Genomic DNA, 56759 nt, shown 5'->3' on the forward strand with positions numbered 1-56759 from the left:
CGGCCATGGAGACCTACGCCTACTCGGCGACCAAGGCGGCCGTCCACATGCTGACCCGGCACCTGGCCCAGCGGCTCGCCGCCGACTCGATCACGGTCAACGCCATCGCGCCCGGGCCGTTCGAGTCGAAGATGATGGCGTTCGCGCTGAACGACCCGGCGACCCGCTCGGCGGTCGAGTCGCACGTGCCGCTCGGCCGGATCGGCACCCCCGAGGACATGGCCGGGACCGCGATCTTCCTCGCCTCGCGGGCGGGGGCCTACCTGACCGGGACGGTCATCCCGGTGGACGGCGGGATCACCGCGCACGGCTGACCCGCTCCCGCCGCCGGCGACGATGCCGAGACGAGCCCCGTACGGCGTGCGCCCCACTGCGCCGGGGCGCACGCCGTATCGGTTCCCTCCCCGGACGGCTCGCGCGCCGTACCGGCTCCTCCTCGGACGGCTCGCGCGCCACGTCGAGCCTTCCCGTCAGGACCGCGCGGGGCGCGGCGGGCGGGTCAGATCGCGTCGGCGAGGGCGCGGGCGAGGCGCTCGGCGGCGCCGGGCGCGTAGCGCAGGAACAGGTAGGGCTCGGTCAGCTCCAGCTCGATGAGGACCGGGGTCCCGTCGGCCAGGCGGACCATGTCGACGCGGGCGTAGAGCAGGTCCGGCAGCTCACCGAGCACCCGTTCGGCCAACGCGACCTGGTCGGCCGCGGGGTCGCGCAGCTCGGCCCGGCTGTTCTGCCGATCGGTGGCGGACCCGGCGGTCAGCGCCGCGCTGCGCCGTACGGCGTGGCTGAACCGGCCGCCGAAGTACACCAGCGAGGTCTCCCCCTCGGCCTCGACCATGTCCAGGTACGGCTGGACCATCGCGGTCCGGCCCTCGGCGGCGATCCGGGCGGCGTGGGCCTCGGCCTTGCCGCGGTCGCCGGTCCTGATCGTGTCGCGCGCCCCGGCCGAGACGGCGGGCTTGACCACGTACTCGTCCAGGGCCGGCAGGTCGGGCGTCTCCCCCGGCCCGACCCAGTGAGTCGGGATGAAGGGCGCGTCCAGGTCCCGCATGTAGGTCTTGTCGGTGTTGCGCTCCAGCACGGCGGCCGGGTTCAGCAGCCGGGTGACCCGCTCGACGCGACGGGCCCAGCCGAGGAACTCCTCGCGGCGGTCGATGTAGTCCCAGGGGGAACGGACCACGACGGCGTCGAAGCCGGCCCAGTCCGCCTCGGGGTCGTCCCAGCGCACGACGCGCCCGGCGATCCCGGCCTCGGCCCAGGCCGCGAGAGCGGTCTCCTTCTCGTCGTCCATCCCGTCCGGGTCGGCGAATGTCACATAGGCCGCGGAAACGCTCACTTGATGCCCCATACGTAAGTGATCAAAGAATCATATGAACATTACATAAAACGGAGCATTTCCACAGAATTGGTGACGCCTAGGCCGGAAGGCGGCAGAGACCACCGACGGGTACGGCCTGGGCCGGAAGGCTGCGTTCGCCGAGTCCGGATCAGCTCTTGGGGAGCGTGCCCAGGGCCTGGGCGACGATGGTCGCGGTGTCGGCGATGGCCTGGTTGTCGTTGGTCGCCTTGGCGGCCCGGCGGGTGGTGTAGATCGCCATGACCAGCGGGGCCTTGGCCTTCTCCGGCCAGACGACGGCGATGTCGTTCGTCGCGCCGTGGTACGAGCTCGCGCCGGTCTTGTCGCCGACGGTCCAGGTCTTGGGCAGCCCGGCGCGGATGCGCTTGTCACCGGTCTTGTTCGCGCGCAGCCATCCGTTCAGCCGCGCCCGGTCCTTGGCGTTCAGCGCGTCGCCGAGCGTCAGCTCGCGCAGGTCGGCCGCGATGGCCGCCGGGGTGGTGGTGTCCCGCTTCTCCTTGGGACTCCAGATGTTCAGCTCGGTCTCCCAGCGGTCCAGGCGGGAGATCGGGTCCTTGAGGGTGCGGAAGTACCGGGTGAGTCCGGCCGGGCCGCCGATCTGCTTCAGCAGCATGTTGCCGGCCGTGTTGTCGCTCTCGGTGATGGCCGCGTCGCACAGCTCGGCGACGGTCAGCCCGTCCTCCACGTGGTCCTCGGTGACCGGCGAGTTCTCCTTCACCTCGTCCTGCGTCCAGTGGACGACCTTGTCCATCAGACCGGGTTCGGTCGTACGGGCCTTCTGCAGCACCGCGGCGGCGGCCACCGCCTTGAATGTGGACAGCAGCGGGAAACGCTCCCCGGCCCGGTAGGTGATCTTCTTACCGGTGGCCGTGTCGACGGCGTAGACGCCGATGCGACCGTCGAACGACGCCTCCAGCGCGCGCAGCCGCCGGCCGGCCTCGGCCTGGCCGGACGGCGCGGCGGCCTGCCGGACCTGCGCCGTCGGTGCGTGGACGGCCGCGGCGGGGGTCTGGACGGCCGCCGTGGCCGTGCCCGGGCCGTAGATCGTGCCACCCGCCAGAACGGAGACGGTCAGCGCGGCGGCCTTCAACGCCGCGGGGAAACGCCGGGTGTGCAGGGGTCGCATTCCGCGTCCTTAGCTCTCGACAACAACGGAGCTGCGAGCACACCAGAGGGGATCGGTGGATGTCCAATATTCGTATGACCGCGACATCGATACCGCGATCGATATGAAAGCAGGTCAAGGCCACCACAAAGACGATCATGGATGGCCGGAGCGGCGCGGTTCCCGCGGCGTGCCCTCGGCCCATCCAGCTCCGGCAGGCGGCCCGTCCGCCGCGGACCCCGGCCCGGGAGGCGCGGAGACGGCGGGGCGGGGCCGGGACCGGGACCGGGACCGGCCGGACGGCCCTCGCCCGACCTCCTCGCGGAAGCGAACCGGGGAAGACAAACGGGGTGGGGGTATGTTACAGTCTCGCCCGAAGATACCCCCTGGGGGTACAAGAGAAGGAGGACGGACATGTGCACTGCGTGCGCGTGCGGCACGGAGACCGCTCGGACCGAGGCGCCCGCTGAGGCGGGCACGGCGGACGGCAGGACCTATTCGGTGAGCGGGATGACCTGCGGACATTGCGTCTCGTCGGTCTCCGGCGAGATCGGCAAGGTCGGCGGTGTCACCGGCGTGGCCGTCGATCTCCCCACCGGTTCGGTCACCGTCAACGGCTCGGGATTCACCGACGAGGAGATCCGCGCCGCGGTGGAGCAGGCGGGCTACGCGCTGGCGAGCCGGTCCTAGAGGGGCGGGTCCCGGAAGAAGGCGGTGGGCGTGCACCGGCATGCACGCCCACCCGCCCGAAGCCCTCGTTCATCGCCGCCTTCGGAGCCGGCCGCCGATCGGCACGGGTGGCGGCCGTCCGCTGAAGGGACGGCCACCCGTACCGGGCATCGAACACGACGACCGAACCGGAGTACGGCTCAGCGCGAGACGTCGAACTCCCCGGCCTTGACCCCACCGACGAAGGCCCGCCAACCGATGGGGCTGAAGAGCAGTTTGGGACCGTCGGGGTCCTTGCTGTCGCGGACGGCGACCACCCCGGACAGATTGGCGGCCACCTCGACGCACTGACCGCCGTTTCCGCCGGAAAGCGATGATTTTTGCCACACGGCATTACTCAGGTCCATTCCCGCCTCGCATCGTCGATCATCTTGAGGGACATGTGCTCAGGGTAGGCCCATAGCCGGATCGTTTCATAGCGCTTCCAGGTCGCCGCCACGGATTCCGGGTCCATCGTGACATGCCCCTCGGTCGAGGAGTCCACATGGACGGTATCCGGCTGTCCATGCGGAAGCTCGGCGATCATGAATGCGCCGAGAAGCCCGACAAGGCATTTCGGGTCCACTATTTGCAGGAAGATGTTCGGCCTCTGTGCGGCATCGAGAAGATGGCCGAGTTGTCCGCGCATCACCTCGGCGTCGCCCACCTGCCGACGGAGGACGCCCGCGTCGATGAGGAAGAGAAGGGAGAAGGAGTCTTGTCGCTCCAGCACTCCCTGCCGATCCATTCGGTTCTTCACCCGCTCCTCTATCTCCTCGGGGTTGGTGTGCGGCTCCTGGCTGAAGATGTGGCGGGCGTATGCCTCCGTCTGGAGGAGACCGGGCACCAGGAGCGGGTCCCAGGAGCGCAGGACCAGGGCGGTGGGCTCGATCTCCTCGGCCCAGTCGCGGAACCAGATCGGACTGCGGGACTGGGAGACGATGCTCTGGTAGATACGGGTGAACGACGAGGCGTTGGGCGGCTTGAAGAGCTGGTCCAGCCGTTCGGCGTCGGATCTCGACGGAGTGCGGGTGGCCCCTTCCAGACGGCTGATCTGGGTCTGGGTGCAACCCAGGCGGGCGGCGACGGCGGCCTGGGAGAGCTGCTCGGCCTCACGCAGCCGGCGCATCTCGGCGCCGAACCGCACGCGCGGGGAACCGGGGTCCAAAGGCGGCACGATGTCCATCGCGTTCCCTCCCGAATTAGAAAAAACGGACCTATTATTCGATCGTCGATATCTGACCCGGCATGGCTATGCCAGTCGCCGTCATCACCCGTTCTGGAACGGTCTCCCGATCCACTGATCGGCTGGCTGCGGGCAAGGCATTCTAGGCACAGAAAGTCGAGTCACAATAGCGCGACAGAGAAAGTCGCCCATCACTTCATGGAGCGGAAGGGATGGCCGGTCAATGCCGCGGCGACCTTTGGACGTTTGCCCTCGCGGCGGAAGGCATCGGAGGGTGAGGCCGCGGCGATGGGCGATTCGCCGACCATCGGAGGTGCGGCGAGTCCAACCCTCGAATCGGCCGATCGATCCAAAAACGGTCACTGCTGACAAATGGGTGACCGAAGGGTGTGGCGCGGCCGGGCGGAGTGGGCGAAGATTGGGATGTCCCGGTCTCCGCCGCCCCGGAGGTGCTGAATGCGTGTCACCCGACTGCTGGCCATCGGCTTGGCGCTGGCCATGGCGGCCTCGGGATGCGCTTCCGAGCCGTCGCTGAAGGATGCGGCGGCCGAACTGCAGAAGGACGCACAACGCCTGGAGAACGACGACGTCTTCAAGAACCCATTGAAGAAGCTGGCCATCTTGGAGCGGCCGGACCGAGATATCCCTTGCGACAAGGGTAAATTCAGGCGCGTAATGCGGGCTGTGGCAGATTACGAGCGTAAAACTCCCGACGTGGACGGCCATCTGGATTTAGCTCAAGGGCTCATGGAGAATACCCTTGCCCGGGTTCTCGGATACAGATTGGATCCTGATCCCAGCCAAACAGATGCCGAGGATGGCCGGTTCATCTACGGCGCGAAGGAGAACCCGGGGATAAGGGTAATCGTGTATGTAGCCCCCGAAGCCCCTACCTGGCGCCTGCATGCGACGACGGCATGCCTGCCACGCTGAAATGAATATTAGCCCCAGATGCCCAGTGATTCCTTGGCTTGTTCACTAGTCTGGAACCTCGAGGAGTCTTCAACCTTTGTGTCCAAGCTGTCATTGGCGTCCATCCAGCGCTCGTAGGGGATCAGCTTCTCCCGAAGGGCCTGCTCCCACGTCTTATCGCCACTGGCTTCTCGTTTCGCTTCAGCGAGTAGTTCATCGTAGGTCTTGAGACCACCGGTGCTCTTGCTGACGAGATCGACCGGCGGGTCGCTCGCCGGATAGCCAGCCTCATGGAGTATTTGTGCCATGTCATACTTCTGACGGAGGACGAAATCCGACCGAACTCCAGTGGCCTTCTCGACTCGGGTCTCGAAGCTGTCAGCCCAATCATCAAGGAGGGTGCTGACACCATAGGCCTTGGTCAGCTCCCAGCCCGCCTCGACGGCGCCTCCCACAACAGGCAGCCGATCGATTCCGAGTGACAGGGTGTTCTTGGTGATGTCACGGATCAGGTCGTCTGTGGCGTCTCGCTCGCCGCGCACGTCCAACGTCGCCTTGAACTCGATGCCAGCCAGATCCCCGAACATTTTGGAAATCCTCTCAAAGCGGTTCTCATCAGACTTCGCGTCCAAGCGTCCTGCTGCCGTCAACGTGTCGTAGCGGAACCGGGCTGCGGCTGCGTCGAAGTCACCGGTGAGCCGTTCGTCCCCGACGAAGGTCTTGAGGAAGCGGTGGGTGTCGCCGGGGCTGAGGTAGAACACCGGGGTCACCCCTGGAAGAGCGGTCCAGTTCTCCGGGGTCTTCATACCGGAGGTCCGGTCCACGGCCTTGTCGAAACGGGCACCTGAGGTCACCTCGTGGATGTACGACGTGGCGATGGTGACCATGGAGTCCCTGGCGACCGCCGGTAGGCCGTCCCCGAACGACCCCGTCGCCCTCATGACGTCCAACGCGAAGGCCCCGGCCCCCGGGCCGTGCTGTCCGGGTTTCTCGGTCTTCGCCTCGGTGCCCGCTTCCATGGCCTGGCCGAAGGCGTCGGCCACCTCGTCCCCGGTGCCCGCCCCCTTGGCGTAGCCGAGGAACCGCTTCATCTTCTCGACCTGGGTCAGCTTCACCTCGCCCCCGCCCATCTCGGCGAAGGCGGTCCGTACGGCGGCGGCGTCCCCGGCGAGCACCTCCAGTCCCAGGGCGACCAGGTCCGAGGGCAGGCCGTACGCCGTGGTCTCGGCGGGAACGCCGGCCCGCCAGTCCTGCCGGGGGTTCTTGGTGAAGTCGTCCAGGACCAGGCTTCGGGCCGCCGCGCTGCGGACGTCCGTGGGGGCGCCTGCGCCCTTGAGCAGCGCGAGGCGCTGCCAGGCGGCGGCCTTGCTCCCGGCCGGTTCCGTCAGATCGGTCTTCACCCTGGCGAACGCCGGAACGAGGACCGGGGCGCGCAGCGCCGCGCCGAGGGCTTCACCGAACGCCGCGAGGTCCTTCCTGGCGGTCTTGCTGCCGGTGGCCGCGATGAGGCCTGGCAGGGTGTCGCGGACCTTCGGCGACAGCAGGGCGTAGAAGGCGGCTGCGGCCTGAGGGTTCTTCGCCAGGGCCGCCACTTCGCCGGCGTGCTCGTGGATCAGCTCGGCCTGGAAGTCGCCCTCGAAGTTGACGAAGATGTTGCCGTACATGAGCGCCAGGCCCCGGGCGGTCTCCAGGGCCTCCAGGTCGGCGGGGAACCGGACGAGCGAGGACGAGCCTCCCGCGCCGCCCGGTTCGGGGGCGCCCGCGCCCAGGTCGGTGATCAGGTCGATCCGGCGGTTCAGCATGGACACCTGCTCGCCGCCCCAGCCCGCGATGTCGGTGATCTCCCGCAGTTCCGGAGCGCTGATCCCGTACTGCCGCAGCCTGCCGTCGAACTCCCGGCTGAAGGCGGTCAGCCGGTCGGCCGCGCCGCGCAGGGAGGACGCCAGCCGCCCCATCTCCTCGGGGTCGATGCCGCAGAACTCGTCGGTGGATGCCACCGGGACGTCCCCCTTTCGATCGTTGGGGGCCGGTCAGGTGCGGCCGGCCGCCTCCCGGCGCATGGCGTTCGCCTGCGATTCGGTCACCATGGCGGGCTGGCGGCGCAGCTCCTCCTCGATCGCATCGACCACCCGTTGGGCGAGCTGCCCGAGCCGCCGGTGCCTGGCCTCCAGTTCGGCGGTCCACGCGGTGGCGGTCGGTCCCGTCCAGACCTGCCCCGACCGCATCGCCGCGGAGGCGGGCCGGTATGCCCGCCGTACCTCTTCGCCCCGGTCCGCGGCCTCCGCCAGCAGGCGTCTCAGCTCCGCGTGCCGGGGATTGGGCACCATCGGCTCGGCCACACCGCCCCCGTCCTTTCCAGGACCCCGATGAAAACAGACCGCTGAATACCGTTGAATACCACAGTAGGTATTGATCGTTCACGCCGACAAGGTTCGGGTGGCGTTTGCCCTATTTTCCCCGGTCCGATCCACCGTTGTTCACGGGATTCCGTTTCGAAGCTCCACGACTTTGAACCCGGCCGAGCGGGACTTCATGGAAATGAGACGGCACCTTGGTCTCCGTGATCTGGAGACCGAGGTGCCCGCGTATCAGGGGGAAGTGCCCGGCCGCCCCGGGTGCGATACCGGGGCGGGGCACGCCTCAGTGGTGGAGGGGATGCCGCCGTTCGAGCGCCGCGCCCTCGACGTCCACGTTCGGCATGATCCGGTCGAGCCACTTCGGGATCCACCAGGCCGACTTGCCGAGCAGGTTCATGAGCGCCGGCATCAGCAGCAGTCGCACGATGAACGCGTCCAGGAGCACCCCGAAGGCCAGGCCGAACCCGACCGAGCGGATGATGATCGACTCACTGAACACGAACCCGCCGAACACCGCCACCATGATGATGCCCGCCGCTATGACCACCGAGCGGCCGGCGCGCAGGCCCTGCATGACCGCGAGACGCGCCGGTGACCCGTGCACGTACGCCTCGCGCATGCCGGAGGCGAGGAACAGCTGGTAGTCCATCGCGAGGCCGAACAGGATGCCGACCAGGATCACCGGCAGGAAGCTCAGGATCGGGCCGACTCCGTCGATGCCGAGCGGACCGGCGAACCAGCCCCACTGGAACACGGCGACGACCGCGCCGAAGGTCGCCAGCAGCGACAGGATGAACCCGCCGGTCGCGACCAGCGGCACCAGGAACGAGCGGAAGACCACGATCATGATGAGAAGCGACAGGCCGACCACGATCGTGAGGTACAGCGGCAGGACCTCCGCGAGGCTTTCGGAGATGTCGATGTTGATCGCCGCCTGGCCCGCCACGCCGAGCGATGCGTCGCCGTTCACGGCTTCCACGAAGACGGGCTTCATCGTGCGCAGGTCACGGACGAGCTGCTCGGTCGATTCGCTGTTCGGCCCTTCGGAGGGCACGACCTGGAACGCTATGACCTTCTTGTCGCCGGACACGCCGGCGGGGGCGACGGCGGCTATGTCGTCGAGGTCCGTGAGGGCGTCCGCGACGGCCGCCTCGGCCGTGGTGAGGTCGTCGTCCGACACCGCGGCCGGGAGGGTGGCGACCACGATGAGCGGCCCGTTCGCACCCGCGCCGAATTCGCGCTCGGTGACGGTGAAGGCCGTGTTCGTGGTCGACCCGTTCGGCTCGGACGAACCGTCGGGAAGGCCGAGCCGCATGGACAGAGCCGGGATCGCGACGACGAGCAGGGCGGCCACCGAGACGAGGGCCGTCACGACCGCACGCCACATCGGCATGGGCCTGACGGGCTTGCTCACCGGCACGGCGGACGGCGCGGCATCCGCCGCGGCCGGAGCCGCCGGCACGCGTTCACGGTTCCTGCGGGAGAGCACGCGCATGTCCGTGAGCCCGAGCAGGGCGGGCGTGAGCGTGATCGCGACGAGTACGGCGATCAGCACGCACGCGGCGCCGACCGTGCCCATCAGGCCGAGGAACGGGACGCCGGTGATGTTGAGCGCGAGCAGGGCGACGATCACGGTCGACCCGGCGAACACGACGGCGTTGCCGGCGGTTCCGTTGGCGAGACCGATGGACTCGTGGACGTCGACGCCCTGCAGCAGCTGCTTGCGGTGGCGGTTGACGATGAACAGCGAGTAGTCGATCCCGACGGCCAGGCCCAGCATGACGCCGAGGACCGGGGTCACCGAGGCCATCTGCACCATGCCCGAGAAGGCGAGGGCCGCCAGGACACCGGTGGCCACGCCGACGAGTGCCGTGGCGATCGGGAACGACGCGGCCACGACGCTGCCGAGCATGACGAGCAGGACGACCGCGGCGATCACGACGCCGACCGCTTCGCCGACGCCGATGATCTGCGGGACGCCCTGCGCGATGTCGGTGGAGAAGTCGGCCTCGACACCGTCGATCGGCTTCGACGTGAAGTGGTCGATGACCCCGTCCTTCGTCTCGGGGGCCAGCTCCATGCGGGGCTCGGTGAACGCGATCGTCACCCGGGCGGCGGAGCCGTCCTCCGAGACCATGCGGATCTTCGACGCGTGGGTGAGCAGGCGCTCGCCGAGCGCGAGCTCCTCGTCGTTCCCCTTGAGCTCGGCACGCGAATCGTCGATCTTCTTCTGCTGCTTCGCGAGCGTCGCCTTCTGCTTGTCCAGCAGCTTCTGCTGCGCGTCGAGCGCCGCGAGCCGCTGCGCCGGCGCGCCCGCCGCCTTCATCTGCTTGCGTGCCGCGTCGAGCCGGGTCTGGGCGTCCGCGAGCTGCTTCGCCCCGGCGTCCAGCTGCGACTGGCCGTCGTCCAGCCGGGCGCGGCCGTCCTTGATCTGCTGCTTGCCGTCGGCGAGTTTCCGCTCCTGGTCCGCCCGCTGCCGCTCGGTCTCGAACGGGTCGACGACCTGCGCGACGCCCTTCAGGCGGCCGGCGTCCGTGACCAGTGCGCTGATCCGTCCCTGCTGCTCCTGGGTGAACGCCGAGCCGTCGGCGGTGTGGAACACGACGGTGCCGGACGCCCCGGCGAAGTCGGGGAGCGTGTCGCTGAGCTCGTCGATGACCTTCGACGAGGCCGTGTTGGGGATGTCGAAGTTCGAGGTCAGCGTTCCGGAACCGGCCGCGAAGCTCACGCCGGCCAGGATCAGCAGCGCCACCCACGCGCCGATCGTGATCCACGCGCGCCGTGCGGCGGCCCTGCCCAGCCGGTAGAGGAGTTCGGCCATGTATTCGTCCCTTCAAAGTTCCCGGGAATAGTAATACGCAACGCACCGTATTGGTGAATTTGTTAGCATGAGGGCCATGCCGAACCAACGTCGCGGGGCGCCCCGCAGCGAAAGCGCGCGACTGGCGATCCTTCAGGCGACCGCGAGGCTGTTCGCCCAGCGGGGCTATGAGCACCTGTCGATCGAAGGGATCGCCGCCGAGGCGGGGGTGAGCAAGCAGACGATCTACCGCTGGTGGCCGGCCAAGAGCGATCTCGTGGCGGACTGCCTCCTGGACGGGATGCTGCTGCCGTCCCGGCTGACGATCCCGGACACCGGGGATCTGCGCGCCGATCTCATCGCGTGGCTGGAGCAGCTCTTCCAGCTTCTCCAGGAGCCGGACGGGCGCGGACTGATGATCTCGCTGATCGCCGCCGCGACGGCGAACGAGCAGATCGGCGGCCGGCTGCGGGACAGCCTCGGTGGAGAGTCCTCGCTCGTCGCGCGCCTCGCCACGGGGGTCGAGGCCGGCCAGCTGCGCGACGACGCGCCCGTCGCGGAACTGGGCGAGGCCCTGGTGGGCGCCATGATCGTCAAGGCCCTCAGCGGGCGCCCCGGGGAGAGTGCGGACGCCGTACGGCTCGTCGACGCCCTTCTGGTCCCGCCGGACTGACCGCGCGGCTCAGGTCATGACATCTGCGAGCGTCACCCGCGGCGACCGGCCGGAGTTCGCGGGACGACGACGCGGGTCATGACGTGTGCGAGCGTCGCCCGCGCCCCCGAGCCGTCCCCGCGACGGCCGGGGCACCCGTAAGGTTGGCCCGAGTTGCCGGGACGGAGTCAGTAGGGGCGGGTATGCCGGATGTGACGCCGGATCTGATCGCGGGGCGGTATCGGCTCGTGGAGCGGATCGGCCGGGGCGCCGTGGCCGAGGTGTGGCGGGGATACGACCACCGGCTCGACGTGGCGGTCGCCGTCAAGATCCTCGACCTGCCGGCCGGCGGTGTCGCCGCGGCCGAGCGGTTCGCCCGCGAGATACGGGCGGCGGCGCAGATCGTGCACCCCAACACGGTCACCCTGCTGGACGTCGGCCAGGAGGCGAACCGCCGCTTCATGGTCATGGAGCTGCTGACCGGCCGCCACCTCGCCGCCGAACTGGCGGCGCGCGGCCCGCTGCCGGTGGCCGAGACCTGCCTCCTGCTCGCCCAGGCCGCGGCGGGACTGGCGGCGGCGCACCGCGCCGGGGTGGTGCACCGCGACATCAAGCCCGCCAACCTCCACCTGAGCGGTGACGGCACGCTGAAGGTCGTCGACTTCGGTCTCGCGCGCATCGCCGGCGAAGCCACTCGGCTGACCACGGCCGGCACCATCGTGGGCACCGCCGCCTACCTGGCGCCCGAGCAGATCGGCGAGTCCGGCGGGGAGGCCGCCTCCGACCTGTACGGGCTCGGCTGCGTCGCCTACGAACTGCTGTGCGGGCGCCCGCCGTTCACCGGCTCGGTGCCCGAGCTGGTCCACCAGCACGTCCACCGCTCCCCCGACCCGCTCGGCGCCTACCGGCCGGGCGTCCCCGCCGAGCTGGAACGGCTCGTCATGGCCATGCTCGCCAAGAACCCGGGTGAGCGGCCCACCGGCGCCGAGCAGGTGCGTCAGGTCCTGGACGGCATCGCCCGCACGGTCCGCCCCCCGGCTCGCCCCGCCGCCCCGGCCGCCCGCCCGGCCGGTCCCCCCGTACGGCCCGCCTTCCCGGCACCGCCCGCCCCGTCCGGCGCCCACCCGGCCGATCCCCCGGTGGCGGCCCGCGCGGGCGACACCACCGTGTTCGCGGCCCCGCCGGTCCCGCCGGTCGCTCCGCCCGCCGTACGGCCCGGCCGGTCCGCCGGGGCGAAAGGGGACCGGCGGCTCCTCCTCCAGGTCGGCGCGGCCCTCGCGGCCATCGTGATCGCCACTCTGGGGGCGGCGACCCTGTTCTCGGGCTCGTCCGGCTCCGAGGGGACGGCCGCCACCGCCACCGTGTCCGCCGCCGCCCCCGTGGAGCCGGTCCGCGAGCGGGAGCCCTCCGCCACCCCGACCACTCCGCCCACGGCACGGCCGACCCCCACGCCGACGCCCGCGCCGACCCGTACGGCGGCCCCGGCCCGGCCCGCCGTACGGGATCCGCGTGCCTGGCTGGCGGCCTTCGACCGAGCCGTGACCGCCCAGCAGGAGCGCGGCGGCATCGATCCGCGCCTGGCGCGCAGGACGCACCAGAGGATCCGGGAGGCGTCCCGCAAGCTCGCCGAGGGCAAGGCCCGGGAGGCGGGCAGGAAGATCCAGGAGGCGGGGTGGGACCTGCTGAAGGCCCGCAGCAAGGGCAGGCTCGCCGACGGCCCCCTGACCGCGTTCCTCGGCGGCGCCGGCCTCGACGCGTCCAGGGGCCACGCCTCCAGGAAGGACGATGACGACTAGGGCGCGTCAGGACGCCGGGACCGTGTCCGCCCGCCGGGGCGCGAAGGCGGCGAGCGGGTTGCGCAGCGTGCCGACCAGTTGCAGCGCGGCCGACGGGTCGGCGAGGTCCACCATCTGCCGGTTGTCGCGCAGCTGGAGCCGGTTGAGGCAGGACAGCGCGAACTCCGCCGCGAACAGGTCGTACCGGGCGAACCGGTCGGCCAGGTGAGTGGCGCGTCCCTGGTACGCGAGGGCGCATTCGGCCACCGTGCCCCAGAACTCCTCCTGCGTGAGCAGCCCCCGTTCGGCGAGGATGACGTTGAGGTAGCGCAGGAAGCCGTCGAACACGTCGGTGAAGACGGACAGCAGCCGCATGTCCTCCGGCACGTCGGCGCGGATGCGTTCGACGGACTCGGGCAGGGGCGCGTCGGCGTCCATGACGACGATCTCCTCGGCGATGTCCTTGAAGATCACCCGGTTCACCGCGTCGTCGGCGAGCACCAGGATGACGTTCTCACCGTGCGGCATGAACGCCAGGTCGTACGCGTAGAACGCGTGCAGCAGCGGGGTGAGGTAGGCGTCCAGGTAGCGGCGCAGCCATACCCGTGGCGGCAGCCCGGAGCGTTCGACGAGCTCCGCGGCCAGGGAGTGGCCCTGCTGGTCGACGTGCAGCAGCGAGGCCATGGTGGCGAGCCGTTCGCCGGGCCGCAGCGCCGGCACCGGGCTCTCGCGCCACAGCGCGGCGAGCATCTTGCGGTAGGGCGAGTAACGGTCGGTGGCCGCCTCGAACTGCCGGTGCCGGTAACCGATCGCGGCGCGTTCGCGCAGGATGGTGAGCCCGCTCGCCCGGAACACCTCGTCGCCCGCGATCAGCTCCGCCAGCCAGTCGTTGATGGCGGGGGTGGCCCGCATGTACGCCGCGGACAGTCCGCGCATGAAGCCCATGTTCAGCACCGACACGGCGGTCTTGACGTAGTGCCGCGCCGGGTCGGAGACGTTGAAGAAGGTGCGGATCGACTGCTGGGCCACGTACTCGTCGGGTCCGCGGCCGAGGAGGACCAGCCGGCGGGTGGCGAGCTCACCGGCGAAGGTCACCGACAGCCTGTTCCACCACTGCCACGGGTGCACCGGCAGAAGCAGGTAGTCGGCCGGGTCGAGGCCGAGGTCGGCCAGGGTGGCGGCGAACGCGGCGACGGTGTCCGCGCCGAGCTCGTCGCGGACATGGCGGTCGTAGTCGGTGTCCGCGCTGCAGGTGAACGTGGCGTGGTCGCGGTGCGCGGCCAGCCAGACCAGCCGCACCGGCGCCGCCACCTCCGGTGCGTACCGGTGGTAGTCGTCGGCGCCGAAGCCGATCCGGCCGTTGTTGGCGACGAAGCCGGGGTGTCCCTCGGTCATTCCGGACTCGATGGCCTGGAAGTCGGCGGCGGCCAGTTCCCGGGCGCACCGGGTGCGGTGGCCGAGCTTCCAGGCGCTGCTCGCCAGGGTGGCGGTGATCTCCTCCAGGTACACCGGCAGGATCTCGTCGCGCAGTCCGAGCGCGCCGCGCATGTCGAGGCAGAGGTCCAGCGCGTCCAGTGGCAGTTCAGCGCCGGCCCGGTGCCGGGTGATGCCGTCCGCGTCGATCTCCCAGTGGTCGAGGGCGTACACACGGGCGGTGAACCGGTACTCCACCGCGCCGTCGTCGCTGCGGACCGAGAAGCCGTCGCCGTCGGGGACCGGGGTCAGCAGCCGCTCGTGGACGAACTCGGCGAGCGCCTTGCGCACGAGCAGCCGGTTGGCGCGCTCCCAGTGCGCGGGGGTGAGGTGGGCGATGGCGGCGTGGGTCACGTGGATACTCCGGTGGCGGCGAGGAACTGCGCGCGGGTGCACACGCTGAGCAGTGCGGTCTTCTCTGGCTTGGTGATCGGGCCGACGGCGGTGAAGCCGACGGCGGCGTTGAGGGTGTGGACGGCGGTGTTGCGGACGTCGGGTTCGACGACCACCCGGCGTACGGCGGGGTCGGCGAAGAGCCAGGCCATCACTGTGGTGATCACCGCACGGGTGAAGCCGTGCACCGGCGTCCCGGTCGGAGCGGTGAGGAAGTGCATGCCGACGTCGCCGTCCTCGGGCTCGTACAGTCCGGCCAGCTCGACGTGCCGGGGGTCGTAGCGTTCGGCCAGGAACGCCGGCTCGCCGCGGTACAGGCCCAGATGCGCCTCGTGGTGCGGGTGCGCGGCGATGCGCCGGTACTCGGCGGCGACGGCGGCCACGTCGGCGTCCTGCATCATCCAGTACACCGCCTTGGGGTGCGTCACCCAGCGGTGCAGGAGCTCGATGTCGGCCTCGACGTCGAGCGGGCGCAGCGAGTACTCGCCGTGAACGAAGGCGGCGGTCATGCCGGCGCCCCCGCCGGCGTCCCTGTCGGCGCCTCCTCCGTTGGTGCCTCCTCCGTTGGTGCCTCCTCTGTTGGTGCCTCCGTCGGCGCGCCGAACTCCTGGAAGGCGATGCTCCTCTCGATCGGGTAGTGCTCGCGGCCGAGCAGCTCACGCACGATCGACGAGTTGCGGTAGGCGCCCATGCCGAGATCCGGCGAGGTGACGCTGTGCGTGTGCGTACCGGCGTTCTGCACGAAGACGCCGCGGCCGGTGACGTCGATGCTGTAGTTGCGGGCCACGTCGTAGCGGCCGGCCGCGTCCCACCGGATCCGGTCCCTGATCGGCTCCAGGAACGCCGGCGTGGTGTGCCGGTATCCGGTGGCCAGCACCAGGGCCTCGGTGGTCAGCGTGAATTCGCGCCCCTGCTCCTCGTGGCGCAGATCCAGGGTGTACGTGCCGGTGGCCTCGTCGTGGGCGGCGCCGGTCAGCGCGGTGTTGGTCAGCAGCCGGGTGGGCACCGGCCGGTCGACGCTCTTGGCGTACAGCAGGTCGTAGATGGCGTTGACCAGTCCGGCGCTGATCCCCTTGAACAGTCCCTTCTGCTCGCTCTCCAGGCGGTACCGGGTCGGCTCGGGCAGCGCGTGGAAGTAGTCGATGTAGTCCGGTGACGTCATCTCCAGCGTCAGCTTCGTGTACTCCAGCGGGAAGAACCGCGGCGACCGGGTGATCCAGTTGAGCTGGTATCCGTCGGTCTCGATGGTGCCGAGCAGGTCGTGGTAGACCTCGGCGGCGCTCTGCCCGCTGCCGACGACGGTGATGCTGCGCTTGCGGCGCAGGGCGTCGCGGTGCGTCAGGTACGCCGAGTTGTGCACCACGTGGCCGTCGAGGTTCCGGCAGGCCTCCGGGATGTGCGGCTGCGTCCCGGTCCCGAGGACGAGACGCCGGGCGCGGTACGTGTGCCGCTCGCCGGCCCGGACGACGTAGAGCTCGTCCCGGTCGTCGTAGCGCACCTCGGTCACGGCCTGGCCGAAACGCACGTTGCTCAGCCGGCCCGCGACCCAGCGGCAGTAGTCGTTGTACTCGCTGCGCAGCGGATAGAAGTCCTCCCGGATGTAGAAGGGGTAGAGACGCCCGGCCTGCTTGAGGTAGTTGAGGAACGAGTACGGCGACGTCGGGTCGGCGAGGGTCACCAGGTCGCAGAGGAAGGGCGTCTGCAGGTGCGTGCCGTCCATCACCATCCCGGTGTGCCAGCCGAAGTCCGCCTGCGGGCGGGCCTCCAGGAACAGCCCGTCCAGTCCGGCGATCGGCTCGGTCAGGCAGGCCAGCCCCAGATTGAACGGGCCCAGCCCGATCGCGATGAAGTCGTGGGTCGACATGGCGGGTCTCCCGGTGGTCGAGTGGCGGGTCACGAGGCGGTGCAGGCGGGCATCGGGCCGATCGCACGCTCGACGTACCGGTCGGCGTGCTCGGCGACGAGTTCCACGACGGCGGCGACGTCGTCGATCGTCGTCTCGGGGTTGAGCAGGGTGAACTTGAGGAAGTGCCGGCCGTCGACCGTGGTGCCCGCGACCACCGCGTCGCCGGAGGCGGCCAGCGCCGCCCGGGCGTGCAGGTTGGCCTCGTCGGCGTACGCACGCCCCGGCCCGGTCGGCAGGTAGCGGAACACGACGGTGCTCAGCTGCGAGCGGGTGACGACCTCGAAGCGGGGGTCCTCGCCGAGGAGACTCCAGGCGGCCGCGGCACGGTCCACCACGTCGTCGAAGAGTTCGCCGATCGCGTCGGCGCCCATGACGCGCAGGGTCATCCACAGCTTGAGCGCGTCGAAGCGGCGGGTGGTCTGCAGGCTCTTGTTCACCTGGTTGGGAATGCGCTCGGCCACCATCCGCTCGGGGTTGAGGTAGTCGGCGTGGTGGGTGGCGTGCCGCAGGGCGCGGCCGTCGCGCACCAGCAGTGCGCTGGAGCTGACCGGCTGGAAGAAGGACTTGTGGTAGTCCACGGTGACCGAGTCGGCCCGCTCGATGCCGTCGAGCAGGTGGCGGCGGGTGCGTGAGGCCAGCAGTCCGCATCCGTACGCGGCGTCGACGTGCAGCCACACGCCGGCCGCCGCGCAGCGCCGGGCGATTTCGGGCAGCGGGTCGATCGAGCCGAAGTCGGTGGTGCCGGCGGTGGCGACCACGGCCATGACGGTGAGGCCGTCACGGCGGCAGCGGTCGAGCGCGCGGTCGAGCGCCGCCGGGCGCATCCGCCGGTCCGCGTCGACCTCGACGGTGACGACCGCGTCGGGGGCCAGGCCGAGCAGCTTCGCCGACTTCTGCACGCTGAAGTGGCCGGCGGCGGAGGCCAGGACGCGCAGCCGGGGCAGCGTCTCCGCGCGCGGCGGCCCGGACGCGGCGAGTGCCTCCTCCCGGGCCAGCAGCAGGGCCTGCAGGTTGGACTGGCTGCCGCCGCTGGTGAAGACGCCGTCGGCGAGCGGGCCGAGGCCGATCCGCTGGGCGGTCCAGTCGATCAGACGCTGCTCGATCAGGGTGCCGCCCGCGCTCTGGTCCCAGGTGTCCAGCGAGGAGTTGACCGCGGACAGCACCGTCTCGCCCAGCAACGCCGGGATCACCACCGGGCAGTTGAGGTGGGCCAGGTAGCGGGGGTGATGGAAGTACACCGCGTCGCGCAGGTACACGTCGTTCAACTCGTCCAGGGCGGCGGCCGCGTCGCCCAGGGGCCGGTCGAGGTCGACCGTGGCGACCTTCAGGGCGAGGTGCTCCGGGGCGATCCCGGTGAACGGCCGATCGGCCCCGGCGATCCGGGTGGCGACACGGGCCGCGCCGTCGGTGACCGTGCGCAGGTACCGATCGGCCGTGGCGTTGGTGAGCAGATGCTCGCGGGCAGCGGGCGGCATTGGGTCTTCCTCCGTGGGTTACGAGGGCTCGGGCGGCAGCGGCCGGATCGGCTGGACGGTGGCGGGCGTACGAGTGGATCAACCTTCACGCTTCCTCCGGTAAGGGCATCCTTAGTTAGGAGAGGGTAACCTAAGGAGGATCATGTGAGGAGGGGTGCCGCCCGACGGAATCAGTGGGGCATTCCACATATGTGGGGCGACACCGTCGAGGATCTGGCCTACGCGCAGGGTTCTACGGCCGTCACCGATCGCGCCTGGCAGGTGCAGACCGAGAAATGGCGATCCGAGGGCCGACTGGCCGAACGACTGGGCCCCGCACACGTGCCCTGGGACCGTTTCGCCCGGCGGGCCCGGCTGGACGACACCGCCCGCCGCTGCTTCCAGCGACTGCTCCCGGAGACCAGGCGCTGGATCGAGGCCTACGTGGACGGCGTCAACGACGCCCTGCCGCACGCCGGCGCCTCGGAGTTCGGCGCGACCGGCTGCACTCCCGACCCGTGGCGGCCCTGGTCGCCGCTCGGCGTCTTCCTCGTTCAGCACATCCTCTTCTCGACCTTCCCGAACAAGCTGTGGCGTGCCCACGTCAGCGCCACCCTGGGCCCCGAGGCCGGCGACCTCTTCGCCATGGAGGGGCCGGCGGGCGCGGGCAGCAACGCCTGGGCGGTGGCGGGGGACCCGGGCACCGGACGGCCCACCGTGATCGCCGGCGACCCGCACCGCGTACTCGAACTGCCGGGGATCTACCAGCAGGTCCGCCTCTCCTGCCCCGAATTCGACGTGGCCGGGCTGGCCTTCCCCGGCGTTCCGGGCGTGCCGCACTTCGGCCACGCCGGCCCGGTCGCCTGGGCCGTCACCAACGCCATGGCCGACTACCAGGACCTCTACCGCGAACGGCTGCGCCGCCGCGACGGGCGGATCGAGGTCCGGGAGGTGGACGGCTGGACCGCCGTGCCGCACCACGTCGAGCGGATCGCGGTACGCGGCGGCGACCCGGTCGAGGTTGAGATCATCGAAACGGCACGCGGCCCGGTCATCGACGTCGACCGGACCACCGGCGAGGCGATCAGCCTGCGTACGCCCACCCGTGCCGGCGGCGAACTGGGCTTCGACGCGCTGCTGCCGCTGCTGCGCGCCCGCCGCGCCGGCGACGTCGCCGAGGCCCTGCGCGACCGGCTCCTCGCCTGGCCCGGCCGCATGGACGCCGGCAGCGCCGACGCCGGCGCGTTCGCCGCCTGGCGGGCCGCCCTCGCCCGGCGGCTGGCGGAGGAGCCCGTCCTGCGGCCGCTGCGGGCGCCGAGCGCCTTCGACGAACGCTTCGCCCCGTGGACCGACCCGGCCACGCGCGTGGGTCTGGCCCTCGGCCGCCGTCGCGGCTCTGCGCGCCCGCGTCCGGCTCGCCGGCGACAACGACGCGGTCCTGGCCACCGGCAGCGTGCCCGGGGTGTCCGACGTCTGCCGGCGCGGCCCGGTCGCCCGCTACGTCTGGCAGGTGGGCGACCGGGCCGCCAGCCGATGGATCGTCCCGTTCGGATCCTCCGGCCGCGCCGACGACCCGCATTTCCTCGACCAGTCGGCGCACTGGGCCGCCGGCGATCTCATCCCCCTGGAAGGAGACCCGACGATGGCCGTGGTCGTGTACGAAGAGGACCTGCCTGGCATGGGCCGGTTGAGCCTGACCGTGCTGAACCCGAAGACGGACGCCGAACTGGTGCACGGCTGGGTCACTCAGCCCCGCGCCACGTACTGGGGCATGCTCGACCACTCCGTCGAGCAGGTCCGGGAGATCTACGAGCTGGTCGACGGCCTGCCCACCCACCACGCGTTCCTGATCCGGCTCGACGACCGGCCGATCGGGCTGTTCCAGAGCTACGAGCCGGACGCCGACCCGGTCGGCGAGCGCTACGACGTGCGATCCGGTGACGTCGGCATGCACCTGTTGCTCGCACCCGGGCAGCAGCCGCCCCGCGGTCTGACCGGGGCGGTGGTCCCGGCCCTGATCCGGTTCCTGTTCCGCGACCCCGAGGCGCGACGCCTGGTCGTCGAGCCCGACGTCCGCAACGAGCGGGCCCTGAACCGGCTGAAGATCACCGGCTTCACCTTCGAGAGCGAGATCGACATGCCGACCAAGCGGGCGCAGCTGGCGTTCCTCACGCGCGAGCGGTTCACCGCGCTGTTCGGCGACCACGCGGCCGCCCGGCGCACGGGACCCCCGGCCCCGTAGCCGCTTGCGACACCGGCCTTCTCAGGCACGCAGCCGGGCGGCGAAGCCGTCAAGGAGGGCGTCGAGGGCGTAGTCGAAGCGGGACTGGTGGTCTTCGGGGGCGCCGAGTCCTTCGGCGACGGCGTGGGCGATCAGCGGGAAGCCGGTGGTGTCCAGGGCGGGTTCGTCCTGGCCGGGCGGCGGGACCTCGGCCAGCGTGTGGCCGACGACGAAGGTGATCGTCGCCGTGATGGCGTGGAACGCCTCCCGCAGGCCGAACCCCGCTTCCCGCAGGACCGCCACGCCCGCCTCCAGCACCTGTAGCGCCTCCGGGCCGCTCACCGGCCGGCCGGCCACCAGGGGCAGCACCCCGGGGTGCCGCAGCAGCTCGCGCCGGTACCCCACCGCCGCCTCGCGCAGCATCGACCGCCAGGGCGTGCCGGGCGCGGGCGGCTCGGCCACGGCCCGGCTCAGGACCCGCTCGACCAGCCCGTCGAGCAGCGCCTCCTTGTTCGGCACGTAGTAGTACAGCGTCATCGCCTCGACGCCGATCTCCGCCCCGAGCCTGCGCATCGTCAGCCCTTTGACCCCGATCTCGTCGACCAGGGCGAGCGCCGCGTCGAGCACACGCTCGCGGGACAGCTTCCCGCGCTCCATGCCACCGCCTCACCGCTTGACTTTCTTACAGCATAAGAGAGATTATCGGCGAGTTCTTTCTTACGGCGTAAGAAACGGATGGAATCATGCCTCGACGCTGGAAGATCCTCGCCGTCCTGTGCCTCAGCCTGTTCGTGGTCGTCCTCGACAACACGGTGCTGAACGTGGCGGTGCCGTCGCTCATGCACGACCTGCCCGCCTCCGTCGCCGCGACCCAGTGGATCGTCGACGCCTACTCGCTGGTCTTCGCCGGCCTGCTCCTCACGGCCGGCTCGTGGGCCGACCGCCGGGGACGCCGGCGGGCCCTGCTGTACGGCTTCGCGCTCTTCGGCCTCGGTTCGCTCGGAGCGGCCCTCGCCCGCGACGCCGGAACACTGATCGCGCTGCGCGGCCTGATGGGGGCCGGAGGCGCGCTCGTCATGCCGAGCACCCTTTCGATCATCGCCCAGGTCTTCGACGAGGAGGAGCGGCCCAAGGCCATGGGCATCTGGGGTGCGACCGGCATGCTGGGCCTGGCCCTCGGACCCACGCTCGGTGGGCTGCTCATCCAGCGCTTCGGGTGGGACTCGGTGTTCCTGATCAACGTCCCCGTCGCCGCCGTCGCCGTCGTGGCCGCCCTCGCCGTCGTACCCGAGTCGTCCGACCCGCGCCCCGGCGAGCACGCCGACGTGCCGGGGGCGGTCCTGTCCGGGCTCGGCATCGCCGCCCTCGTGTGGACGGTCATCTCGATCCCCGGGCACGGTGTGACGAGCCCCGTGGTGCTCGGGGGCCTCGCCGTCGCCGTCACGGCACTCGCCGGCTTCGCCGTCCGGGAACGCCGGGCCGCCCACCCGATGCTCGACCTCGCCCTTTTCGGACGTCCCGGGTTCTCTGCCGCGACCGTGGTGATCGCGCTGCTGGCGCTCGCGCTGTCCGGCCTGACCTTCGTGCTGACGCAGTACCTCCAGCTCGTCCTCGGCTATTCGGCGATGCGGGCCGGCCTCGCGCTCGTGCCGGCGGCGGTCCTCGCCGCGATCGGCAACGGCCTGGGCGGCGCCCTGGCCGGGCGCATCGGATCGAACCGCACGGCGGCGCTCGGCCTGTCCCTCACCGCCGGGGGGTTCGCGCTGATGGCATCCACGTCGCAGGGCAGCGGCTACCCTCACCTGCTCGCGGTCATGGTCCCGCTGTGCCTCGGCCTCGGCGTCACCGGACCGGCCGCGTACGAGGCGCTGCTCGGGGCGGTGCCGCGCTCGCAGGCCGGGGTGGCCGCGGCGCTCAACGACGCGGTACAGGAGGTCGGCACCACCCTGGGGGTGGCGGTGCTGGGAAGCGTCGTCTCGGCGGTGTACGCGGCGAGCCTCCCCTCGGGCGCTCCGGCGGGGGCCCGGGAGTCGCTGGCGGGCGCGTTGCGGCTCGGCCTCGGCGACACGGCGCGCGCGGCCTTCGTGCACGCGGTCGACGCCGGATCGTGGGCCGCCGCGGGCATCCTCGTCGCGACGGCCGCGCTCGCCCTCGCCAGGCTCGGCCGGCACACCTCCTCGGGCGCCGTCCCCACCGCCCCCGAACCGGCCGCAGCCCACGGCTGAACCGCCTGGAGCAGCGGGGTCCCGGCCGCCCGCTGACCTCGTCGGCCGCGACGGCTCAGGCCCCGCCCGTCAGTCCCGGCGCCGCCGTCCGGCCCGCGCCCGGATGGCGGCGGTGGCGGCGTTCAGCTCGTGCTCGTCCTTGATGGTGACGTTCCCCTCGTAGGTGACGCCGCTCGGCGGGTCGTCGTGGCCCAGCGGGTCGGCGTCCCAGAAGTTGCCCCGGTAGACGACGTTCTCCAGCGGCGGCCCCACGTGCAGCACGGCCGTGTTGTCGGCGCGGGCGACGACGTTGCCCTCGACCGTCACCCACGAGGCCCCGTAGTCGGTGTAGAGCCCGAAGTTGTACGGCGTGCGGGTGTCCTCGATGACGTTGCCCCGCACCAGCGCGCCGTTGCCGTGCGAGTCGCCCTGCGGCCCGGACAGGTAGATCCCGCCGCCGTCGGCCAGGACCTGCATGGTGCCGGCGGTGCGGTTGTTCAGGATCCGGGTGCCCTCGCCGGGTCCGGCCGTGATCCCGCAGTGCGGCACGTCGCCGATCTCGTTGTGCGCGACGACGCAGCCGGACGCCCCCATGATCGAGATCCCGGGCGATCCGCTGTATTCGAGCCCGATGCCGCGCACCAGGTTGTCCTCGATCACCGTGCCCCGGCTGCCGGACACCACGACGGCCCCGGCGGAGAGGGTGTCGAAGTCGCAGCCGCGCACGGTGAGCCCTTCGCCGCCGGACACGCCCAGCCCGGACGCCCCGAGCCGGGTGAACCGGCAGCCCTCGACCACCGCGTCCACGGTGTCCTCGAAGACGACACAGGCGGGAATCGTCACGGAAGCGGCGGGATACGTCACGGATGCCCCCTCCCCCAGGACCGCCACCTCGACACCGCCGCCCTCGTAGTAGCCGCTGCCGTGGTAGTGCACGAAGCCCTCGGGACGGCTCGGGCGCAGCCAGGTCGCGTCGGCGAACACCAGCCCCAGGAAGGCCGTCCCCCGCGCGCCGGCCACGCGCAGCAGGGTCTCCAGCACCGGGGCGACCACCCGGGTGCGCGCCGGGTCCTCACCGGGGCGAGGCAGGTAGCGCAGCACGTGGTCGCCGGGGCGGGAGCGGTCGAGCACGAAGGTGCCCGGCTCGCGCAGGAAGCTCGGGTCGTTCTCGATCCGGGTGGGCAGGCCGGGACCGGCGGAGGTGACGCCGTCCCACGTGGAGTTGTACAGCTCGGCGGCCCAGTCGAAGGCGGGCCGGGCCATGGTGATCGCCGTCAGGCCGCCGTCGCGGGAGACGTCCGCGACGCCCAGGCGGGCCTCCGTCCACGGGTAGACGCCCCGGTGGACGAACTCCACGTCGCGGGGGCTGCGCCAGCCGAGCGGCTCGGCGCTGTCGGTGACGTAGCCGGTCGCGGTCGCGGCCGGGGACGAGCCCGGCAGGCCCGGGATGCCGGCGCGGACGGCGCGGCGGCCGTCGACGTGGAGCTGGCGGGTCTCCAGGTCGCCGACCTCGGCCGCCCAGACGCCGTCGCGCTCGTGCCATCCGGTGATCGTCCGGCCTCCGCTCAGCACGGCTTCCTCCCGCGCGGGGGTGCCGTACCCGTACACCTGGTAGACGACGCCCGAGTCGGCCTCGGTGAGTTCGAGGGGCCGGGCGAGTTCGTGGGTGCCGCCCCGGAGCAGGACGACGACGTCTCCGCCCGCCTCCCTGGCGGCCGACCGGGCCCGTTCCAGGGTGGCGAAGGGGCGTTCGAGGGAGCCGGGCCAGGAGTCGTCTCCGTCGGGGGCGACGTGAAGATGGAACATGCTTGACCGCCTTTGCTGTTTATGCCGTAAACAAGGTATTACACCATAAACAAAGGAGGTGCCAATGGCGCAGGGCAGAGCCGGGGATCCCGACCACGGGGTGGAGCTGCTGTGGCGGGAGGCGGAACGCGAGCCGCGACCGGGCCTCAGCCTGCGCCGGATCGTGCGCGCCGCCATCGAGCTGGCCGACGCCGAGGGCCTGGAGGGGCTGTCGATGCGCAAGGTCGCCGACCGGCTCGGCTTCACGACCATGTCGCTGTACCGGCACGTTCCCGGGCGCGACCAGCTCGTGGACCTGATGCGGGACGAAGTCCTGGGCGAGGTGCTCGCCGGGGCGCCGGAGGAGGGACCGGGCGCCGGGGGGAGCTGGCGGGAGCGGCTCGCGGAGGTGGCCCGGCAGGGGTGGGAGCTCCGCGGGCGGCACCCCTGGCTGGCCGAGGTGCGCGGCTCCCGCCACCTGCCGGGCCCCAACGCCGTGGCCCACTACGACTACATGCTCGGCACGCTGACCGGCACCGCGCTGCGGCCGTCCGAGGTGATCGCGGTGATCGACCTGCTCGGCCGGTTCGTGGACGCCGAGGCCCTGCTCCTGGCCGAGACGCGGCGCGAGGAGCGGCGCAGCGGCGTGTCCGAGCAGGACTGGTGGGGCGCTCGCGACTCCCTGTACGAACGGCTCGGCCGCTACCCCACGCTCACCCGCCTGTGGGAGACGGGCGGCTGGGACCGTCCGGAGGACTCCTTCGCGTTCGGCCTGCGCCGTCTCCTGGACGGTGTCGAGGTGCTCGTCCGCGAACGCGAGAACGAACGTGACGAAACTCGTGACGAAACTCGCCCGGAAAGCTGCCCCGAATGCGGCACCCTGCTGGACGCCGCCCCCTCGGGCCGCCCCCGCGTGTACTGCTCGCGGGCCTGCCGGCAGCGCGCCTACCGCAGGCGCAGGGCCGACGCCTAGGAACGGCCCGGACGAGCAGGCCCCGCATCCGTACGACCCGGGCGCCACGGCGGGCGCCGCACCCGATCCGAGCGGGCATGGAATGTCGGGTCCGGTCTGGTTCGCCGCGCCTAGCGTGATGACTCGAAAGAGAAGGAGACGGGGATGCTGGACCGGCTGAACCAGGCCATGCGACACATCGAGGAGCACCTCGACGAGCGGATCGACGTCGCCGAGCTGGCGCGGATCGCCGTCACGTCGGAGTACCACTTCCGGAGGATGTTCTCCGCGCTGGCCGGCATGCCGCTGTCGGAGTACGTCCGCCGCCGGCGGCTCAGCGTCGCCGGGGCCCTGGTGATCGCCGGGGAGGAGACGCTGCTCGACGTGGCGGTGCGGTACGGCTACGGCTCGGGCGAGGCGTTCGCCCGCGCGTTCCGCGCCGTGCACGGCATCGGCCCCGGCGAGGCCAGGCGGACCGGCGCGGCCCTGCGCTTCCAGCCCCCCATGTCCTTCCGCCTCGTCATCGAAGGGAGCATGAGCATGCGGTACCGGATCGTGGAGAAGGACGGGTTCCGCGTGGTCGGCAGGAAGGCGCGGATCCCCCTCGTCCACCTGGGGGTGAACCAGCCGATGGCCGACCACGTCCGGAGCGTCGACCAGGAGACGCTGGGGCGGATGGCGGCGCTCTCCGACCAGGAGCCGCGGGGGATCGTCTCGGTGTGCGACGACATCGACCCCGGCCGCGCGGAGGGCAGCGAGCTGGACTACTACCACGGCGTGGTGACCGGCGCCGAGGCGCCCGGGGACCTGGACGCCCTCGTCGTCCCGGCGGGGACGTGGGTGGTCTTCGAGAGCTCGGGACCGGTCCCGGAGGCGCTGCAGCGCATCTGGGCGGACGCCTACTCGCAGTGGTTCCCGTCCAACCCGTACCGCACCAGGCCGGGGCCGGAGATCATGCTGCTCACCCGGATGTCGCAGGACGGCAAGGAGGCCGCCGCCGAGCTGTGGCTGCCCGTGGAGCGGACCGAGGGCTGATCGGCCCGCGGAACCCACCCGCCCGCGGGAGACGCGCGTCCGGGGTGGGCCGTCCGGCGGTCCCGTGCGGACCCGCCCGCGGGGAAACCGTTGGTCACCGGTCCGGGGCGGGGAGGATCATGGCTGTCATGAGCCTCCCCGTCATCTCCGAGATCCCGACCGGGCCGGTGCCCGTCCCCGCCGTCGTCGCGGCGCTCGCCGGCGACGACACCGTCACCCCGGTGTGGCGCAACGAGCTCGGCGGCCTGACGTTCCGCCTCCAGGGCGCCTCCGGCGGCGACCGTTACGTCAAGTGGGTCGCCGCGGGCACCCCGGAGATCGACCTCGCCGGTGAGGCGGAGCGCCTGGCCTGGGCGCGGCGGTGGGTGACCGTCCCGCGGGTCGTCGAGCACGGCGCGGACGCCGACGGCGCGTGGCTGGTCACGGCGGCGATCCCCGGCCGGTCGGCGGTGGACCCCCGGTGGACCGCCGACCCGGCGACCGCGGCCGCCGCGATCGGCCGGGGACTGCGCCTGCTGCACGACGCCCTGCCCGTGGAGGAGTGCCCGTTCGACTGGAGCGTCGAGCGGCGGCTCGTCCGCGCGGACGAGCGCATCGCCGCCGGTGAGGGACCGGCCGACGACCTCGCCGCGCACGGGTGCGCCGACCTCGCCGAGGCCCGGGCGCGCATCGGCGCTCCGCCCCCGATCGACCGCCCGGTCGTCTGCCACGGTGACGCGTGCGCCCCCAACACCCTGCTGCGCGACGACGGCGCGTTCGCCGCGCACGTCGACCTCGGCTCGCTCGGCGTGGCCGACCGGTGGGCCGACCTCGCGGTCGCGGCGTGGAGCACGGAGTGGGACTACGGCCCGGGATACGACGGCGTTCTCTACGACGCGTACGGGATCGCCCCGGACCCCGAGCGCATCGCCTACTACCGCCTGCTGTGGGACATGGCCTGACCGGCCGCGTCCGCCCGGCCTCCGTGACGGACGGCCGGGCGGTGCGGGTCTCCCGTTCGGTGATTCGTTCTGCCCGGTTCTGGCGTTATCTCCGCCTTGACGCTTCTTTCGAGAAGGGTGCCCTTTACGAAGTAAGTCAGATTTAGCCGTCAGAGCCCGCGCACCCGGCGAGCAGCTCGGCGGCGGCCTGACCGCAGACGCGGGCGGCGCCGTACGTCGCCAGGTGGACCGCGCCGAGATCGCAGCGGTCGGGCAGTCCCATCTCGACCACGACGGCGTCCGGACGGGCGGCCAGCAGGTGTTCGAGGACGGCGGTCTGCCAGGCGTGGCGGTGGGCGTCGCGGACGACGGCGACCAGGGGGCGGCCGGCCGCCGTGGCCAGGGCGGCCTCGGTCGCTCCCCCGGTGGCCTCCGGGGCGGTCAGGCGGGTCACCGTGGTGCCGGGCAGCAGCTTGCCGAGCGGCTCGCCGACGCCCCAGGGGGTGTGCGGGTCGATGGCGAGGTTCATCTCGGGGGCGAGTTCGAGCACGTGGGGCGGGGCGGGCAGCGGGATGACGGCGGCCGAGGAACGCCGGGTGACCCGCAGCGCACGCCGGGCGGCGGCCAGGCCGACGGGAACGCCCCCGGGGCGCACGGACGCCTCCGGGGCCGGGGAACCGACCGGCACGACGGTACGGCCGGCGGCGGGCCCCCCGGGGGACGCGGAGGCGGCGGACCGGCGGGCGGGTCCCGCGGAGCCGGCCCAGAGGGCCAGCTCGCAGACCCGCTCGGCCGCGTCGGCCAGCCGTTCCTCGGGGAGCCTGCCCTCGATCACGGCGTCGGCGATGGCGTCGCGCACCTCGACGGCGGTCCGCTCGTCGGCGTGCTCGCCGCCCACGCAGATCGCGTCGGCCCCGGCGGCGATGGCCAGCGCGGACGCGCCGCCGATGCCGTGGGGCCCGGAGACCGCCTCCATCTCGATGCCGTCGGTGACGATGACGCCCTCGAAGCCCAGCTCGTCGCGGAGCAGGTCGCGCAGCAACGGGCCGCTGAGCGTGGCGGGCATGACGGGGTCGAGCGCCGGGACCAGCAGGTGACCGGTCATGACCGCCCGCACCCCCTCGGCCACGGCCGCGCGGAAGGGCGGCAGCACCACCTCGCGCAGCTCGTCGGCGTCGGCGCCGATGAGCGGCAGGCCGTGGTGGGAGTCGACGGAGGTGTCGCCATGCCCGGGGAAGTGCTTGGCGCAGGCGGCGACCCCGGCCGACTGCAGGCCGCGGATCCAGGCGGCGGTGTGCCGGGCGACCAGGGCCGGGCCGGCGCCGAAGGAACGCAGCCCGATGACCGGGTTGCGCGGGTTGGAGTTCACGTCCGCCGAAGGGGCGAAGTCGAGGTTGATCCCGGCCAGGGCGAGATCGCGCCCGAGGTCGCGGGCGATCTCCTCGGTGAGGCCGGGATCGTCCACCACGCCCAGGGCGAAGTTCCCCGGCCTGCTGCTGCCGGTGGCGGCCTCCAGACGGGTGACCTCCCCCGCCTCCTCGTCGATCCCGACGAGGACCTGCGGGTTCTCCGCGCGCAGCGCCGCGGTGAGGTCCGCGACCTGGCTCGGGGAGGCGATGTTGCGGGAGAAGAGCACCACTCCGGTCAGGCCGTCGGACAGCCGCCGCCGGAGCCAGTCGGGCGGGGTCCTCCCCTCGAACCCGGGGAGAACGACGGTGTCCGCCAGGCGAAGCAGCTCTCGGCCGCGCTTCATGCATCCTCCTCGCCCGGCGACGGCGTCTCCTGCCGTGGGCGCGCGGGCAGCACGTTGTCCCAGGGGCCTTCCCGGCGAGAGCGCTCTCCCGGGACTCCCCGCAAATCTAATAGGAAAGTTTACTAATTACCAGTGGGCTGACCGTGGGCCTTCACCCCGGTCACCGGTCCCGTTCCCCCGCAGCCGTCCCACCCCCGCGCGCCCCGCCCGCCCTCCGGAGCACACGCCGACACGTCGGGACGGAGCCCGGCGCCGGGCCGGCATTGACTAAAGTCAACGGCGGCCGGCGACGTTCGGCGACGGCCGGCCGCACCTCCCGTTCCCTACGGTCATCAGCACCATCTGGAACGACACGGAGGAAGCGTGCCCAACGAGATCGAAGACGTCCCCGACGTGAGCGCCGAGTGGTACCGGCAGATCACCGCGTTCGCCCGGACCACCCCGCACTGGTTCCAGGAGCTGGCCGAGGTCGGCACCGAGGCCGTACTGCTGGTCTTCGCCGTCCTGTATCTCGCCGCCTGGTGGCGGGCCAGACGGCGCAGCGACCGGGCCATGGCGCTGGCGCTCCTCGCCCCCGCCGCGATGGTGGCGTCCTACCTGGTCAGCGAGATCGTCAAGGACGTGCTGCGGATCGACCGCCCCTGCCGCCTGGTCCACGGCGTGGTCACCCTCACCCCGTGCCCGGAGTTCGGGGACTGGTCGCTGCCGAGCAACCACGCGACGCTCGCCGGGGCCACCGCCGTGGCACTGGCCGTCGCCTGGCGCCGCACGCTGCTCTACGTGCCGGTGCTGGCGGCGCTGGGGGCCTTCTCCCGGGTGTTCGTCGGCGTCCACTTCCCGCACGACGTCCTGGCCGGCCTGCTGCTCGGCGCGGTGGTGGCGCCACTGGTCATGTGGGCCCTGGCCGTCCCGGTGACGCGGCTGGTCGGCCGGTGGCGCGCGCACGCCACCCTCCGGACGCTGGTGCTGGACACCAGGACGGCCCGCCGCTAGGACCCGTTCCGTGGACCCCCGCCACGGCTCCACGGAACAGGTCCCGGAGCCCATGACCTCGTCCGCGCCGGGGGAACACCCGATCCGCCGGGAAACCACGCCGCCCCCCCTTGTGCGGCGGGCACCGACAAGCGATCATGAATGCCCGTGACGAAAAAGATCTTCTCCAGCATCGCCGGTATCGCTCTCGGGGCCACCGCCCTCATCGGCGCCACCGCCTCCCCCGCCGCCGCGGTGAGCGGCTGCACCAAGACCGCGAGCACCAACAACTCGGTGAGCGTCAGATGCACCAGCGGGCTTGAGACCTACTTCCGGGTCTACGGCTACTTCTGCTCCACCTCGTCCTGCTCCTACCTGCCGGGCTCCCTGGTCTCCATAGGCAGCACGAGCAAGGCCAGCAGCGGCGCCTACTACAGCGGCAAGTGGTACGTGAAGGGCTGCTACTCGACCGACGGCTGCTGAACCTCCGGGCCTGGACCTCCGGGGTCCAGGCCTCGGCCCGCCTCCCCGCGCCTCTCAGGGCGCCTCGGCACCGCCGGGTACGGGGGCCCCGCGCCCCGGCCGCCTCGCCGCGGCGGAGTCCGCTCAGGACCGCGCGGCCAGCCCCGCCTCGTGGGCCAGGATGGCGGCCTGCACCCGGTTGCGCACGCCGAGCCGGCCCAGGATCGTGCTCACGTACGTCTTGACGCTGCCCTCGGCCAGGTGCAGGCGGCGGGCGATCTCCGCGTTGGACAGCCCCGCACCGAGCAGGCCGAGGACCTCCCGCTCGCGGCCGGTGAGCGCGCCGATCCGGTCGCGGGCGGCGGCGCTCCTGGCGAGCCGGTCGCCGGCGATGCCGTCGATCACCCGGGAGGCGACCCGGGGCGACAGATAGGCGGCGCCCTCGGCGACCGCCCGCACCCCGAGCAGGAACTCGCGCGGGTCACCGGTCTTGAGCAGGAACCCGGCCGCGCCGTCACCGAGCGCCCTGGCGATGGCGGCGTCCTCACCGAAGGCGGTCATGATCAGCACCGCCGTGCCGGGGGCGACCCGGCGCAGCTCGGGGACCGCGGCCAGCCCGTCGAGGCCGGGCATCCGGATGTCCACCAGCGCGACGTCCGGCCGGTGGGCGCACACCAGCTCGACCAGGGACCGGCCGTCGCCGGCCTCGGCGACCACCTCGATCCCGGGATCGGCGGACAGGATCATCCGCACCCCCGCACGGACCACGGCCTCGTCGTCGGCCAGCACGACCCGGACCACCATGTCCCCCTCTTCCGAACCCCGCGACCCCGCGACCCCGCTGCCCTCCGGCCCGGCGGCCCGGCGGCCCGGCGGCCCGGCGGCCCGGCGGACCCCGCCCCGCCGCCCGACTCTACGGAACCCGGCCGACGGGCAGGAAATCCTTGCCCACCAGCCGCCCGCCCGCGAAGCACAGCCGGTACAGCTCCCCGCTCCGCGCACCGAAGGGGTCGGCGTGCGTGCCGTAGTACCGGCACCGGGCCCCCGCGGGCACCGGCGGCTCCCCCGCCGCCGGGCCGTCGATCCGCGTCCTGGCCGGGAGCAGGGCCTCCGCCGCGGCCTGCTCCATGCCCACCCGGATCCGCGCGAAGCCGGCCGGGGACAGCACGGAGGTGGCGGCGTCGTAGGCGGTGTACCCCACCACGGCGGCCGCCGTCCCGATGACCGTGAGCAGGGTGGCGGTGAGCGCCACCGCCCGGGTGCGGCGCACCCGGCGCCGGGCCCGCCGCAGGTGGTCGGCGGACGGCACGGGGACGTCCCGCACCGGACCGGGGACGCGGGGCAGCCTGGCCGTCAGCTCGAATCCGCCGGCCCGCTCCCCCGCGTGGAGCGACCCGCCGCACAGGCGCACCCGCTCGGCCAGCCCGACGAGCCCGTACCCCCCGCCCGGTCCCGCACCGCCCGGGTCCGCCGCCCCCACCGCCGCTCCCGCCCCGTTTCCCGGCCGGTCCGGGTCCGCCGGGCCGGCCCCGGCCGCACGGATGCCCGCGGCGCGGGGCGGCGGGCCGCCGAGGACGGTCACCACTGTCACCACGGTCTCGTCCGCGGTCCGGTCGAGCCGGACCGTCACCGGCGCTCCGGCCGCGTGCTTGGCCGCGTTGGTCAGGCCCTCCTGCACGACCCGCCGTACGGCCTGCCGGGCCATCGGGGCGAGGCCGTCCTCCCCGGGGCCGCGCAGTTCGACGTCCATGCCCGCCGCCCGAGCCCGCTCGACGAGGTCGGCGACGCCGTGCCGTACCGGGTCGGGGACGGTGTCGTCGCGGAGCACCTCGACGATCTCCCGGAGGCGGCCGGCGGCGGCGGTGACCGCCGACCGGGCCTGTCCGGCGATCTCCCGGTGGCGTTCAGCGAGGTCGGGGGCCACCTCCAGCGCGCCGATCCGCAGCGCGACCAGGCTCAGCTCGTGGCCCAGCAGGTCGTGCATGTCCCCGGCGATGCGGGCGCGCTCGCGCAGCCGTACCTGCTCGGCGACGGCGCGCTGCTCGCGCTCCAGCCGTTCGGCCCGTTCCCAGCCCGCGCGGGCCAGCTCCAGGTGCTGGTGCCGGGCGTGCCCCGCCAGCCAGGGGACGACCCCGAACAGGGCGACTCCGGCGACCGTCACGAACCAGTCCCCGGTGTCGCGGCTCAGCACCGGTACGGCGAGCACCGTCACGGCCGTGCCGGCGCCCAGCGCGATCAGCGCGGGCCGCACCCGCGGCACGCGCAGGCCCGCCAGGTAGCTCATGACGGCCAGCGCCGGGAAGCAGCCCACCGCCTTGCCGGTCCCGGCCGCGGCCAGCCAGAGCGCCGCGGTGACGAGCATCGCCGGGAGCGGGCGCGACCGGCCCAGCGCCACGGCCGCCCCGATGACGGCGGCCCCGGCGGCGATCTCCCAGGGGGTGTAGCGGTCGGCCAGCAGGACGGACCGGCCGCCCCACAGCAGGGGCAGGCACAGCACCGCCCACAGCAGGACATCCCCGGCCACCGTCGCCTTCCGCCTCACGCGGGCCACGGTATCCGGCCCCTGGTCCGCCGGGGAAAACGAGCGTGAGCTGGTGTGTTCCGGTGAACAAGCGATTGCGCAAAGGACCATAATGGGTGACGTGAACCCGCGAAAGAACTCCGGCGGCACGACCAGTGCCCCGGCCAGGCGCCAGGGCGCGGCCAGGCGCGCGACCGCGTCCGGCTCGGCCTCCGAGCGCCGTGACCACCTCGTCCAGCTGGCCGCCGAGCTCTTCGCCCGCAAGGGATTCCAGGCCACGACCGTCCGCGAGATCGCGGTGGAGGCCGGCATCCTGTCCGGGAGTCTCTATCACCACTTCGACTCCAAGGAGTCGATCGTCGACGAGGTGCTGACCACCTTCCTCGACGACCTGGTGGGCCGCTACCGCGCCGTGCTGGCGCGCGGGGGCGAACCGGGCGAGGTCCTGGCGGAGATGGTCCGCACCGGGTTCGCCGCGCTGGAGCCGCACCGCGCCGCGGTCACCGTCATGCAGAACGACTGGAACTACCTGCGATCCCTGCCCGGCGACCGCTTCGGCTACCTGGTGAAGGCCGAGGAGGAGGTCGAGCGGATGTGGATCGAGCAGATCAAGCGGGGCCAGGCCACCGGCGGGATCCGCCCCGACGTCGATCCCAAGCTCACCTACCGCATGATCCGCGACACCATCTGGGTCGCGGTCCGCTGGTTCCGGCCGGACGGCCGCCTCGACACCGCGGCCATCGCCGAGCACTACATCATGATCCTCTTCGACGGCCTGGCCACCGGCGAGCGCGGCAGCCACCCGGGCTGACGGCCCGCGGGCCACGAGCCGGGCGCCCCGCCCCGTGCCGTCCGGGTGACGGCCGCTCCCGGACGGCGGTTTCCGGGCCCGGCTTGACGCCCGGGGACGGAACCGACACGGTGATGCGAACCGGCACGGCGACGCCCGGCGGCCGGCGGGGGCTGGCCGGCGGCGGAGCCGAGGAGGATCCGGCGACGAGCCGGCGAGGAGCTGACCATGAGCGCCGGGCGGGCCACGCGCGGGGACGGCGCGGCGGACGGGGAGTGATGGACACACTGCACAAGGCCGTGCGGATCGCCCTGACGGAGGCGGCGGACCCGGGCAAGGCAGAGGCGATGCGGGCCTACATGAAGTCGGATATGCCCTTCCTCGGGGCCCAGGCGGTGCCGCGCCGTACCGCGCTCCGGAGGGTCTTCGGCGAGCACCCGCTGCGGGACGCGCGCGAGTGGCGCGAGGCGGCGCTGACGCTGTGGCGGGACGCCGAGTACCGCGAGGAGCGCTACGCCGCGATCGAGCTGACCGGTTTCCGCCTCTACCGGGCCCACCAGACGCTCGACGCGCTGCCGATGTACGAGGAGATGATCGTCACCGGGGCGTGGTGGGACTACGTCGACGAGCTGGCCGTCCACCGTGTCGGCGGCCTGCTGGCGGCCTTCCCCGACGTCATGCGCCCGCTCGTGCTGCGCTGGGCCCGCGACCGCGACCTGTGGCGGCGCCGTACGGCCATCCTGTGCCAGAACCGGTTCCGGGGGGCCACCGACCCCGGCCTGCTCTACGCCTGCATCGAGCCGAGCCTGTCCGACAACGACTTCTTCGCCCGCAAGGCGATCGGCTGGGCGCTGCGCGAGTACGCCAGGAGCAATCCCGGCGAGGTGCTCCGCTACGTCGACCACATGGGCATCACCGGCCTGAGCCGCCGCGAGGCCCTGAAGAACCTGACGGATCCCAGGAACCCCGGGGGCCCGAAGAGCCCGAAGAGCCCGGCGGTGTGAGGGCCCGGATGCCCGGCCCTCCTCCGCCCGGGTGCCCCGCCCTCCTCCGCCCGGCCGCCGGGCTGAGGGCAGAGGGCAGAGGACGGGGGACGGGGGACGGGGGACGGGGGATGGCGCGTCAGCGGGGCGTCACTTGAGCGCCCCGGCGGTCAGGCCCTTCTGGATCTGGCTCTGGAAGATCGTGTAGACCACGAGCATCGGCAGGATCGCCATGCTGAGCGCCGCGAACAGGGCCGACCAGTCGGCGTCGTAGCCCGCGGCGGTGGAGATGTCGGCGATGCCCTGGGTGAGCACCCACTTGCTCCGGTCGGAGTTGAGCAGCACCAGCGGGAGCTGGTACTGGTTCCACTGCCCCAGCACGTTGAAGATCGTCACGCTGACGATGCCCGGCCGGGCCATGGGCAGCATGATCTGGAAGAACACCCGGGTGTGCGAGGCCCCGTCCACGAAGGCGGCCTCGGCCACCGCACCGGGCAGCGTCCGGAAGAACGCCGCCAGGAAGAACACGGTGAACGGCAGCGAGTAGGCGATGTAGACCAGGACCAGCCCGGCGTGGGTGTTCAGCCCGATGAACGGCCCGACCACCGGCAGCGTCCCCATGTTCTGCACGACGAAGAACAGCGGGGTCAGCGCGAGGTAGACCGGGAAGGCCAGGCCGGAGACGAACAGGAGATAGATCGCCCGGTTGCCGACGAACCGGTAGCGGGCCAGTACGTAGGCCGCCATGGAGCCGAACAGCATGGTGCCGAACACGCCGAACGCCACGACGACCACGCTGTTGATCATGTACTGGCCGATGTGGGCCTGGTCCCACGCCCGCGCCCAGTTGTCGAGGCGCAGGGCGGCCGGCAGCGACCAGGCGTCGCCGAAGATCTCGTCCTCGCTCTTGACCGACGCCAGGAAGGTCCACGCGATCGGGACCACGACCAGGACCGTCCACACCAGCAGCGCGAGGTGCGTCAGGACCCCGAACGGGCCGAGCCGCCGCCTGCGCTCCTCCCGGGCGAGGGCCCGGCTGCGGGGTATCGCCGCTTCCGCCACTAGAACTCGATTCGCTCACGCCGCGACAGGCGCAGGGCCAGCGCCGCGAACCCGATGGTGAAGAAGAAGAGCACCACGCCCATCGCCGAGGCGTAGCCGAACTTGAAGTACTGGAAGGCCGTCCGGTAGATCTCCGCGGCCATCACGGTCGTGGAGTGGTCGGGCCCGCCGTGCTCGGCCGTCATCACCCACACGACGGCGAAGACGTCCAGCGCCGCGATGCCGAGGTAGACCCAGCCGACCTGGATGGTGTCCCACAGCAGGGGCAGGGTGATCCGGAAGAAGAGCTGCGCTCCCCCGGCGCCGTCGATCGCCGCCGCCTCGAACAGGTCACGCGGGATGGAGGCGATGCCGGCCGAGAACAGCACCACGTAGAAGCCGACCGCCTGCCAGACGAGCACGCCGAGGATCGACCACAGCGCCACGCCGGTGTCGGACAGGAAGCCGACGGGCTCGAACCCGAGGGCGATCAGCGGCGCGTTGAGCATGCCGCTCCGGTCGGGCCGGAAGACCTGCTGGAACAGCACCGCGACCACGGCCACGGCCAGCACCTGGGGGAAGAAGAACACCACCCGGTAGAACTTCGACCCCCACACGCCCGCGGCGCCGCCCCGTCCCCCGGCGTTGAGCAGGAACGCGAAGAAGAGAGCGATACCGACGGTGAGCAGCGGCATCAGGATCAGCAGGAGCAGGTTGTGGCCGACCGCCGTCCAGAAGACGTCGTCCGCAAAAAGCCTGCGGAAGTTCTCCAGGCCGACGAACGCCGGGGACGCGGTGACCCCGCGCCAGTCGGTGAGCGCGATGTAGAACGCCTGCGCGTAGGGGGCGATCACATAGATCAGGTACAGCGCCACCGGGACCGCGAGGAACCCGGTGACGAACCTCAGCCTGCCGTGGTTCACCGGCCGTCCTCCGCTTCCCCGGCCGCCGCGCCCGGCGCGCCCACCGCATCCACCGCATCCACCGCGGGCTCCGGACGCGCCGGACGCGCCGGACCCGGGGCCCGCGCCGTACGCGCCGTGCCCTGCCGTACCGCCGGCCGTCCGGCCGTGCCGCCGCTCACCCCGGTTACCTCGAGAACTTCTTCACGGAGGAGTCGTTCTTGATGGAGTCGGCCTTCTTCTGCACGCGGTCCGTCCACTGGTCGACGGTCAGCTTGCCGCTCATGAGCTGCCCGGTCGCGGCGGCCACCTCGTCGTGCATCTCGACGTACCACTTGCGGAACAGGAACCAGACGGTGTTGTCACCGGCCGCGGTCAGCGCGTCGGAGGAGCTCTTCAGGCCCGGCTTCAGGGTGCGTCCCTCGCCGGCGCCCTTGACGATGGTGAGCGTGGAGACCATCTCCATGAACTTGCCGGCGCCCTCCTTGGAGAGCATCGCGCGCATGTACTCCATGCCCGCCCGGGGGTTGCCCGACTTGGACGGCACGATGTACTCCTCGCCCGGCCGGGCGTGCACCGTGCCGTACGGCAGGGCGTCGGAGGAGGTGAAGTCCGGCAGCGGGAACATCGCGTAGTCGAAGTCGGCGGGGGTGGTGTCCTTCTGCTCGTTCTCCAGCCAGGAGCCGCAGGGCAGCATGGCGACCTGGCCCTTGTTCTGGGCGGTCTGGGTCTGGATGTGGTCCAGGCCGGCGGTGCCCTGGAGGAGGTACTTGGCGCCGAGCTCGGCGAAGGCGGTGGCGGCCTGCTTGACCGGCTCGGCCTTCCAGGCGCCGTCCTCCAGGTTGTCGATGTTCTTCAGCACGTCCTTGCCGCCGATCTTCGCGGCGAGGGTGAGGATGGTCTCGTAGATGTAGAAGGGGTGCTTGCCGGCGTAGGTGAACGGCGCGATCTTGCCGGCCTTCTTGATGGTCTCGCAGAGCTTGAGGAACTCGTCCCAGGTCTTGGGCGGCTGCCAGCCCTCGGCGTCGAAGAGCTTCTTGGAGTACCAGATGCCCCAGACGGTGGTGGCGTAGTTGAGGACGTACGGCGTGCCGTCGTAGCTGCCCAGCTCGATCGCGACGGGGTCGATCGTGTCGCGCACCTTGACGGCCGGGTCGTCCCAGCTCGGCGCGTCGAACAGCGGTGTGAGGTCGGCGAGCTGGCCGTCCTGGACGAGGGCGCCGAAGTCCATGGCGTCGGCGCCGGAGTTGTTGATGAACTCCGGGGGGTTTCCGCCGGCGAAGCGCGGCTGGAGGGTCTTGGCGATCTCCTTGGTCGCGTTGTGCTTGATCTCCAGCTTGGAGTGCTTGGCCTTGACCAGTGCTTCGTGGACGTCCTTGGCGTAGGCGTCGCCGAAGCCGCCGTCGAAGATCCAGATCTCCAGGGGTTTGTCCTCGGCGAAGCCGAGCGGGTTGGCCGCGCTGGTGGCTCCGGCGGCCGGCGCGGGCTGGGAGGCTCCGCCGTTGCCCGCGGGGGTGGCGCAGGCGGACAGCGCGGGCAGCGCGATTCCCGCGAGGACCGCGCTGCGCAGCAGCTCGCGCCGGGACAGTTGGGTCATTCTTCCTCCTGGGGGGTGATCAGGCACCTCGCCGGATCCTTCCGGCGTAGCGGTTCTCAAGGTCGCGGTTGTGCTCGTCGCCGCCGGTCACGTTGACGGACCGGTAGATCGGCGGCGTGCGGCCCGCCCCGGCCAGGGCGCGCACCACCTCGGCGACGACCATCTGGGCCAGCAGCGCGGAGGTGATGGTGGAGACCGCGCCGAACGTGCCGCCGCCCGGCAGCGGCATGATCGCGTCGCCGTACGGCGCGCCGTTGTCGAGGACCACGTCGGCGAGGTCGAGGAGCTTGCGGCCCGAGGGGTGGCGGGAGGTCATCTCCGTGCTGTGCCGTACGGAGGTCACGGCGACCAGGCCGTGACCCTTCTCCTTGACGATGGAGGCCAGCTCCACCACCGAGCCGTTCACCCCCGAGCTGGAGATCAGCACGAACGCGTCCTGGGGCCGCACGGGGGCGAGGTCGTAGATCCGCCGGGCGACGCCGGGGTCGCGTTCCAGCTCGCCGGGGGCGCCGAGGAGCACGTCCACGGGGGCTCCGCCGTACAGGACGAGGTCGCGCAGCGAGAGCCGGTTGGTGGGCACGAGCCCGCCGGCGCGGCCGGCGATCTCCATCGCGATGGCCTCGGAGTGGCCGGAGCCGAACGCCTGGATGACGCCGTCGTCCAGGACGGACGCGGTCAGCAGCGCCGCGGCCCGCCCCACGGCCTCCGCCTGCGTGCGGACGACCTCGTCCACCAGCGCCCGCGCCTCGCGGGCGTAGTCCGCGGCTCCGATCTCCATGCCGGTCCCCACTCGTCAGCTCCTTTCCACGCGGTGGCTTTCGAGCACCCGGATGGTGAGCTCGAACGCCCGGTCGGTCTGCTCGTAGGTGCGCTGCGCGACGGCGACGTAGACGGTGTCGAGGACGAACAGCTGGGAGTGGACGGCGGCCAGGCCGCCCAGCCGGAAGGTGGTCTCCCTGCTGGCGGTGGTCAGCACCAGACGGGCGAGGTCGGCCAGCGGGGAGCGGGCGAAGGAGGTGACGGCGACGGTCGTCGCGCCCCGGGCCGCGGCCTCGGCGAGCGGCTCCAGGACCTCGCGGGTGCGGCCCCGGTGGGAGACGCCGATCGCGACGTCGCCGGGGGCCAGCAGCGCCGCCTCGGCGAGGGACTCGTGGGCGTCGGCGTGGCTCCAGCAGGGCATCCCGATCCGGCGCAGCCGCCCGGCCATCATGCTCGCCGCGGCCCCGCTGGTGGAGACGCCGAAGATCAGTGTCCGGCGGGCGGCGACGACGGCGTCGGCGACCCGCGCGACGGCGGCGGCGTCGAGCTGGGCCGCGGTCTCCTGGATGAGCCGGGAGTCGGTGGCGGCCATCACGCCGATCGCGACGTCCAAGGGGTCGGTGGGGGCGATCTCGTGGCCGACGCCGGCGTCCCAGTGGGCCTGCGCGGCCCGCCCGGTCTCGGTGGCCAGCGCGACCCGCAGCCCGGCGTAGCCGGTGAAGCCGAAGACCCGGCAGAACCGGGTGACGGTCGCCGGGGAGCTGCCGCTGCGCTCGGCGAGCGCCATGATCGTGGAGCGGGCGGCCGCGGCGGGGTCGGCCAGGATGGCCTCGCCGACCCGGCGGAGGGCTCCGGGCAGCGTGGGCGTCTCGGTCTGGATGCGTCCGAGCGCGCCTGCGGCCACAGACATTCCTTTCACCAGCCGGGAGGTTGGATGAAAATTATTCTTACCGGGGGGTTACGTCAACCCCCTGCTGCTTTCCGGTGAAAAGCGACATGTCAGAGAAGGAAATCCCGCGAATTCTCGAAAATCACGCGGATTTCGCCTGGTTCCCCGGCCTTCCTACCATTCCGGCGCATCGCGGCCGGTCCGCCTCGGCCCGGCTCGCCGCTCCGGCGGCGGCCCGGGCCGCCGATACCATCCGGTCATGCGGATCTCCCAGCTCAGCGCCGCCACGGACGTCCCCGTCCCGACCATCAAGTACTACCTGCGCGAGGGCCTCCTCCCTCCCGGGGAGCAGACGTCGGCCACCCGGGCGGAGTACGGCGAGGGCCACGTGCGCCGGCTGCGCCTGATCCGCGCGCTGCTGGAGGTGGGCCGGCTGCCCATCGCCGCCATCCGCAGGGTGCTCGCCGCCGTGGACGACGAGAGCCTGGACATGCACACCGTGCTCGGCACCGCCCACTACGCCCTCGCGCCGGCGGTCGAGCCGCGGCCCGACGACGAGGACTGGCGGCGCGCCCGCGCCGAGGTGGACCGGCTGGTCGACGACCTCGACTGGCGGGTCACCCCCCTCGCGCCCGCCCGCGACGAGCTGGCCCAGGCCGTCCTGACCCTCGGCCGGCTCGGCATGCCCGCCACCGGCGAGAGGCTGCGGTCCTACGCCGAGGCCGCGCTCCGGCTGGTCACCGAGCGCGAGACCGGCGTCATCCCCTTCGACGGTCCCCGGGAGAGCGCGGTCGAGGCGCTGGTGGTCCTGACCGTGGTGTACGGCCGGGTCTTCGACGCCATGCGCCGCCTGGCCCAGGAGTCGGTCTCGGCGGACCGCTTCGAGGCCGCCGACTCACCGGACTGAACGCCGGGCCCGCCACCGGGCCGGACGCCGGGCTGGACGCCGGACCGGGGCCCCCAACCGGACATAACGTCAAAAATCCGCCAAACGGGCATCGGTAACATCCTGTTCACATACGGGCAACAGCCGGGAAACCGCTCCTTGCGAGTCTGGAAGCACACCAGACCTCTCCCTCCTCAAGGAAGTCCGCGGATGACCTTCAAGGCCGAATACATCTGGATCGACGGCACCAAGCCGACCGCCAAGCTGCGTTCCAAGACCAGAATCCTGGCGGACGGCGCCGAGCTCCCCCTCTGGGGCTTCGACGGTTCCAGCACCAACCAGGCCGAGGGCTCGTCCTCCGACCGCGTGCTCAAGCCGGTCTTCACCTGCCCGGACCCGATCCGCGGCGGCGACAACGTGCTGGTGCTCTGCGAGGTCCTCAACACCGACATGACCCCGCACGTCAGCAACACCCGGGCCACGCTCGTGGAGGTCGCCGAGCGGTTCGCCGACCAGGAGTCCTGGTTCGGCATCGAGCAGGAGTACACCTTCTTCAAGGAGGGCCGCCCGCTCGGCTTCCCGCAGGGCGGCTTCCCCGCCCCGCAGGGCGGCTACTACTGCGGCGTCGGCGCCGACGAGGTCTTCGGCCGCGACGTCGTCGAGAAGCACCTCGACCTGTGCCTGGAGGCCGGCCTGGCGATCTCCGGCATCAACGCCGAGGTCATGCCGGGCCAGTGGGAGTTCCAGGTCGGCCCGGCCGGACCCGTCGAGGTCGCCGACCACCTGTGGATGGCCCGCTGGCTGCTCTACCGTGTCGCCGAGGACTTCGACATCGCCGCCACGCTCGACGCCAAGCCGGTGAAGGGTGACTGGAACGGCGCCGGCGCGCACACGAACTTCTCCACCAAGGCGATGCGCGAGGGCTACGACGCGATCATCACCGCCTGCGAGGCGCTCGCCGAGAACGCGCTGGAGCACATCAAGAACTACGGCGCCGACGTCGAGGACCGCCTCACCGGCCACCACGAGACCGCCCGGTGGGACCAGTTCAGCTACGGCGTCTCCGACCGCGGCGCCTCGGTGCGCATCCCGTGGCAGGTCGAGGCGGACAAGAAGGGCTACATCGAGGACCGCCGCCCCAACGCCAACGTCGACCCCTACACGGTCACCCGCCTCATGGTGGACACCTGCTGCACGGCCCTGGAGAAGGCCGGCCAGGTCTGACCCTCCCGCACCGGCGCGTCACGTCCGGGCCGCGGCCGCCCCCACCGGGGACGGCCGCGGCCCTTCGCCGTTTCCGGGGGTCTTCCGTACGGCGGCCCGGCGGAAAGCCCGCGCGGCCCGAAAACCCCGCGCGGCCCGAAAGCTCCGTGCCGTCCGAAAGCCCCGCGCGGCCCGAAAACCCCGCCTGGCCCGAAGGTCCCGCGCGGCCCGAAAGCCCGGCAGGGCCGGAGAACCCGGCGGTGAGCGGCCCCACGGGACGGCCGCCGGGTGAGCGGTCCGGAGCCGGGTCCACGACTCCGACCTGGAATATGGAACCGAATTTGGCGGTTTGGGACAACACTAAATGGTGACAGCGCGCCGTAGCATGACTGCGATGCGAGACGTCGTGGAACAGTTGCAGCGCCTGGGCATGTCGGGATATGAGGCCAAGGCGTACGTCACGCTGGTCGGGGCCGGACGGCCGCTCAACGGGTACGAGGTGGCCAAGCGCTCGGGCGTGCCGCGCAGCACGGTCTACGAGACGCTGGGCAAGCTGGTGTCCCGGGGCGCCGCCTACGAGCTGCACGAGGAGGAGGGCGCCGTCGGCTACCAGCCGCTGCCGCCCGCGGCCCTGCTGGAGCGCATGCGCCGGGAGTTCGACGACTCGATGGAGTCGCTGCAGTCCTCGCTGCCCACGATCGCCGCGCCGCCCGAGGTGCCGCCGACCCACAACCTCAGGGACGCCGAGTCGCTGCTCACCCGCGCCGGGGACGTGGTGGCCGCCGCCCGCTCCGCCCTGCTCGTCGCCGCCTGGCCGGAGGAGACGGCGCTGCTGTCCCCTCTGGTCGGCAGGGCCGCGAAGCGCGGGGTCGAGGTGTCGGCGACGTGCCTCGGGACCGAGCCGGACAGGGCGGGAGACCGGGCCTGCGAGGACGACGGGAGCCGCCTCCTCGTCGTCGTGGGCGACCGCCGGGAGGCCCTGATCGGCGGCCTGGCGAACGGCGCGGGCTGGGGCGTCTACACCCAGGACCGCGCCGTGGTGCTGCTGGCCGCGCAGTACGTCGTCGGCCGCCGCTGATCTCCAGGGCGTCCGAATATTGATATGTCCTCCTATGACATCCTTCAAGGAGGCGCCGTATCCCTGGAAGGCAGACAATGGATAAACCGGTCATCGTTACGGTTGACGACGACCCGGGCGTGTCGCGGTCGGTCGCGCGTGACCTGCGCCGCCGCTACAGCCACTCCTACCGCGTCGTCCGGGCCGAGACGGCGGCCCAGGGCATGGAGAGCCTCCGCGAGCTGCGGCTGCGCGGCGACGACGTCGCGATCGTCCTCGCCGACTACCGCATGCCCCAGATGAACGGCGTGGAGTTCCTGGAGCAGGCCATGGACCTGTACCCCCACGCCCGCCGTGTGCTCCTCACCGCCTACGCCGACACCGACGCGGCGATCCAGGCGATCAACGTCGTGGACCTCGACCACTACATGCTCAAGCCGTGGGACCCGCCGGAGGAGAACCTCTACCCGGTGCTGGACGCCCAGCTCGACGCCTGGCAGCGGACCGACCGGCGTGAGACCGGCGAGCTGCGGGTGGTGGGCGCCCGCTGGTCGGCGCGATCCTACGAGGTCCGCGACTTCCTGTCACGCAACCAGGTGCCCTACCGCTGGCTGCTGGCCGACGCCCCCGAGGGCGCCGAGCTGCTCGCCGCGGCGGGCGAGACGGACACGGCCCCGCCGGCCGACCGGCTGCCGGTGGTGGTCACGGCCGAGGGCGTGACGCTCACCGCCCCCTCCGTCCCGGAGCTGGCCGCGGCCGTCGGACTGTCCACCACCCCGGCCACCGACTTCTACGACCTGGTCGTCATCGGCGGCGGCCCCGGCGGGCTGGGCGCGGCGGTCTACGGGGCCTCCGAGGGGCTGCGCACGGTACTGGTCGAGCAGCACGCCTCCGGCGGTCAGGCCGGGCAGAGCTCCCGCATCGAGAACTACCTCGGCTTCCCCGACGGCCTGTCCGGCGCCCAGCTCGCCGACCGCGCCCGCCGCCAGGCCCTGAAGTTCGGCGCCGAGCTGCTCACCGCCCGCCAGGTCACCAGCCTGGAGGCCAGGGGCCGGGCGCGGGTGATCGGCTTCGCCGACGGCGGCAGCATCGCGGCGCACACCGTGATCCTGGCCACCGGCGTCGCCTACCGGCGGCTCACGGCCCCCGGCCTCGACGGTTTCATCGGCTCCGGCTGCTACTACGGCGCGGCCCTGACCGAGGCTTCCGAGTGCGCCGGCAGCGACGTCTACGTCGTCGGCGCGGCCAACTCGGCCGGGCAGTGCGCGGTCCACCTGTCGAAGTACGCCCGCACGGTCCATCTCCTGGTCAGGGGCGACTCGCTGGAGAGGTCCATGTCGCACTACCTGATCGAGCAGATCTCCGGGCTGCGGAACGTCGAGGTGCACACCGGGACCGAGATCACCGCCGCCGAGGGCGAGGGCCACCTGGAGCGGCTGGTCCTCAAGGGGCCGGACGGCGAGCGGGCGGTGGACACCGAGCGGTTGTTCGTCTTCATCGGCGCCGAGCCGTTCACCGACTGGCTCGGCGACACGGTCGAGCGGGACGACCGGGGCTTCGTCCTCACCGGACCGGACCTGACCGCCGGCGGGAACCGTCCCCGCAACTGGCCGCTCCAGCGCGAGCCGTACCACCTGGAGACCAACGTCCCCGGTGTGTTCGCCGCCGGGGACGTGCGGGCCGACTCCATCAAGCGGGTCGCCTCGGCCGTCGGCGAGGGGGCCATGGCGGTGGCGCTGGTCCACCGTTACCTGGAGAAGGCCTGACCCCGCCCCCTCCCGGAGGGGGGAGGGGGTCCCCGGCTCACGCCGCTCGGTCGCCCGGCGGGTGATCGAGTCCTACGCGGCCGGCACCGGCCGGGTTCGGATCGGTCCGGGGGTCATCACGCGGGCCGAGTCCTCGCCCCCGGGGGACACTGCTCCATACCTGATGAACCGCGCCGAATCGGGTGACGGGGTCCTTCGGCCGGGGAGGATGTCACATGGGGAGAACTCAGCGGTAGCGGGCGATCATGGGGCCGAAGTGCTTTCCATAGGCCAAGCCGACCGCGTAGACCGTCCCCGTTCCGGGCACCGCGCTCACCGCGGAGACCTCGACCTCACGCCTGCGGTTCACCCCCGCCATCCGCGGTAGCCCGGTCCGGCTGCCGTCGGGTCCGATGCGAATGGTCCCGCTCAGGCCGCCCTCGTCGGCCTCCTGGTCGACCAGGATGATCCCGCCCGCGCCATCGGAGCCGGACGCGGAGACCTCGGCCGGGCTCCGCACCCACGACCAGGCTGTGCCGTCCCAGTGCATGGCGATCGAGGAGGTGACGCTGCCGTCCTCGTAGTCGAAATCGCTGCGGGTACCGGTCGCCCACACGTCGCCGGGACCGTGGGCGACGACATGGGTGAGCCTGATCGACGGAATACTGCCGTCCGGCTTGCCCTCGCTGTTCATCGCCCGGCTCGGCGTGCGGTCCTCGGGCGCGGGGACCAGCCGCCATGACCGGCCGTCCCAGCGCATGGTCGCCGCCTGCGAGCCGGAGCCCCCCTGCTCGGACGGCGGGCCGGTGCCGCCGACCGCCCACACCTGGCCGGGCGCCGCCGCCGACACCGACGCCGCCCAGGCAGGCAGGCGCGTGACCGTCCAGGCCCGCCCGTCCCAGTGCGCGGCGTGGTCCCCGACCGTCAGCCACACATCGTCGGGCGCGAGGGCGGCGGCACCGGTCCCTTCGCCCGCGTTGTAGTCCATGTCCGGTAGCGGAACCCGGCTCCAGCGCTCTCCGTCCCAGTGGTGCGCGGCCACCGCGGCGGTGGCCGCGAAGATCCAGGCGTCGCGCGGTCCGGTCGCCACCAGCGCGGGAAACCTCTCGTGATCCCTGTGGTCCCAGGTCACCTCGGGTGCCGGACGCTCACGCCAGCGCCGGCCGTCGAAGTGCAGAAGCAGCAGCTTGCCGATGCCTTCGTACGGGCCGCCGAGCGCCCACACGTCGCGCGGACCGCTGGCCGCGACCGCTTGCAGATCGATTCCGCGCTGGTCGCCGACGTACTCGAGCCGCCAGCCCCGGCCCCGGGCGGTGCGGACCGGAGAAGGCGCGGGGATCGCCGTGGTGACGCCGGGGGAGGCGGCGGCCGGCGCGTGCACGTCTCGCGATGGCGCGGCGGTGCACCCGGCGCCCAGGACGGCGGCCGCGCACAACGCCGTCAGGCGCTTGGCACCGCCCACGGCACGGGATGACCGAGACGGGCGGTGACCTCGTTCGACGACCTTCCGCTGCACCGGCGCGGCGACCTCTGCGGCGATCTCCAGATCCGGCACCCTGCAACCCTTCGATGGCGTACGTGGCTTCCCGGCAGTGTACGGAGCGACGTCCACCCCCGAGGGCCGCACGCCGCGATCAACGATCATGCTCGCATGTTCATCGGCCTCCTCTCCTGATCGGAAGGACCCCGCCGCCCGGTTCGGCGTGACCTCCCGGAAACGGTCGGCCCATCCGGCCTGGCCCGGAACTCGCTATATGCTCCAGGGAATCGGGCAGCAGAGTCATGAAGGCCGGGGCATCTCCTCCGGTCCGTTCGGTGAGCGGGGCGCGGGCCCGTGACGTCGCGAGGGCCGGGAGGAAGACCGCATGACCGATCCGGAAGTGCTCAGAGGGCTGTTCCTGTTCGAGAGGCTCGACGACGAGAAGATCGCCTGGCTGGCCTCCCACGGCGAGGAGCGCGACTACGACGCGGGTGAGACGGTCGTACGGCAGGGCGACCCCGCCGAGTCCTTCTTCGTGCTCATCGACGGCGAGGTCATGATGACCACCGAGACCCCCGCCGGGCCGGTCTCCATGGCCCCCACCTCCCAGCCCGGCGTCTACGCAGGGGCGATCTCGGCCTACCTCGGCGACCGCGCCCCGGACTCCTACGCCCACTCGCTGCGCGCGACCAAGCCGTCGCGGCTCTTCGTGCTCCCCGCCCGGAAGTACGGCCACATGATCGGCGAGTGGTTCCCGATGGCGGTGCACCTGCTCGACGGGGTGCGCCTCGGCGGGCTCGCCCAGCGGGACTTCATCGACCGCAGGCAGCGGCTGACCGCGCTCGGCACGATCACCGCCGGGCTCACCCACGAGCTCAACAACCCGGCGGCCGCGGCCGTGCGCGCCGTGGGCGAACTGCGGGAGATGGTCCGCTCGTCGCGGCGGGAGCTGGCCGCGCTGGCCGAGGCGGGCATCCCCGCCGACCGGCTGCGCGCCCTGATCGACCTTCAGGAGGGCTGTACGGACGGTGCCGTGGAGGCGCCCGCGCGGTCCCCGCTGGAGATCTCCGACGCCGAGGACGCGCTGGGCGAGGCGCTGGAGGAGGCCGGGGTGCCGGACGGCTGGGAGCTGGCCCCGGCGCTGGTGAGCGCGGGCTTCGGCCCCGACGGGCTGGACGCGGTGCGCGAGTCGGTCGGCGAGGAGCACCTGCCCGGCGCGGTGCGCTGGCTCTCGGAGGCCATCGAGATCGGTCAGATGCTGGACGAGGTGACCGACGCGACCGGGCGGATCTCCTCGCTGCTGGCCTCCGCCAAGCAGTACTCGCAGATGGACCGCGCGCCGTACCAGACGGTGGACGTGCGGGAGCTGCTGGACAGCACTCTCGCCATGTTCAAGGGCAAGATCCCGCCCGGGGTGAGCGTGGCGACCGACTACGACCCGGAGCTGCCGCCGATCCCCGGCTACGCCGGGGAGCTCAACCAGGTGTGGACCAACCTGATCCACAACGCGCTGGACGCGATGAACGGCAGCGGCACGCTGACCGTCCGCACCCGCGTGGAACACGACACCACCGCCCTGGTGGAGGTCTGCGACACCGGCCCCGGCGTCCCGGAGCACCTGCACGAGCGGATCTTCGAGCCGTTCTTCACCACCAAGGCCGTCGGCGAGGGCACCGGGCTGGGACTGGACATCTCCTACCGCATCGTGGCCGGCCGGCACGGCGGCGACCTGCGGGTGGAGTCGGTGCCCGGCGACACCCGCTTCCAGGTACGGCTCCCGCTCACCGAACCGCCCGCCTGAACGTCCGGCGGGAGCCGGAGCGGGGTCCGGGAGGCGGGCGCGGGAGCCGGGGTGGGGGCGGGAGACCAGGCGCGGGCCGGACGGCCCGGCGGATCAGGGGCCGTGGACGCCCTTGACCGTCTCCATCAGGCGGGCGAGGACCCGGCCTCCGGAGACGCGCACGCCGTCGTGCTCCCACTCGTTGGTCACCCAGGCCCGCACGCCGCCCACGGCGCGGGCCGTCTCCATCGACAGTCCCTCGTCGACGTACATGTCGTCGTAGTAGACGGCGGCGGCGACCGGGACCCGGTTGTCCGCCAGCCGTACCGGGTCGTAGAGGGCGGGCCAGTCGGAGCGGGCGGCGATGATCTCGGCGGCGCCCTTGAAGGGGCGGAGCGCGGCGATCTCGTCGAACATCCAGGGATAGATCATCTCCCCGGTGGGCAGCAGCGGCCGGGCGTCCTCGGAGAACTCCTCCGGAAGCAGGCGGTGCGCGGCCCAGGCGGTGGCGCCGCCCTGGGCGTAGATCGACTCGTGCAGGACCGCGTAGAGCGGGTTGCCGACGAAGCCGGTGGCCATCATGACCTCGTAGCGGAACAGGTCGGAGAGCCGGTCGCCGGTCCACGCCTCGTCGAGCATCCAGTGCAGGCGGTCGGCGCCGTCGCCCATCCCCAGGCACATGCCGAGGCTCTGCAGGCGGCGCACGGTCAGCCGGTCGCCGTCGGGCAGCAGGACCTCCCGGTCGCGCAGGTGGTCGGCGATCGCGTCCAGGCGGGCGGAGTCGCCGGGGTGGCGGGCGAAGTACCGCTCGACCTTGGCGCGGACCCTGGGGTAGGTCCGCGCGTAGACGTCGTCGGCGCTCGCCGTGAGCCCGGCCAGGCCGCCGGTGACGTAGCAGGCCGAGAGCCCCTCGGGCGCCCGCGACAGGTAGGTCAGCGTGACGAACCCGCCGTAGCTCTGGCCGAGGGTCTCCCACGGCCGCCCGCCGCACAGCTCGCGGCGGATCAGCTCGGCGTCGTCGACGATCGCGTCGGCGCGGAAGTGCGCGAGGCGGGCGGCCAGCCCGGCGTCGGTGCCGGAGACGGCGGCGGTGGCGGTGGCGACCGGGGTGCTGCGGCCGGTTCCCCGCTGGTCGAGCAGGAGCACCCGGTGGGTCCTCAGCGCGTGCCCCAGCCAGCCGTCCGCGCCGGTCGGCCGCGGCGACTTGCCGCCCGGCCCGCCCTGCAGGAAGAGCATCCACGGCAGGTCCTCGCCCTGCCTGGCCGGGTCCACCGCCTCCCGGGCGAAGACCTCGATGGTCTCGCCTCCGGGGTCGGCGTGGTCGAGGGGGACGGTGAAGACGTGGTCGGTGAGGGCCACACCGGGCAGCAGGACGGTCACCCGCCGAACGGTACCGGAAAGCGGCGGGGCGGGCCGTCCCCGGCCCGTCCGGGCGGAAGGCCCGTGAGGCGTCCGTCCCGGACGCGCCGGGACGGGCGCCGGAGAGGCGGGCTCCTCGCCGCGCGCCTGCTCGGCGTTCCCCGGGCGGGCGTCTACGATTCGAGGCCGTGACGATCGACCACGGCGGAGACGTCCCCGCCTACCGGAAGCTCGCTGACGTCCTCCGGGCGCAGATCACCCGCGGCGAGCTGGAGATGGACCGCCCGATCCCCTCCGTGGAGGACCTCGGGGAGCGGTACGGCCTCGACCCCGAGGACGTGCGGCGGGGGATCCAGGTGCTCCGGGACGAGGGGCTCCTCTACACGCTGGAGGGCACGGGGGACTTCGTGTCCTCCCGCGCCGAGGAGACCGGCGGCGGCTGACCCGCGCCCACCGGGCCGCGGACCGCACAGGACCGCACAGGGCCGGACGGGCCCCGGGCGCACCGGACCACGGGCACACCGAGCCACGGCGCACGGGACCGCGGGCGCACGGGGCCGGACGGGTTCAGCCCGCCGGCGGCTCGTCTCCCCCGGCGACGAACGCCCTGGCCAGCAGGTAGCAGCCCAGCGAGAGGACGGCCCACACCGCGGTGGCGGCGGTCAGCGCCGCCCACAGCGGCCACCGGCCGGCCAGCGCGGCGGCGATGACCGCGGCGAAGCCGAACAGCCCCACCGCGCCGAAGGTCGCGCCCCGGGCCTCGTTGCAGGCCTGACGCAGGCTCTCCTCCTTGGCGACCAGTGTCAGCGACGCCATCAGGATCGCCGGGAAGGCCAGGAAGAGGCCGCCGAACCGCGGGCCGGCCACCGTGGCGACCACCCCGGCGAGGGCGGACACCCCGGCGCCGAACGCGAACCGGATCAGCCAGTCACGCGGTCCGGTCTTTCCGAGCTCGCGGGGGACGAGCCGTACCTCGTCGTCGCCGCACCGCTCATCACTCCGCCCGCGGTCGCCGCCGGAGCCGCCGGAGCCGCCGCGGCTGTTGTGATCACCGCGGCCATCACGGTCGTCACGGCCGTCACATTCGTCACGGCCGTCACGGTCGTTGTGATCATCGCGGTCGTCACGGAGACCGTTCGTCACGGCCACACCACCAGGTAACCCGCCACGGCCACGGCCAGCCAGACGCCCAGCGCGGCCGACGACCCCTTCCAGACGCCCCACCGCTTCAGCAGCGGCACCCCCGCCAGGCAGTAGGCGACGAACGCGACCGCCCCGACCGTCATGCCCAGGGCCGCCTGGCGGACGTCGGACACCCCGCTGAGCCAGGCCGTCACCAGCATGCCGCCCAGGGCCACGGACGGAGCCGCGGAGAACACGCCCGCCAGCCTCTTCGGAGCGATCATCTCCGCCAGCGCGGCGAACAGCAGCACGAACAACCCGCCCGCCGCGGCCTTGAGCAACACCTGGACGACTTCGAGCCCCATGGCACTTCCTCCCCCGGGCGCCCTTCACCCAGGTCACCACGCTGCCCGCGGTTCCGCCGATCATGCCCTCCGCCACGCCGTACGGCCGCCGGAACCCGGCACCGGATCCAGCCCGTTCCCGGCGTGCGCCGCCCGGAGCGGCGCACGTCAGGGCCTGTCGTCCTCGCCCCAGGCCCGGCGGATGGCGACCGGCAGGCCGTAGGGCCGCCCCCGGGGGGCGGCGACCCCCGGGTCCTGGCGCAGCTCCTTCACCAGGGCCAGGCAGAGCAGGAGCATGACGATCACGAACGGCAGCGCGACCAGGATCGTGGCGCGCTGCAGCCCGTCCAGGCCGCCGGCCAGCAGGAGCACCAGGGCGACCGCGCCGGTCAGCACACCCCACATCACTACCAGCGGCCTGGGCGGGTGGAGCGACCCCCGGCTGGACAGCGAGCCGAGGACGAGCGCGGCCGCGTCCGCGCCGCTGACGAAGTAGAGCGCGACGAGGATCACGGTGATCGCGGTGGTGAGCAGGGTCAGGGGCAGGTGGTGGAGCAGCGTGAACATCGCCGACTCCGGTCCCTCGGTGAGGGTCGCGGAGAAGTCCGCCGTACCCGCGCGCTGGAACCACACGGCGGCGCCGCCGCTGATGACGAACCAGACCACGCTGACGCCGGACGGGACGAGCAGAACGCCGACCACGAACTCGCGGACGGTCCGCCCCCGGGAGATCCGGGCGATGAAGGCCCCGACGAACGGCGCCCACGACATCCACCACGCCCAGTAGAAGATGGTCCAGGTCCCGAGCCATTTCTTGTCGATGAACGCCCCCGTCCGCGAGGACATCGGGAGGAGGTCCTGCAGGTAGCCGCCGACCGACGCGGGGAGCAGGTCGAGGGTGGCGACGGTCGGGCCGAAGACGAAGATGAGCACGGCCAGGACGGCGGCCAGGTAGATGTTGGCGGTGCTCAGCCACTGCACGCCCCGGTGCACGCCGGTCGCGGCCGAGACGACGAACGCGGCGGTCAGCACGATGATGACGATCACCTCCAGTCGCCGGCCGCTGAGCCCGAACAGCTCGTTGATGCCGTACTCCACCTGCAGGGCTCCCAGTCCCAGGCTGGTGGCGGTGCCGAAGACCGTGGCGAGGACGGCCAGCAGGTCCAGCACCCGTCCCGTGTGCGGCCGGGGCCTGCCGCCGAACAGCGGGGTGAAGGCGTCGCTGAACCGGTTGCCGCGACCCATCCGGAAGGTCGAGTACGCCAGGGCCAGGCCGGTGATCGCGTAGATGGCCCAGGGGTGCAGGGTCCAGTGGAACAGCGAGTACTCCATCGCGACCCGCGCGGCCTCCGCCGAGCCCGCCGTGACGCCCAGTCCCGGAGGCGGCCTGAGCAGGTGCGTGATCGGCTCGGCGACGCCGTAGAACATGAGGCCGATGCCCATGCCGGCGCTGAACATCATCGCGACCCACGCGAGGTTGGAGAACTCGGGGGTCTCGTCGTCCCTGCCGAGGCGGATCGTGCCGTACCTGCTCGCCGCCAGCACGACCGCCAGGACCAGGAAGAGGTCGGCGGCGACCACGAACAGCCAGCCGAAGGCGTCCAGCACCCAGCCGAGCGCGTTCGTGCCCGCCGTGTCCAGCGAGCCCGGGGAGAACACTCCCCACGCCACCATCGCGAGCAGCAGCGCCACGGCGACCGCCACCAGCGGGGCATCGAGTTTCCGCATGGAACCGGGCCCCCGTCATCGACACATCCCCCGTACTCGCCTTACTGCCCGGTGCGAAGTTCGCGAACCGTGACAACCACCCCGGGGGGTGAGACCGTCGAACAATCGACGGCGCTCGGAGGGGGACTGGATGGTTCCGGGATACCGCGAGGTGCGAGAGCTCGGCAGCGGGGGCGGCGGCCGCGTGGTGCTGGCCACCTACGAGGCCACCGGCGCCTACGTGGCCATCAAGTATCTCGGCGCCTCCCTGCGGGACTCCCCCGGGTTCCTGTCCGGGTTCCGGCGGGACGCCCGCGTCCTGGCGGAGCTGCGGGACCCCAACGTGGTCTCGCTCCACGAGTACTACGAGGACGTGATCCAGGCCGCGATCGTGATGGAGCTGGTGGACGGCGTCTCGCTCCGGAGGATCCTGGCCCGGCACGGCGCCCTCGGCCCCGAGGCCGCGCTGGTGGTGCTGCGGGACTCGCTGGCCGGCCTCGCGGCCGCGCACGCCGCCGGGGTCGCGCACCGCGGCCACCGGCCGGAGAACGTGCTCGTCCAGGCGGACGGCACCGGCAAGCTGGCGGACCTCGGCGTCGCCGCCCGCACCGCCGAGCCGGGGCCGCCGGGCGGGCCGCCCCACGCGGTGTCCGAGCGGCGGGACGGGCGCCCGGCCGGCCCGGCGGGCGACCTGTACGCGGCCGCGTGCGTGTTCTTCGAGTGCCTCACCGGGCACCCGCCGTACGGCACGGCGCCCACAGAGCCCGCGGAACCCGCGGAGCTCGGGCATCGGCACCGGACCGCGCCGGTCCCGGTGGAGGCGGTTCCGGCCTCGGCGCGCGAGCTCCGCGAGCTGATGGCGCGCGGCCTGGCCGAGGACCCGGCGGACCGGCCGGCCACGGCCCGGGAGTTCGCCGCGGACCTGGAGGCGGTCGCGTCCGCCGCCTGCGGACCCGGCTGGGAGCGGCGTGGGCGGCAGCGCCTGGCCGAGCTCGCCATCGGGCTGGCGCTGGCGTTCCCGCTGGCCAGAACCGTGCCGAAGACGTGCGTCCCGAGGCCGCCGAACGCGGCCGGGCGGCCGGGCGGGACGCGCCGCCCCCGGCTCGGCCCGCGGATCGTGGCGGCGGCGGGGGTGATCGGCGTCGCGGTCACCACCGGGCTGGTGGTCGCGGGCCGGATCCCCGACCGGCTCGCCTCGGACACGGTATTCACCCCCGCGCCGGGACACCCCGCGGGCGGCGGCACGGCGGCCTCCGGCGACCGGAGGACGACCCGGCCGGCCGCCCACGAACGGTCCCGGGGTTCCGTCGTCCCCAGCCCCTCCCCCGGGCCGCCGAGGAGCGCGGCCCCCGGCCGGACCGTGCCGCCCGCGCCCACCGGGCCAGGCGGGCGCACGGACCGGCCCGTCTCTCCGGCGCCCACCGGCGGACCCGGGCGTCCGGACCCCACCGCGCGGCCGAGCCGTCCGGAGCCCACCCCGACGGGCAGTGGTCGGGGCCGCCCGAAACCCACCGCGACGGAGGACCGGCCGAGCTCCACCCCGACGGCCACCGCCTCCGGCCGGCCGAGCCCGACGGGATCGACGGCCTCGCCGGGCACTCCGTCCCCGGCCGGGCCCTCGCCCACCCCCTCCCCCGGCGCCCCGGCCGCGGAGGTGGAGATCATCTCGTTCGACGGCGCCGAGATCGGCCTCCGGGTGCGGGCCGCGGGCACCTCCGCGGTGACCGTGCGGCTGGGGTTCGCCCAGAAGGTCGTCGGCGGCGAGGGCGGGCTGACCGGCGACGTCCGCACCCTGACGCTGTCCGGCCTGACGGAGTACACCCGCCGTGTCCCCGGGGAGTTCGCCGCCCTTCCCCCGTGCGGGGAGTACGTCCACCGGCTGGTGACGGCCACCGTCGTCCCCGGCGGTGAGATGCGCTCCCGGGACGTACGGCTGGGCCTGCCCGCCTGCGGGCCTTCCGGGCGCTCCGGCGTCTCCGGACTTTCGGGTTCCTCCGGTTCCCCCGGTCCTTCGGGACCGGGGACGGACCGGGACCGCGCCGGGACGGACCCCGGCCCCGGCGTCTCCGTGACGGACGGCCTCGCGGAGGCGGACGACTTCGCGGGGGCGGAGGGCCTCGCGGGGGCGGAGGGCCGGGCGGAGGCGGACGGCCGGGCGGGGACGGGCAGCCTCGCGGGCGGACGGCCTCCCGGCCGGGCGGCCGGGGTTCCGGCCCCGCCGGAAACCGGGCGAAGCGCGGCGGGTACCCAGGTTTCACAAAAAATCACCTTGAACCGCGTCTTGTAGCTGGAAACCGGCATCGCTAGCTTGTCGATCGACAACCGACCCCCGCGGAGGCTCCTTTGACCAAGCTTGGCAACGTCCTGATCCCCGTGGCCGACATGGGAGAGGCGATCGCCTTCTACTCCGGGACGCTCGGCCTGGCGGTGCGCTTCCGCGACGGCGACCGGTTCGCGGCCCTGGACGGGGGCGGCGCCACGGTCGCGCTGGTGGCGGCGGAGGAGCGGGTGGCCGGGGAGGTCACCGCGCCGTCCTACCGGGTGGACGACGTCGCGCGGGCCGTACGGGAGCTGGCGGACGCGGGCGCGACGGTGGTGCGTGATCCGGAGGCGGGGCCGCACGAGACGAGGGCGGTGCTCCGCGACCCCTCGGGGAACGTCCTTGTCCTCTACGCACCCATCTGACCCGCCTTACCCAGTTTGAAGATCTGTGCACGCTTTACCGTGACGTAACCTAATCTTGAAGTATGTAACCTCTCCCGTCACGGAAGACACTGGCCAATGGTGCCGCCACACGCGCCCCGGTCCCTCTCCGGCCGGCCCGCGTGAACGCACCATCGTTCGACCCCATCCCCGATGCCCAGGTCGCGAGGGCGGCGCGACCACACACGCACGGCCATCGGGGTTCTCGCGAAACTCTCTATGACCCCTGAGATGCACAAGTTCATCGAGCTGCTGGAAAGTCAGCTCGGTTACTCCGAGAAGTCGGACGGATACACGAAGTTCGGCGGCTGGTACGACGGCACCGTGGAGTCGAAGGACGACTACACCTCCGCCCCCTGGTGCGACATGTACCTGTCGTGGGCGGCGCACAAGCTCGGCTACGAGAGCTGGGTGGGGCAGTTCGCCTACACCGTCTACCACGCGCGGTGGTTCAAGGAGCAGGACGCCTGGGGCACCACCCCGAAGCCCGGCGCCATCGTCTTCTTCGACTGGGGCGGCTCGAACAAGATCGACCGCATCGACCACGTGGGGATCGTCACCCGGGTCGAGGGCCGGAAGATCCACACGATCGAGGGCAACGTCGACGGCGGGGTCGCCAAGCGCAAGGTGCGCGACACCGACAAGGTCGTCGGCTACGGCTACCCCGAGAAGATCAAGGCCCGGCTGGAGAAGGAGGCGGCCGAGAAGAAGACCGTCATCACCTCCTCCGACGTCCGGGCCGACAACTCGGTGGAGGTCTCGCCCGACCCCGGCGTGCTGGCGTTGTTCGCCCTGCCCGACCCCGTACCGGTCGAGAAGGCCGGCCCCAAGACCACCGCCAAGACCACCGCCAAGGCCGCCCCCAAGCACGCCAAGGGCCCCGGCAAGCACGCCGCCCCCTCCCCGTCCCCCGCCCGGCCCGAAACCGCCACGACCACGACCACGACCGTCAACGGCGCCGGTACGGCGGACGCCACCGGCGCCACCGGTGCCACCGGCACGACGGGCGCGACGGCGGGGATCACCGGCACGACGGCCGGACAGGCCACCGCGCCGTCCGGGGGATCGGCCGGAAAGCACGCCAAGCCGGCCACCGCGGACACCAAGGCGCTCGCCGCGGACCCGGTCGCCTCCGGCCGCGACCTGTCGCTGCCCGCCCCCCAGCTCGGCAGCCCGACCGTCCTCGCGCCGGTCCTGCTCACCGCGATGGCGATGATCGCCCACGCCAGGATCAAGCAGTCGCGGACCCGGCTCGCCCTCGTCGGCGCGACCCCCGCGGCCCCGTCGCGGAAGGCGCCCGCCCGCCGGGCCCCCGGCCGCCGCCGCGCCCCGGGCCGCCGCCGGATGACCAAGAACGCGCCCGCCTCGGCCCCGGTCGTCTCCCCCGTCTCGGCCGTCGAGCCGCGGACCGCCGGGACGGTCCTCCCGGAGATCACGGCCGCGTCCCTCCCCGAGATCACGACCGCGTCGCCGGCCGTCTCGACGACCACCGCGGCGGTCCCGCCGGCCGAGCGC

General features: G+C 72.5%; 49 protein-coding genes and 1 pseudogene (2 of these 50 only partly in view). 24 read left to right on the top strand and 26 right to left on the bottom strand.

The annotated features are described in order from the left end of the window. Nucleotides 1-314: the 3' portion of an SDR family oxidoreductase gene (locus IEZ10_RS03575; RefSeq protein ID WP_189244942.1), read on the top strand. Its footprint begins 448 nt before the window's first position; the window shows 314 of its 762 coding nt (coding positions 449-762); its start codon lies beyond the left edge, outside the window; the stop codon is at nucleotides 312-314. A gap of 185 nt (nucleotides 315-499) precedes the next feature. Here IEZ10_RS03575 and IEZ10_RS03580 read toward each other — a convergent pair whose 3' ends face one another. Next, a complete protein-coding gene (locus tag IEZ10_RS03580) occupies nucleotides 500-1330 on the bottom strand; it encodes an ATP-grasp domain-containing protein (RefSeq protein WP_189244943.1) in 831 nt (276 codons plus the stop codon). A 151-nt stretch (nucleotides 1331-1481) separates the two neighbouring features. Next, nucleotides 1482-2477 (bottom strand): class A beta-lactamase, encoded by a 996-nt coding sequence (gene bla, locus IEZ10_RS03585; protein WP_189244944.1) that lies wholly within the window; start codon nucleotides 2475-2477, stop codon nucleotides 1482-1484. A gap of 393 nt (nucleotides 2478-2870) precedes the next feature. On the opposite strand from bla, the gene IEZ10_RS03590 reads away from it, so the two are divergent. After that, nucleotides 2871-3146 (top strand): heavy-metal-associated domain-containing protein, encoded by a 276-nt coding sequence (locus IEZ10_RS03590; protein ID WP_189244945.1) that lies wholly within the window; start codon nucleotides 2871-2873, stop codon nucleotides 3144-3146. 179 nt (nucleotides 3147-3325) lie between these two features. Here the strand turns inward: IEZ10_RS03590 and IEZ10_RS03595 are convergent, their stop codons facing one another. Together IEZ10_RS03595 and IEZ10_RS03600 are read right to left on the bottom strand one after the other, a co-directional pair. Next, the gene (locus IEZ10_RS03595) at nucleotides 3326-3532 is read right to left on the bottom strand and encodes a DUF397 domain-containing protein (RefSeq protein WP_189244946.1); all 207 of its coding nucleotides are present in this window, start codon (nucleotides 3530-3532) and stop codon (nucleotides 3326-3328) included. Further along, complete coding sequence (locus IEZ10_RS03600) at nucleotides 3523-4350, bottom strand: helix-turn-helix domain-containing protein (RefSeq protein WP_189244947.1); 828 nt, start codon at nucleotides 4348-4350, stop codon at nucleotides 3523-3525. The genes IEZ10_RS03595 and IEZ10_RS03600 overlap by 10 nt, the downstream gene beginning before the upstream one ends. 456 nt (nucleotides 4351-4806) lie before the next feature. Between IEZ10_RS03600 and IEZ10_RS03605 the strand changes: the two genes are divergently transcribed. Next, nucleotides 4807-5283, top strand: coding sequence for a hypothetical protein (locus tag IEZ10_RS03605; protein ID WP_189244948.1), 477 nt, complete (start codon nucleotides 4807-4809; stop codon nucleotides 5281-5283). Between the two features lie 8 nt (nucleotides 5284-5291). On the opposite strand, the gene IEZ10_RS03610 is transcribed toward IEZ10_RS03605, so the two are convergent. The 3 genes from IEZ10_RS03610 to IEZ10_RS03620 all read right to left on the bottom strand — a co-directional run bounded on the left by IEZ10_RS03610 (nucleotide 5292) and on the right by IEZ10_RS03620 (nucleotide 10440). After that, a complete protein-coding gene (locus tag IEZ10_RS03610) occupies nucleotides 5292-7259 on the bottom strand; it encodes a hypothetical protein (protein WP_189244949.1) in 1968 nt (655 codons plus the stop codon). Between the two features lie 33 nt (nucleotides 7260-7292). Further along, the gene (locus IEZ10_RS03615; RefSeq protein WP_189244950.1) at nucleotides 7293-7601 is read right to left on the bottom strand and encodes a hypothetical protein; all 309 of its coding nucleotides are present in this window, start codon (nucleotides 7599-7601) and stop codon (nucleotides 7293-7295) included. 301 nt (nucleotides 7602-7902) lie between these two features. Continuing rightward, entirely contained in the window at nucleotides 7903-10440 is a 2538-nt protein-coding gene (locus tag IEZ10_RS03620) for an MMPL family transporter (RefSeq protein WP_189244951.1), read from the bottom strand. Between the two features lie 76 nt (nucleotides 10441-10516). On the opposite strand from IEZ10_RS03620, the gene IEZ10_RS03625 reads away from it, so the two are divergent. After that, nucleotides 10517-11092, top strand: coding sequence for a TetR/AcrR family transcriptional regulator (locus tag IEZ10_RS03625; RefSeq protein ID WP_189244952.1), 576 nt, complete (start codon nucleotides 10517-10519; stop codon nucleotides 11090-11092). A 182-nt stretch (nucleotides 11093-11274) separates the two neighbouring features. After that, nucleotides 11275-12867, top strand: coding sequence for a serine/threonine-protein kinase (locus IEZ10_RS03630; RefSeq protein WP_189244953.1), 1593 nt, complete (start codon nucleotides 11275-11277; stop codon nucleotides 12865-12867). A 6-nt stretch (nucleotides 12868-12873) separates the two neighbouring features. On the opposite strand, the gene IEZ10_RS03635 is transcribed toward IEZ10_RS03630, so the two are convergent. From IEZ10_RS03635 to IEZ10_RS03650, 4 genes are read right to left on the bottom strand one after another with little or no spacing between them, the layout of a single operon-like run. Then, nucleotides 12874-14673, bottom strand: coding sequence for an IucA/IucC family protein (locus IEZ10_RS03635; protein WP_189244954.1), 1800 nt, complete (start codon nucleotides 14671-14673; stop codon nucleotides 12874-12876). Next, entirely contained in the window at nucleotides 14670-15221 is a 552-nt protein-coding gene (locus IEZ10_RS03640; RefSeq protein ID WP_189244955.1) for a GNAT family N-acetyltransferase, read from the bottom strand. Before IEZ10_RS03640 ends, IEZ10_RS03635 begins: the two co-directional genes overlap by 4 nt. Continuing rightward, nucleotides 15218-16576 carry a lysine N(6)-hydroxylase/L-ornithine N(5)-oxygenase family protein gene (locus tag IEZ10_RS03645; protein ID WP_189244956.1) on the bottom strand — a complete coding sequence of 453 codons (1359 nt, stop codon included), beginning with the start codon at nucleotides 16574-16576 and terminating at the stop codon, nucleotides 15218-15220. The genes IEZ10_RS03640 and IEZ10_RS03645 overlap by 4 nt, the downstream gene beginning before the upstream one ends. A gap of 29 nt (nucleotides 16577-16605) precedes the next feature. After that, on the bottom strand, nucleotides 16606-18093 hold the full coding sequence (locus IEZ10_RS03650) for a pyridoxal phosphate-dependent decarboxylase family protein (protein WP_189244957.1): 1488 nt from the start codon (nucleotides 18091-18093) through the stop codon (nucleotides 16606-16608). Between the two features lie 189 nt (nucleotides 18094-18282). Between IEZ10_RS03650 and IEZ10_RS03655 the strand changes: the two are divergent. Then, nucleotides 18283-19203 (top strand): annotated as a pseudogene (locus tag IEZ10_RS03655) (penicillin acylase family protein); the annotation flags it as partial. Beyond that, nucleotides 19178-20314, top strand: coding sequence for a GNAT family N-acetyltransferase (locus IEZ10_RS38670; protein ID WP_373287367.1), 1137 nt, complete (start codon nucleotides 19178-19180; stop codon nucleotides 20312-20314). The pseudogene IEZ10_RS03655 and the gene IEZ10_RS38670, both read left to right, overlap by 26 nt. Before the next feature lie 21 nt (nucleotides 20315-20335). Here the strand turns inward: IEZ10_RS38670 and IEZ10_RS03660 are convergent, their stop codons facing one another. Beyond that, entirely contained in the window at nucleotides 20336-20950 is a 615-nt protein-coding gene (locus IEZ10_RS03660) for a TetR/AcrR family transcriptional regulator C-terminal domain-containing protein (RefSeq protein ID WP_189244958.1), read from the bottom strand. An 86-nt stretch (nucleotides 20951-21036) separates the two neighbouring features. Between IEZ10_RS03660 and IEZ10_RS03665 the strand changes: the two genes are divergently transcribed. Next, nucleotides 21037-22518, top strand: a complete 1482-nt coding sequence (locus IEZ10_RS03665) for an MFS transporter (RefSeq protein WP_189244959.1) — start codon at nucleotides 21037-21039, stop codon at nucleotides 22516-22518. Nucleotides 22519-22587: 69 nt separating this feature from the next. On the opposite strand, the gene IEZ10_RS03670 is transcribed toward IEZ10_RS03665, so the two are convergent. Beyond that, nucleotides 22588-24303 carry a right-handed parallel beta-helix repeat-containing protein gene (locus tag IEZ10_RS03670; protein ID WP_189244960.1) on the bottom strand — a complete coding sequence of 572 codons (1716 nt, stop codon included), beginning with the start codon at nucleotides 24301-24303 and terminating at the stop codon, nucleotides 22588-22590. 64 nt (nucleotides 24304-24367) lie between these two features. Between IEZ10_RS03670 and IEZ10_RS03675 the strand changes: the two genes are divergently transcribed. From IEZ10_RS03675 to IEZ10_RS03685, 3 genes are all read left to right on the top strand, one after another. Then, entirely contained in the window at nucleotides 24368-25255 is an 888-nt protein-coding gene (locus IEZ10_RS03675) for a TetR/AcrR family transcriptional regulator (protein WP_189244961.1), read from the top strand. 144 nt (nucleotides 25256-25399) lie between these two features. Then, nucleotides 25400-26269 (top strand): AraC family transcriptional regulator, encoded by an 870-nt coding sequence (locus tag IEZ10_RS03680; protein ID WP_189244962.1) that lies wholly within the window; start codon nucleotides 25400-25402, stop codon nucleotides 26267-26269. A gap of 128 nt (nucleotides 26270-26397) precedes the next feature. Next, entirely contained in the window at nucleotides 26398-27210 is an 813-nt protein-coding gene (locus IEZ10_RS03685) for an aminoglycoside 3'-phosphotransferase (protein WP_189244963.1), read from the top strand. Nucleotides 27211-27352: 142 nt separating this feature from the next. Here the strand turns inward: IEZ10_RS03685 and IEZ10_RS03690 are convergent, their stop codons facing one another. Beyond that, nucleotides 27353-28942 (bottom strand): glycoside hydrolase family 3 N-terminal domain-containing protein, encoded by a 1590-nt coding sequence (locus IEZ10_RS03690; RefSeq protein WP_189244964.1) that lies wholly within the window; start codon nucleotides 28940-28942, stop codon nucleotides 27353-27355. 363 nt (nucleotides 28943-29305) lie between these two features. Here IEZ10_RS03690 and IEZ10_RS03695 point away from each other — a divergent pair, with 363 nt between their 5' ends. Continuing rightward, a complete protein-coding gene (locus IEZ10_RS03695; RefSeq protein ID WP_189244965.1) occupies nucleotides 29306-29935 on the top strand; it encodes a phosphatase PAP2 family protein in 630 nt (209 codons plus the stop codon). A 147-nt stretch (nucleotides 29936-30082) separates the two neighbouring features. Continuing rightward, on the top strand, nucleotides 30083-30397 hold the full coding sequence (locus IEZ10_RS03700; RefSeq protein ID WP_189244966.1) for a hypothetical protein: 315 nt from the start codon (nucleotides 30083-30085) through the stop codon (nucleotides 30395-30397). 123 nt (nucleotides 30398-30520) lie between these two features. On the opposite strand, the gene IEZ10_RS03705 is transcribed toward IEZ10_RS03700, so the two are convergent. Beyond that, nucleotides 30521-31177 (bottom strand): response regulator, encoded by a 657-nt coding sequence (locus IEZ10_RS03705; RefSeq protein WP_189245099.1) that lies wholly within the window; start codon nucleotides 31175-31177, stop codon nucleotides 30521-30523. 112 nt (nucleotides 31178-31289) lie between these two features. Next, on the bottom strand, nucleotides 31290-32918 hold the full coding sequence (locus IEZ10_RS03710) for a histidine kinase (protein WP_229810895.1): 1629 nt from the start codon (nucleotides 32916-32918) through the stop codon (nucleotides 31290-31292). A gap of 100 nt (nucleotides 32919-33018) precedes the next feature. On the opposite strand from IEZ10_RS03710, the gene IEZ10_RS03715 reads away from it, so the two are divergent. Continuing rightward, complete coding sequence (locus IEZ10_RS03715) at nucleotides 33019-33708, top strand: TetR/AcrR family transcriptional regulator (protein ID WP_229810896.1); 690 nt, start codon at nucleotides 33019-33021, stop codon at nucleotides 33706-33708. Between the two features lie 257 nt (nucleotides 33709-33965). Beyond that, nucleotides 33966-34691 (top strand): DNA alkylation repair protein, encoded by a 726-nt coding sequence (locus IEZ10_RS03720; protein ID WP_189244969.1) that lies wholly within the window; start codon nucleotides 33966-33968, stop codon nucleotides 34689-34691. Nucleotides 34692-34820: 129 nt separating this feature from the next. Here the strand turns inward: IEZ10_RS03720 and IEZ10_RS03725 are convergent, their stop codons facing one another. The 5 genes from IEZ10_RS03725 to IEZ10_RS03745 form a co-directional block, all read right to left on the bottom strand. Next, nucleotides 34821-35732 (bottom strand): carbohydrate ABC transporter permease, encoded by a 912-nt coding sequence (locus IEZ10_RS03725; protein ID WP_179818988.1) that lies wholly within the window; start codon nucleotides 35730-35732, stop codon nucleotides 34821-34823. Then, entirely contained in the window at nucleotides 35732-36634 is a 903-nt protein-coding gene (locus IEZ10_RS03730; RefSeq protein WP_189244970.1) for a carbohydrate ABC transporter permease, read from the bottom strand. The genes IEZ10_RS03725 and IEZ10_RS03730 overlap by 1 nt, the downstream gene beginning before the upstream one ends. 166 nt (nucleotides 36635-36800) lie before the next feature. Continuing rightward, on the bottom strand, nucleotides 36801-38210 hold the full coding sequence (gene ngcE, locus IEZ10_RS03735; RefSeq protein ID WP_189244971.1) for an N-acetylglucosamine/diacetylchitobiose ABC transporter substrate-binding protein: 1410 nt from the start codon (nucleotides 38208-38210) through the stop codon (nucleotides 36801-36803). 19 nt (nucleotides 38211-38229) lie between these two features. Next, nucleotides 38230-39000, bottom strand: coding sequence for a sugar isomerase domain-containing protein (locus IEZ10_RS03740; protein ID WP_229810897.1), 771 nt, complete (start codon nucleotides 38998-39000; stop codon nucleotides 38230-38232). A 3-nt stretch (nucleotides 39001-39003) separates the two neighbouring features. Next, the gene (locus tag IEZ10_RS03745; RefSeq protein WP_189244972.1) at nucleotides 39004-39879 is read right to left on the bottom strand and encodes a MurR/RpiR family transcriptional regulator; all 876 of its coding nucleotides are present in this window, start codon (nucleotides 39877-39879) and stop codon (nucleotides 39004-39006) included. Nucleotides 39880-40117: 238 nt separating this feature from the next. On the opposite strand from IEZ10_RS03745, the gene IEZ10_RS03750 reads away from it, so the two are divergent. The 4 genes from IEZ10_RS03750 to IEZ10_RS03765 all read left to right on the top strand — a co-directional run bounded on the left by IEZ10_RS03750 (nucleotide 40118) and on the right by IEZ10_RS03765 (nucleotide 44770). Continuing rightward, complete coding sequence (locus IEZ10_RS03750) at nucleotides 40118-40765, top strand: MerR family transcriptional regulator (protein WP_189244973.1); 648 nt, start codon at nucleotides 40118-40120, stop codon at nucleotides 40763-40765. A 189-nt stretch (nucleotides 40766-40954) separates the two neighbouring features. Next, a complete protein-coding gene (glnII, locus tag IEZ10_RS03755; protein WP_189244974.1) occupies nucleotides 40955-41968 on the top strand; it encodes a glutamine synthetase in 1014 nt (337 codons plus the stop codon). A 373-nt stretch (nucleotides 41969-42341) separates the two neighbouring features. Further along, nucleotides 42342-43025 (top strand): TrmB family transcriptional regulator, encoded by a 684-nt coding sequence (locus IEZ10_RS03760; protein WP_229810898.1) that lies wholly within the window; start codon nucleotides 42342-42344, stop codon nucleotides 43023-43025. 77 nt (nucleotides 43026-43102) lie between these two features. Continuing rightward, nucleotides 43103-44770: an NAD(P)/FAD-dependent oxidoreductase gene (locus IEZ10_RS03765; RefSeq protein ID WP_189244976.1), complete on the top strand. Its 1668-nt coding sequence runs from the start codon at nucleotides 43103-43105 to the stop codon at nucleotides 44768-44770. Between the two features lie 226 nt (nucleotides 44771-44996). On the opposite strand, the gene IEZ10_RS03770 is transcribed toward IEZ10_RS03765, so the two are convergent. Then, nucleotides 44997-46304, bottom strand: coding sequence for a hypothetical protein (locus IEZ10_RS03770; protein WP_189244977.1), 1308 nt, complete (start codon nucleotides 46302-46304; stop codon nucleotides 44997-44999). 310 nt (nucleotides 46305-46614) lie between these two features. On the opposite strand from IEZ10_RS03770, the gene IEZ10_RS03775 reads away from it, so the two are divergent. Next, entirely contained in the window at nucleotides 46615-48030 is a 1416-nt protein-coding gene (locus IEZ10_RS03775) for an ATP-binding protein (protein WP_189244978.1), read from the top strand. Nucleotides 48031-48123: 93 nt separating this feature from the next. Here the strand turns inward: IEZ10_RS03775 and IEZ10_RS03780 are convergent, their stop codons facing one another. After that, a complete protein-coding gene (locus IEZ10_RS03780) occupies nucleotides 48124-49389 on the bottom strand; it encodes an alpha/beta fold hydrolase (RefSeq protein ID WP_229810900.1) in 1266 nt (421 codons plus the stop codon). A gap of 167 nt (nucleotides 49390-49556) precedes the next feature. Between IEZ10_RS03780 and IEZ10_RS03785 the strand changes: the two genes are divergently transcribed. Continuing rightward, nucleotides 49557-49811, top strand: coding sequence for a GntR family transcriptional regulator (locus IEZ10_RS03785; RefSeq protein WP_229810901.1), 255 nt, complete (start codon nucleotides 49557-49559; stop codon nucleotides 49809-49811). Between the two features lie 124 nt (nucleotides 49812-49935). Here IEZ10_RS03785 and IEZ10_RS03790 read toward each other — a convergent pair whose 3' ends face one another. From IEZ10_RS03790 to IEZ10_RS03800, 3 genes are all read right to left on the bottom strand, one after another. After that, nucleotides 49936-50511 (bottom strand): DUF3147 family protein, encoded by a 576-nt coding sequence (locus tag IEZ10_RS03790; protein ID WP_189244979.1) that lies wholly within the window; start codon nucleotides 50509-50511, stop codon nucleotides 49936-49938. Next, on the bottom strand, nucleotides 50508-50855 hold the full coding sequence (locus tag IEZ10_RS03795) for a DUF3147 family protein (RefSeq protein ID WP_189244980.1): 348 nt from the start codon (nucleotides 50853-50855) through the stop codon (nucleotides 50508-50510). The genes IEZ10_RS03790 and IEZ10_RS03795 overlap by 4 nt, the downstream gene beginning before the upstream one ends. Nucleotides 50856-51002: 147 nt before the next feature. Beyond that, nucleotides 51003-52562 carry a BCCT family transporter gene (locus tag IEZ10_RS03800; RefSeq protein ID WP_189244981.1) on the bottom strand — a complete coding sequence of 520 codons (1560 nt, stop codon included), beginning with the start codon at nucleotides 52560-52562 and terminating at the stop codon, nucleotides 51003-51005. A 130-nt stretch (nucleotides 52563-52692) separates the two neighbouring features. Here IEZ10_RS03800 and IEZ10_RS03805 point away from each other — a divergent pair, with 130 nt between their 5' ends. The 3 genes from IEZ10_RS03805 to IEZ10_RS38675 all read left to right on the top strand — a co-directional run. Then, complete coding sequence (locus IEZ10_RS03805) at nucleotides 52693-54828, top strand: serine/threonine-protein kinase (protein ID WP_189244982.1); 2136 nt, start codon at nucleotides 52693-52695, stop codon at nucleotides 54826-54828. Between the two features lie 56 nt (nucleotides 54829-54884). Continuing rightward, nucleotides 54885-55226, top strand: coding sequence for a VOC family protein (locus IEZ10_RS03810; RefSeq protein WP_179819007.1), 342 nt, complete (start codon nucleotides 54885-54887; stop codon nucleotides 55224-55226). Between the two features lie 249 nt (nucleotides 55227-55475). Continuing rightward, nucleotides 55476-56759, top strand: the 5' portion of a protein-coding gene (locus IEZ10_RS38675) for a CHAP domain-containing protein (RefSeq protein ID WP_229810902.1). 741 nt of this gene lie beyond the right edge of the window; 1284 of the gene's 2025 nt are visible here — the first part of the coding sequence; the start codon lies at nucleotides 55476-55478; its stop codon lies off the right edge, out of view.

It is taken from the genome of Streptosporangium pseudovulgare (assembly GCF_014648055.1).
Taxonomy (GTDB): Bacteria; Actinomycetota; Actinomycetes; order Streptosporangiales; family Streptosporangiaceae; genus Streptosporangium; species Streptosporangium pseudovulgare.

Bases quoted from the DNA above. Each gene is read 5' to 3' on its own strand.
- bla (WP_189244944.1), bottom strand. From the start codon at position 2,477: ATGCGACCCCTGCACACCCGGCGTTTCCCCGCGGCGTTGAAGGCCGCC.
- IEZ10_RS03590 (WP_189244945.1), top strand. From the start codon at position 2,871: ATGTGCACTGCGTGCGCGTGCGGCACGGAGACCGCTCGGACCGAGGCG.
- IEZ10_RS03595 (WP_189244946.1), bottom strand. From the start codon at position 3,532: ATGGACCTGAGTAATGCCGTGTGGCAAAAATCATCGCTTTCCGGCGGA.
- IEZ10_RS03600 (WP_189244947.1), bottom strand. From the start codon at position 4,350: ATGGACATCGTGCCGCCTTTGGACCCCGGTTCCCCGCGCGTGCGGTTC.
- IEZ10_RS03605 (WP_189244948.1), top strand. From the start codon at position 4,807: ATGCGTGTCACCCGACTGCTGGCCATCGGCTTGGCGCTGGCCATGGCG.
- IEZ10_RS03620 (WP_189244951.1), bottom strand. From the start codon at position 10,440: ATGGCCGAACTCCTCTACCGGCTGGGCAGGGCCGCCGCACGGCGCGCG.
- IEZ10_RS03625 (WP_189244952.1), top strand. From the start codon at position 10,517: ATGCCGAACCAACGTCGCGGGGCGCCCCGCAGCGAAAGCGCGCGACTG.
- IEZ10_RS03630 (WP_189244953.1), top strand. From the start codon at position 11,275: ATGCCGGATGTGACGCCGGATCTGATCGCGGGGCGGTATCGGCTCGTG.
- IEZ10_RS03640 (WP_189244955.1), bottom strand. From the start codon at position 15,221: ATGACCGCCGCCTTCGTTCACGGCGAGTACTCGCTGCGCCCGCTCGAC.
- IEZ10_RS03645 (WP_189244956.1), bottom strand. From the start codon at position 16,576: ATGTCGACCCACGACTTCATCGCGATCGGGCTGGGCCCGTTCAATCTG.
- IEZ10_RS03650 (WP_189244957.1), bottom strand. From the start codon at position 18,093: ATGCCGCCCGCTGCCCGCGAGCATCTGCTCACCAACGCCACGGCCGAT.
- IEZ10_RS03660 (WP_189244958.1), bottom strand. From the start codon at position 20,950: ATGGAGCGCGGGAAGCTGTCCCGCGAGCGTGTGCTCGACGCGGCGCTC.
- IEZ10_RS03665 (WP_189244959.1), top strand. From the start codon at position 21,037: ATGCCTCGACGCTGGAAGATCCTCGCCGTCCTGTGCCTCAGCCTGTTC.
- IEZ10_RS03670 (WP_189244960.1), bottom strand. From the start codon at position 24,303: ATGTTCCATCTTCACGTCGCCCCCGACGGAGACGACTCCTGGCCCGGC.
- IEZ10_RS03675 (WP_189244961.1), top strand. From the start codon at position 24,368: ATGGCGCAGGGCAGAGCCGGGGATCCCGACCACGGGGTGGAGCTGCTG.
- IEZ10_RS03680 (WP_189244962.1), top strand. From the start codon at position 25,400: ATGCTGGACCGGCTGAACCAGGCCATGCGACACATCGAGGAGCACCTC.
- IEZ10_RS03685 (WP_189244963.1), top strand. From the start codon at position 26,398: ATGAGCCTCCCCGTCATCTCCGAGATCCCGACCGGGCCGGTGCCCGTC.
- IEZ10_RS03690 (WP_189244964.1), bottom strand. From the start codon at position 28,942: ATGAAGCGCGGCCGAGAGCTGCTTCGCCTGGCGGACACCGTCGTTCTC.
- IEZ10_RS03720 (WP_189244969.1), top strand. From the start codon at position 33,966: ATGGACACACTGCACAAGGCCGTGCGGATCGCCCTGACGGAGGCGGCG.
- ngcE (WP_189244971.1), bottom strand. From the start codon at position 38,210: ATGACCCAACTGTCCCGGCGCGAGCTGCTGCGCAGCGCGGTCCTCGCG.
- IEZ10_RS03745 (WP_189244972.1), bottom strand. From the start codon at position 39,879: ATGTCTGTGGCCGCAGGCGCGCTCGGACGCATCCAGACCGAGACGCCC.
- IEZ10_RS03750 (WP_189244973.1), top strand. From the start codon at position 40,118: ATGCGGATCTCCCAGCTCAGCGCCGCCACGGACGTCCCCGTCCCGACC.
- glnII (WP_189244974.1), top strand. From the start codon at position 40,955: ATGACCTTCAAGGCCGAATACATCTGGATCGACGGCACCAAGCCGACC.
- IEZ10_RS03760 (WP_229810898.1), top strand. From the start codon at position 42,342: ATGCGAGACGTCGTGGAACAGTTGCAGCGCCTGGGCATGTCGGGATAT.
- IEZ10_RS03765 (WP_189244976.1), top strand. From the start codon at position 43,103: ATGGATAAACCGGTCATCGTTACGGTTGACGACGACCCGGGCGTGTCG.
- IEZ10_RS03775 (WP_189244978.1), top strand. From the start codon at position 46,615: ATGACCGATCCGGAAGTGCTCAGAGGGCTGTTCCTGTTCGAGAGGCTC.
- IEZ10_RS03795 (WP_189244980.1), bottom strand. From the start codon at position 50,855: ATGGGGCTCGAAGTCGTCCAGGTGTTGCTCAAGGCCGCGGCGGGCGGG.
- IEZ10_RS03800 (WP_189244981.1), bottom strand. From the start codon at position 52,562: ATGCGGAAACTCGATGCCCCGCTGGTGGCGGTCGCCGTGGCGCTGCTG.
- IEZ10_RS03805 (WP_189244982.1), top strand. From the start codon at position 52,693: ATGGTTCCGGGATACCGCGAGGTGCGAGAGCTCGGCAGCGGGGGCGGC.